Annotated in this window: 52 protein-coding genes (1 of these 52 running past the window's edge); 27 read left to right on the top strand and 25 right to left on the bottom strand. The window is 63.8% G+C overall.

Annotated features, from left to right (window positions below; genetic code table 11):
* From JC607_RS04040 to JC607_RS25750, 4 genes are all read left to right on the top strand, one after another.
* Positions 1-1,105 carry the 3' portion of a sugar ABC transporter substrate-binding protein gene (locus JC607_RS04040; RefSeq protein WP_198835665.1) on the top strand. 239 nt of this gene lie to the left of the window's left edge, so 1,105 of the gene's 1,344 nt are visible here — the last part of the coding sequence; its start codon lies beyond the left edge, outside the window; it ends in the stop codon at positions 1,103-1,105.
* A gap of 97 nt (positions 1,106-1,202) precedes the next feature.
* Positions 1,203-2,141, top strand: coding sequence for a LacI family DNA-binding transcriptional regulator (locus JC607_RS04035; RefSeq protein WP_198835664.1), 939 nt, complete (start codon positions 1,203-1,205; stop codon positions 2,139-2,141).
* Positions 2,089-2,496 carry a hypothetical protein gene (locus tag JC607_RS04030; protein ID WP_198835663.1) on the top strand — a complete coding sequence of 136 codons (408 nt, stop codon included), beginning with the start codon at positions 2,089-2,091 and terminating at the stop codon, positions 2,494-2,496. Before JC607_RS04035 ends, JC607_RS04030 begins: the two co-directional genes overlap by 53 nt.
* Positions 2,497-2,502: 6 nt before the next feature.
* Positions 2,503-2,841, top strand: a complete 339-nt coding sequence (locus JC607_RS25750; RefSeq protein ID WP_198835662.1) for a TonB-dependent receptor — start codon at positions 2,503-2,505, stop codon at positions 2,839-2,841.
* 43 nt (positions 2,842-2,884) lie between these two features.
* Here the strand turns inward: JC607_RS25750 and JC607_RS04020 are convergent, their stop codons facing one another.
* Positions 2,885-3,571 (bottom strand): MarR family winged helix-turn-helix transcriptional regulator, encoded by a 687-nt coding sequence (locus JC607_RS04020; protein ID WP_233092621.1) that lies wholly within the window; start codon positions 3,569-3,571, stop codon positions 2,885-2,887.
* Positions 3,537-4,253: an ABC transporter substrate-binding protein gene (locus JC607_RS04015; RefSeq protein WP_198835661.1), complete on the bottom strand. Its 717-nt coding sequence runs from the start codon at positions 4,251-4,253 to the stop codon at positions 3,537-3,539. The genes JC607_RS04020 and JC607_RS04015 overlap by 35 nt, the downstream gene beginning before the upstream one ends.
* A gap of 87 nt (positions 4,254-4,340) precedes the next feature.
* On the opposite strand from JC607_RS04015, the gene JC607_RS04010 reads away from it, so the two are divergent.
* Positions 4,341-4,733, top strand: coding sequence for a RidA family protein (locus JC607_RS04010; protein ID WP_198835660.1), 393 nt, complete (start codon positions 4,341-4,343; stop codon positions 4,731-4,733).
* Between the two features lie 18 nt (positions 4,734-4,751).
* Positions 4,752-5,531, top strand: a complete 780-nt coding sequence (gene nagB / locus JC607_RS04005; protein WP_198835659.1) for a glucosamine-6-phosphate deaminase — start codon at positions 4,752-4,754, stop codon at positions 5,529-5,531.
* Here nagB and JC607_RS04000 read toward each other — a convergent pair.
* The 6 genes from JC607_RS04000 to JC607_RS03975 all read right to left on the bottom strand — a co-directional run bounded on the left by JC607_RS04000 (position 5,489) and on the right by JC607_RS03975 (position 12,648).
* Complete coding sequence (locus tag JC607_RS04000) at positions 5,489-6,247, bottom strand: copper homeostasis protein CutC (protein WP_198835658.1); 759 nt, start codon at positions 6,245-6,247, stop codon at positions 5,489-5,491. The two genes, nagB and JC607_RS04000, sit on opposite strands and share 43 nt — an antisense overlap.
* On the bottom strand, positions 6,244-7,509 hold the full coding sequence (locus JC607_RS03995) for an MFS transporter (protein ID WP_198835657.1): 1,266 nt from the start codon (positions 7,507-7,509) through the stop codon (positions 6,244-6,246). The genes JC607_RS04000 and JC607_RS03995 overlap by 4 nt, the downstream gene beginning before the upstream one ends.
* Before the next feature lies 1 nt (position 7,510).
* On the bottom strand, positions 7,511-8,944 hold the full coding sequence (locus JC607_RS03990; protein WP_198835656.1) for a M81 family metallopeptidase: 1,434 nt from the start codon (positions 8,942-8,944) through the stop codon (positions 7,511-7,513).
* A gap of 9 nt (positions 8,945-8,953) precedes the next feature.
* Positions 8,954-10,867 carry a beta-N-acetylhexosaminidase gene (locus JC607_RS03985; protein WP_198835655.1) on the bottom strand — a complete coding sequence of 638 codons (1,914 nt, stop codon included), beginning with the start codon at positions 10,865-10,867 and terminating at the stop codon, positions 8,954-8,956.
* 8 nt (positions 10,868-10,875) lie between these two features.
* A complete protein-coding gene (locus tag JC607_RS03980) occupies positions 10,876-11,691 on the bottom strand; it encodes an SDR family oxidoreductase (protein WP_233092619.1) in 816 nt (271 codons plus the stop codon).
* Positions 11,692-11,760: 69 nt separating this feature from the next.
* A complete protein-coding gene (locus JC607_RS03975) occupies positions 11,761-12,648 on the bottom strand; it encodes a MurR/RpiR family transcriptional regulator (protein WP_198835654.1) in 888 nt (295 codons plus the stop codon).
* A 198-nt stretch (positions 12,649-12,846) separates the two neighbouring features.
* Between JC607_RS03975 and JC607_RS03970 the strand changes: the two genes are divergently transcribed.
* The 10 genes from JC607_RS03970 (at position 12,847) to JC607_RS03925 (ending at position 23,598) form a co-directional block, all read left to right on the top strand.
* Entirely contained in the window at positions 12,847-13,353 is a 507-nt protein-coding gene (locus tag JC607_RS03970; RefSeq protein ID WP_198835653.1) for a hypothetical protein, read from the top strand.
* A gap of 2 nt (positions 13,354-13,355) precedes the next feature.
* Positions 13,356-14,858, top strand: a complete 1,503-nt coding sequence (locus JC607_RS03965) for a M81 family metallopeptidase (protein ID WP_198835652.1) — start codon at positions 13,356-13,358, stop codon at positions 14,856-14,858.
* Positions 14,858-15,976, top strand: a complete 1,119-nt coding sequence (locus JC607_RS03960) for a D-TA family PLP-dependent enzyme (protein ID WP_198835651.1) — start codon at positions 14,858-14,860, stop codon at positions 15,974-15,976. The genes JC607_RS03965 and JC607_RS03960 overlap by 1 nt, the downstream gene beginning before the upstream one ends.
* A 2-nt stretch (positions 15,977-15,978) precedes the next feature.
* On the top strand, positions 15,979-17,127 hold the full coding sequence (gene nagA / locus JC607_RS03955) for an N-acetylglucosamine-6-phosphate deacetylase (RefSeq protein WP_198835777.1): 1,149 nt from the start codon (positions 15,979-15,981) through the stop codon (positions 17,125-17,127).
* Positions 17,124-18,044, top strand: coding sequence for an ROK family protein (locus JC607_RS03950; RefSeq protein ID WP_198835650.1), 921 nt, complete (start codon positions 17,124-17,126; stop codon positions 18,042-18,044). Before nagA ends, JC607_RS03950 begins: the two co-directional genes overlap by 4 nt.
* Positions 18,045-18,219: 175 nt before the next feature.
* Positions 18,220-19,380, top strand: a complete 1,161-nt coding sequence (locus JC607_RS03945; RefSeq protein ID WP_198835649.1) for a Gfo/Idh/MocA family protein — start codon at positions 18,220-18,222, stop codon at positions 19,378-19,380.
* Positions 19,377-20,264, top strand: coding sequence for a carbohydrate ABC transporter permease (locus JC607_RS03940; RefSeq protein WP_198835648.1), 888 nt, complete (start codon positions 19,377-19,379; stop codon positions 20,262-20,264). The genes JC607_RS03945 and JC607_RS03940 overlap by 4 nt, the downstream gene beginning before the upstream one ends.
* A gap of 3 nt (positions 20,265-20,267) precedes the next feature.
* Positions 20,268-21,137: a carbohydrate ABC transporter permease gene (locus tag JC607_RS03935; protein ID WP_233092617.1), complete on the top strand. Its 870-nt coding sequence runs from the start codon at positions 20,268-20,270 to the stop codon at positions 21,135-21,137.
* Positions 21,138-21,167: 30 nt separating this feature from the next.
* A complete protein-coding gene (locus JC607_RS03930; protein ID WP_370584747.1) occupies positions 21,168-22,385 on the top strand; it encodes an ABC transporter substrate-binding protein in 1,218 nt (405 codons plus the stop codon).
* A 100-nt stretch (positions 22,386-22,485) separates the two neighbouring features.
* Positions 22,486-23,598: a sn-glycerol-3-phosphate ABC transporter ATP-binding protein UgpC gene (locus tag JC607_RS03925; RefSeq protein ID WP_198835774.1), complete on the top strand. Its 1,113-nt coding sequence runs from the start codon at positions 22,486-22,488 to the stop codon at positions 23,596-23,598.
* A gap of 3 nt (positions 23,599-23,601) precedes the next feature.
* Here JC607_RS03925 and JC607_RS03920 read toward each other — a convergent pair whose 3' ends face one another.
* From JC607_RS03920 to JC607_RS03895, 6 genes are read right to left on the bottom strand one after another with little or no spacing between them, the layout of a single operon-like run.
* The gene (locus tag JC607_RS03920) at positions 23,602-24,720 is read right to left on the bottom strand and encodes a RuBisCO large subunit C-terminal-like domain-containing protein (protein ID WP_198835647.1); all 1,119 of its coding nucleotides are present in this window, start codon (positions 24,718-24,720) and stop codon (positions 23,602-23,604) included.
* A complete protein-coding gene (locus tag JC607_RS03915) occupies positions 24,720-25,721 on the bottom strand; it encodes a transketolase family protein (protein ID WP_198835646.1) in 1,002 nt (333 codons plus the stop codon). Before JC607_RS03915 ends, JC607_RS03920 begins: the two co-directional genes overlap by 1 nt.
* A 2-nt stretch (positions 25,722-25,723) precedes the next feature.
* A complete protein-coding gene (locus tag JC607_RS03910; protein ID WP_198835645.1) occupies positions 25,724-26,653 on the bottom strand; it encodes a transketolase in 930 nt (309 codons plus the stop codon).
* Between the two features lie 54 nt (positions 26,654-26,707).
* Positions 26,708-27,745 carry a substrate-binding domain-containing protein gene (locus JC607_RS03905; protein WP_198835644.1) on the bottom strand — a complete coding sequence of 346 codons (1,038 nt, stop codon included), beginning with the start codon at positions 27,743-27,745 and terminating at the stop codon, positions 26,708-26,710.
* A 33-nt stretch (positions 27,746-27,778) separates the two neighbouring features.
* Complete coding sequence (locus JC607_RS03900) at positions 27,779-28,795, bottom strand: ABC transporter permease (protein WP_198835643.1); 1,017 nt, start codon at positions 28,793-28,795, stop codon at positions 27,779-27,781.
* Positions 28,792-30,300, bottom strand: coding sequence for a sugar ABC transporter ATP-binding protein (locus tag JC607_RS03895; protein WP_370584746.1), 1,509 nt, complete (start codon positions 30,298-30,300; stop codon positions 28,792-28,794). Before JC607_RS03895 ends, JC607_RS03900 begins: the two co-directional genes overlap by 4 nt.
* Positions 30,301-30,489: 189 nt before the next feature.
* On the opposite strand from JC607_RS03895, the gene mtnK reads away from it, so the two are divergent.
* Both mtnK and mtnA read left to right on the top strand, forming a co-directional pair.
* Positions 30,490-31,767 (top strand): S-methyl-5-thioribose kinase, encoded by a 1,278-nt coding sequence (gene mtnK / locus JC607_RS03890; RefSeq protein WP_198835642.1) that lies wholly within the window; start codon positions 30,490-30,492, stop codon positions 31,765-31,767.
* Positions 31,764-32,870, top strand: coding sequence for an S-methyl-5-thioribose-1-phosphate isomerase (gene mtnA / locus JC607_RS03885; protein WP_198835641.1), 1,107 nt, complete (start codon positions 31,764-31,766; stop codon positions 32,868-32,870). The genes mtnK and mtnA overlap by 4 nt, the downstream gene beginning before the upstream one ends.
* A gap of 18 nt (positions 32,871-32,888) precedes the next feature.
* On the opposite strand, the gene JC607_RS03880 is transcribed toward mtnA, so the two are convergent.
* Complete coding sequence (locus JC607_RS03880; RefSeq protein ID WP_198835640.1) at positions 32,889-33,863, bottom strand: sugar-binding transcriptional regulator; 975 nt, start codon at positions 33,861-33,863, stop codon at positions 32,889-32,891.
* Between the two features lie 114 nt (positions 33,864-33,977).
* Here JC607_RS03880 and JC607_RS03875 point away from each other — a divergent pair, with 114 nt between their 5' ends.
* Positions 33,978-36,047 (top strand): bifunctional aldolase/short-chain dehydrogenase, encoded by a 2,070-nt coding sequence (locus tag JC607_RS03875; protein ID WP_198835639.1) that lies wholly within the window; start codon positions 33,978-33,980, stop codon positions 36,045-36,047.
* A 21-nt stretch (positions 36,048-36,068) separates the two neighbouring features.
* Here the strand turns inward: JC607_RS03875 and JC607_RS03870 are convergent, their stop codons facing one another.
* The 5 genes from JC607_RS03870 to JC607_RS03850 form a co-directional block, all read right to left on the bottom strand.
* A complete protein-coding gene (locus tag JC607_RS03870; protein ID WP_198835638.1) occupies positions 36,069-36,935 on the bottom strand; it encodes an ABC transporter permease in 867 nt (288 codons plus the stop codon).
* 4 nt (positions 36,936-36,939) lie between these two features.
* A complete protein-coding gene (locus JC607_RS03865; protein WP_198835637.1) occupies positions 36,940-37,809 on the bottom strand; it encodes an ABC transporter permease in 870 nt (289 codons plus the stop codon).
* A 3-nt stretch (positions 37,810-37,812) separates the two neighbouring features.
* Positions 37,813-38,889 (bottom strand): ABC transporter ATP-binding protein, encoded by a 1,077-nt coding sequence (locus tag JC607_RS03860; RefSeq protein ID WP_198835636.1) that lies wholly within the window; start codon positions 38,887-38,889, stop codon positions 37,813-37,815.
* A gap of 73 nt (positions 38,890-38,962) precedes the next feature.
* On the bottom strand, positions 38,963-40,051 hold the full coding sequence (locus JC607_RS03855) for an extracellular solute-binding protein (RefSeq protein ID WP_198835635.1): 1,089 nt from the start codon (positions 40,049-40,051) through the stop codon (positions 38,963-38,965).
* A 144-nt stretch (positions 40,052-40,195) separates the two neighbouring features.
* On the bottom strand, positions 40,196-41,314 hold the full coding sequence (locus JC607_RS03850) for a mandelate racemase/muconate lactonizing enzyme family protein (RefSeq protein WP_198835634.1): 1,119 nt from the start codon (positions 41,312-41,314) through the stop codon (positions 40,196-40,198).
* A gap of 148 nt (positions 41,315-41,462) precedes the next feature.
* Here JC607_RS03850 and JC607_RS03845 point away from each other — a divergent pair, with 148 nt between their 5' ends.
* The gene (locus JC607_RS03845) at positions 41,463-42,974 is read left to right on the top strand and encodes a PLP-dependent aminotransferase family protein (RefSeq protein ID WP_233092614.1); all 1,512 of its coding nucleotides are present in this window, start codon (positions 41,463-41,465) and stop codon (positions 42,972-42,974) included.
* Here JC607_RS03845 and JC607_RS03840 read toward each other — a convergent pair.
* The 5 genes from JC607_RS03840 to fdnG form a co-directional block, all read right to left on the bottom strand.
* The gene (locus JC607_RS03840) at positions 42,971-44,584 is read right to left on the bottom strand and encodes a GMC family oxidoreductase (protein WP_198835632.1); all 1,614 of its coding nucleotides are present in this window, start codon (positions 44,582-44,584) and stop codon (positions 42,971-42,973) included. The genes JC607_RS03845 and JC607_RS03840 overlap by 4 nt on opposite strands.
* 117 nt (positions 44,585-44,701) lie before the next feature.
* Positions 44,702-45,544 carry a formate dehydrogenase accessory protein FdhE gene (gene fdhE, locus JC607_RS03835; RefSeq protein ID WP_198835631.1) on the bottom strand — a complete coding sequence of 281 codons (843 nt, stop codon included), beginning with the start codon at positions 45,542-45,544 and terminating at the stop codon, positions 44,702-44,704.
* Positions 45,541-46,182: a formate dehydrogenase subunit gamma gene (locus JC607_RS03830; RefSeq protein ID WP_198835630.1), complete on the bottom strand. Its 642-nt coding sequence runs from the start codon at positions 46,180-46,182 to the stop codon at positions 45,541-45,543. The genes fdhE and JC607_RS03830 overlap by 4 nt, the downstream gene beginning before the upstream one ends.
* A gap of 10 nt (positions 46,183-46,192) precedes the next feature.
* Entirely contained in the window at positions 46,193-47,134 is a 942-nt protein-coding gene (gene fdxH, locus JC607_RS03825; protein WP_198835629.1) for a formate dehydrogenase subunit beta, read from the bottom strand.
* Positions 47,131-50,223 (bottom strand): formate dehydrogenase-N subunit alpha, encoded by a 3,093-nt coding sequence (fdnG, locus tag JC607_RS03820; RefSeq protein WP_198835628.1) that lies wholly within the window; start codon positions 50,221-50,223, stop codon positions 47,131-47,133. The genes fdxH and fdnG overlap by 4 nt, the downstream gene beginning before the upstream one ends.
* A gap of 450 nt (positions 50,224-50,673) precedes the next feature.
* On the opposite strand from fdnG, the gene JC607_RS03815 reads away from it, so the two are divergent.
* From JC607_RS03815 to JC607_RS25310, 7 genes are all read left to right on the top strand, one after another.
* Positions 50,674-51,546: a LysR family transcriptional regulator gene (locus tag JC607_RS03815; protein ID WP_198835627.1), complete on the top strand. Its 873-nt coding sequence runs from the start codon at positions 50,674-50,676 to the stop codon at positions 51,544-51,546.
* 91 nt (positions 51,547-51,637) lie between these two features.
* Positions 51,638-52,843 carry a sigma-54-dependent transcriptional regulator gene (locus tag JC607_RS03810; RefSeq protein WP_370584745.1) on the top strand — a complete coding sequence of 402 codons (1,206 nt, stop codon included), beginning with the start codon at positions 51,638-51,640 and terminating at the stop codon, positions 52,841-52,843.
* Between the two features lies 1 nt (position 52,844).
* Positions 52,845-54,821, top strand: a complete 1,977-nt coding sequence (locus JC607_RS03805) for an ATP-binding protein (RefSeq protein ID WP_198835625.1) — start codon at positions 52,845-52,847, stop codon at positions 54,819-54,821.
* Between the two features lie 44 nt (positions 54,822-54,865).
* Positions 54,866-55,927 (top strand): phosphatase domain-containing protein, encoded by a 1,062-nt coding sequence (locus JC607_RS03800; RefSeq protein ID WP_198835624.1) that lies wholly within the window; start codon positions 54,866-54,868, stop codon positions 55,925-55,927.
* A gap of 555 nt (positions 55,928-56,482) precedes the next feature.
* Positions 56,483-56,668: a helix-turn-helix domain-containing protein gene (locus JC607_RS03795; RefSeq protein ID WP_198835623.1), complete on the top strand. Its 186-nt coding sequence runs from the start codon at positions 56,483-56,485 to the stop codon at positions 56,666-56,668.
* Position 56,669: 1 nt separating this feature from the next.
* Complete coding sequence (locus tag JC607_RS03790; protein WP_198835622.1) at positions 56,670-57,350, top strand: hypothetical protein; 681 nt, start codon at positions 56,670-56,672, stop codon at positions 57,348-57,350.
* A gap of 121 nt (positions 57,351-57,471) precedes the next feature.
* A partial coding sequence (locus tag JC607_RS25310) for a hypothetical protein (protein WP_233092613.1) occupies positions 57,472-57,671 on the top strand: 200 nt, incomplete at its 3' end.

The following is a 57,671-nucleotide window of genomic DNA, read 5'->3' as shown; positions in this document are numbered from 1 at the left end:
TCAGCTCGTCAGCCTCGGTGCCGAAAAGGCCGCCTCGGCGCTTGGGCTGAATTACAGCTTTTTCGACGGTCAGATCGATTCCGGGCGGCAGCTGTCGCAGTTTGAACAGCTCGGCACCGAACAGGCGATCGGCGGGTTCTTCAACATCCTCGACGGATCGGCTTTGCGCCGCGCCGGGCAGTTTGCCGAAGACAACCAGACCTTTTTCGCCGCGATCTGGGACAGCGTGCCCTGGTTCACCCCCTTTGATGTCGGCGACTATTTCACCGTCTATCTGAACCCGCATGAGGATGAGGCCCATCGCGGCGTTGCCCGCGCCGTCTATCAGGCCGTGACCGACAAATTCGGCGAGGGCGAGGTCGCGGCGCTGACCGGCACCCCCGGCAACTGGTGCGAAATCTCGCGCAATGCGGGCCGCAATCTCGCGCTGGCGGAGTTCCCGAATATCCGCCAGACCGACGAGCTGCCGGGCAAATGGCTGCGCGAGGAGTCCCTGCGTGCAACCGAAGATCTTCTGACCCGCAACGGCAAGCTGAGGGGCATCGTCGCGCAGAACGATGACGAGGCCCAGGGCGCGCTGACCGCGCTCAGGAATGCCGGGCTCCGGCCGGGCGAGGATTTCTTTGTCGGAGGCGCAGATGGCACCTCGCTGGGGGCAAAGGCGATCCAGGAAGGGCTGCAGACCTCGACCAGCGGCAACAGCCCGGTTTTCACCGGCGCCTTCCTGACCAGCTGGCTCTATGATGTGGCAAATGGCTGGAAACCGCGCGCGGCAGAACGCCAGCTGTTCTGGAAACCGACCGTGGTGACGAAGGACAATGTCGATGCCTATGTCGGGCGTTATGTCGACAATAACGGCGTTGATCCCTTTGATTTCCGCAAATTCTCGCGGGTCCTGAACTCCGATGACTGGGATCCCCAGGCCTATGTCTACCCCGCCGAGACCGAAGAGATCTGGAAGGGCTATCCGCGCCCCGAAGGCTGGTCGCTGCCCGCGCCTCTCGCCGGGGCAAAGGCGAAGGGCGAGTTCGACGCGGTCCGCGAGGATTATGCCGAGCGCAACAAGATCAAATTCGACGGACCTTCGCCGCATAAATCGGCCTGAGCGCAGTCTTTATCTACCACTCGCGCCGGGCGGTGAACGGCTTGCCTCACCGCCCGGAACATGGCCATCTTCCCTCCATGACCGAACCGGGCCCGGGATGATGCGCAAACCGACCTTGCGCGAGATAGCCACGCTTGCGGGCGTTGGCACCGCCACGGTCGAGCGTGTGCTGAACGGGCGCGCTGCGGTGCGCCCCGGAACGGCGGAAAAGGTGATTGCGGCGGCGCGGGCGCTGAACACGCCGCGCCTGATGCCGGTGCAACATCACGGGATCTTCCGCATCGAAGTGCTGCTACTGAAACCGGAAAGCGCGTTTTTCAGGCGTCTGTCCCAGGCCTTTGAACGGATCGCAGCGACGCTGGATGCAACCGTGCAGATCCATCGCAGCTTTGTCGATCCGATCCGGCCCGAGGATCTGGCGCGGTGGATCCTGCGGCCTGCGGCGAGGCGCTCGGGGCTGATCCTGGCGCTTTCCGATCAGGCGCCGGTGCGGGATGCCCTGCGCGACCTGGCGGCCACCGGCCTTCCCATGTTCGATATCGTGACGCGGGCGGGCGATGATATGGTGCCACTTGTCGGCATCGACAACCTTGCCGCCGGGCGCAGCGCCGGACATTTCATCGCGCGGATGCAGCCCCGTCCCGGGCCGGTCATCGCGATCGGCGATCCGATCTGCCGCGTGCATCGCGACCGGCTGCGCGGCATTTCGGATTGCTTCCGCGACAATCCGCGCCCGGGGATGGAGCTGACCTGGTTCGGGTTTGGATCAGACCTGCCACCGCGCCTCCATGACCGTCTCGCTGTCTTACGTGAACACCCAGGCCAGTGGCATGTGGGATCCGCGTCTCGTGCTGGGCTGGTCAAAGGTCGATATCGCAGTCGACCAGCCCGATATTCCGCCGCGCATCGTCGGGCCTGGGGTCAGCCGCGGTCTGAACAAGACCTTCTCGGCGCGGGCAGAAAACCGTTTCCACCTGTCGGATGTGAATACGATCACGGCGGGCATCGACTATTACGACAAGGAAAGCACCTATAGCGATCTGACCTATGGCCCGGTGACCGAAAAGGCCAGCAATGTCGGCCTCTATGTCCAGGCGCGGCTTGAACCCGCGGAAGGTCGGTCGACCTCTTTCGGGCTTCGCTGGGATGATCAGCGCTTTACCGGCATTTCGGGCTGGAAGGGTGATTTCTCGGGGCTGAGCGGCAATCTCAGCCTCGATGGCGAGATCTTCCTGACGAAGATCGACGATGCCCGCGACCGCGTCATCATGAATGATCTGGAAAGCCGCGGCTTCAATCTCGGCCTCGGCTATGGCTGGGAGGGCGGCTATCTGCGCGCGAGCTATTCGCAAAGCAAGATCAGGGTGAACGGCCCCGGCACCGACAGCTGAAGCGCGGTGGATCTTGGCACCCCTCCCGGCGGCGTGCTGGCCATCGAGGCGCAGCACCCGCCGGAGGGCAACGCCTTTACCTTTGGCGGCGCGGTCGAGGCGGCAAAGGCCTATAATCACAAAGACGCCACGGCCAGTAAAACCATCGCGGGCTATGCGGTGCTGAACCTCTTCGCCGAATATCAGCCGCCCGGCGTCGAGGGCCTGGTGATCCGGGCCGAGGTGAACAACCTCTTCGACAGGACCTATGCCGACCGCGCCACCTATGGCCAGGATTTCAACTCGATCACGCCGCTTTACGAGCCGGGCCGCTCGGTCCAGCTGGTCGCCTCGATGCGGTTCTGAGGTCAGTAAATCTGGGAAAAGGGGCGGGTCATCCGCCCCTTTTTCAATCATACAGCCGGTTCAGCATCCGCAGGACGGGATAGGCCTCGCCCCGGCTGATGCGCGGGCCAAAGGCCTTGTGGATCAGATCGACACAGACATCCCAGATCCCGCCGGTGATCCCGGTGCCCGCCGGGGCCAGCCGGATGATCTGCGCCCGACCCGCATCGCCCGAGGCCTCGCGGGTGATCAGCCCCGCCTTCACCATCCGTGAGACATGGCGCGACAGCGCATATTGCGGCACGAAAAGCCGCCTTTGCAGCGCAAGCATCCGCACGCCCTCGTCGCCTGCAAGCTCTGCCGCCTCAAGGATCTCATACCAGATCGGGTCCTGGATCCCCATCTTGCGGAGGCGCTTTTCGATCTCGGGCATCAGGGTGCGCTGAATGCGCTGCAACGCGAAATAGACCGCCGCCTCGACCGTGCCGGTGGTCGATGGCTCGACATAGCGGTTGCGGATCACGATCTGCATCAACAGACCCGCAATCGCCATTGACGCCCCCGAAAGCACCAGCGCCAGTGTCCGCGGCACCCGGCTTTCCCACAGGATCAGCCAGTCGCGCGGATCACCGTCGATCAGCCGCCACAGGCAATACAGGCCGCCTGGGGGTCGAGATAGACGATGCGCCCGTTTTTCACCGCGCTCGTCTCGGCCATCAGAGCATTGGTCGAGCATCGCTCGCCCCGGCATCCCCTACTCCGGCATCCCCCACTCCGGCATCACGGTCGACCACGAAGATCCAGTCCGGATCCCGCTCGAGGATATATTCAAACGAGATCGCATCGCCGCCATGGAAGCGGTCATCGATCCCCTCTTCGACCGGCGCGAAGCCCGGCTCGCGATGGATCCAGCCCAGCCGCGAGGCCGGACCGTAAGCGCCAGGTTTGCCGCCATTGGTCACAAGGATCAGCGCGGTTCCGGAATGCGGCGCCACCGCTTGCAGATGCGCAATGCGGCTGTCGGGATCGGCGACCAGAGCTTGCGCCTTTTCGGTCAGCCCAAAGATCTGCCCGACGCTCAGGATATTCTGCCTGACCGCGCTGAAATGCTTCTCCCCAAGGCTCAGATCCACGGTCGGAAGCAATTGCGACATCTGCGCATAGGCCGGCGCGGTGCGGGTGCCGATGATCATCAGATCGGCGCGGGCGGCCGCGATGGCCTCATAATCCGGCTCGAAGATCGTGCCGACCTTCGGCCGGCCTGCCGCGGCATATTTCGCCAGATATGAGGGCAGATTGCTGCCCAATACGCCCGCCGGAACCGCCCCAAGCGCCTCCGCGATGTCCAGCGCATTGACGTCCAGGATCAGTACCTTGCCCACCGGCGCCTCAACCGTGGTTTCGCCCTGGGAATGCATGAAATCCAGTTTCACCTTCTCGCCCGCGACCTGCGATTCACGCTTGAAGCTTCGCTGAAATTACCGATTGATGTGAAAAGTATTTCCAATGCCAGGGTTGAAATGGCCGATCCCCGACTCATCCGCTATGACATCGCCGATCCTCAGGCCGGCGGCAGCCGCCGCCCCTTTGCCCGCGCCGTCCGGGCCGGGGATTATGTCCATGTCTCGGGCCAGGTCCCCACAATCGATGGCGAGGTCGTCCAGGGTGGCATCATCGCCCAGACCGAGGCGGTGATCGAAAACCTGAAAGCGGTGCTGAAACTCGCCGGTTGCGGGCTGGAGGATGTGATCAAGGTCACCTGCTGGCTGGAAGATCCGCGCGATTTCACCAGTTTTAACGCGGTGTTCGAGAAGCATTTCATCGACCATCCCCCGGCGCGGTCTACCGTGGAATCGCGGCTGATGGTGGATGCGAAGATCGAGATCGACGCCATCGCCTGGAAACCCCTGTAACGGGCTGAGGAGACGGGCATGAAGGTTCTGATCCTTCCCGATGCGGGCGCGGCGACCGACCGCGCCGCAGAGCTGATCGCCGAACGGCTGCGCGAAAAGCCCGAAACGGTGCTGGGCCTTGCGACCGGTGGCACGATGGAGGCGGTCTATGCCCGCCTGATCCGGGACCACCGCGAGGCGGGGCTCAGCTTTGCCGGTGTCACCAGTTTCAACCTTGATGAATATGTCGGCCTGGCGCCCGATCACCCCTGTTCCTACTGGCATTACATGCGCCACCACCTGTTCGACCATGTCGATATCGACCCGGGCCGCGCCCATCTGCCGCGCGGCGATGCCCCCGACCCCGAGGCCGAGGCTGCGCGCTATGAGGCCGCGATCCGGGAGGCCGGTGATATCGGGCTGCAACTCCTTGGCCTCGGGCTGAACGGGCATATCGGGTTCAACGAGCCGACCTCGAGCCTGAATTCGGTCACCAGGATCAAGACGCTGACCCGTTCGACCCGCGATGCCAATGCGCGGTTCTTCGCCCGCCCCGGGGATGTGCCGCGCCTTGCGATCACCATGGGGATCGGCACCATCGCCCGCGCGTCAGAAGTGCTTTTGCTGGCTTACGGCGCGGCCAAAGCCCAGGTGGTGGCCGCGATGATCGAGGGGCCGCTGACCGCTGCCTGCCCGGCTTCTGCCCTGCAATTGCACCGCAAGGTGACGGTGGTGATCGACCGCGCGGCGGCGGGCGCCCTGCGGCTGCGCGACTATTACGAGCTGGTGCATCCGGACGGGCGCGAGGCCGAAATCTGATCCAGCTTTGCCCTGAGCGCCGCGACTTTTGCCCGGTCAGTCCCGCGCGCGCCTGCCGGCTGAAAGCCGAATTCCGCCACAGCGGCAAGCCTGGGCGGCGGCAGCAGCGCTGATCCCGAAGCATGGATTTCGCGCAGATCCAGCGCCGCCGCCAGGGCATCCGCGTTTTCCGCCGAGACCCCGCCGCCTGGCATCACCGTCACCCCGGGTGCCGCCTGTTCCATCGCCCTGAGCCGCGCGATCCCTGCAAGCGCGGTCAAAGCCCCTCCCGATGACAGCACCCGGCGAATGCCGAGCGCCTTCACCAGCCGCATTGCCGGATCGGGGTCGGGCGTCAGATCAACAGCGCGGTGAAGGGTAATCTCCAGGCCGGACGCCTCCGCCACCAGGCGGCGCAGCGCCGCTTCATCCAGCCGCCCGTCGGGGAGCGAAGCGCCGATCACCACCCCGGCGAGCCCGGCTGCGCGACAGGCGCGGATCTCGGCGACCGAGGCCTCCAGCTCGGGCCCGGTCCAGCAGAAATCCCCGGCGCGCGGCCGGATCATCGCCATCACCGGCAGGTCGCAATCTGCCGCCAGCGCGATCAACCCTGCCGAAGGGGTCAGCCCGCCAACGGCCAGCGCCGCGCAAAGCTCGATCCGGTCGGCGCCGCCGTCACGCGCGGCCTGGATCCCCGCCGCGTCATCGACACAGATTTCCAGCGTGATCCGGGTCATCTCCGCCCCTCCAGCCCCAAAAGCAAACCGGCCCCCAGCACCCCCGCCACGCCCGAGAGGATCGAGGCCGCCGGATAGCCGCCGATCCAGGTGCCAAAGGCGAAGACCGCCGCGCCAAAGGCGCCACCAAGGAACATATTCACCGCGATCAGCGAGGCCGAAAGCCCCGGCCGGTCCCGGATCATATCCAGCAGATAGCTGATCGGCAGTGATATGATCCCGGCGGCGGCAAAGCCCGCGATCAGGCTTGCGACCCAGATCTGCCAGACCGCCCCCGCGAATGCCAGCGCGGTCAGATAGACCAGATAAAGCGCCGCAGTGATCGCCAGCGCAGGCACAAGTGCCATGGAGCGCGTCATCCGCGCCCAGAAGAACATGAAGATGACCTCAAGTGCTGCGACCATGCCGACGATCTTGCCGACCGTTCCCGCCTCGCCCCCGGCCTGGCCGGTCAGGATCAGCGGCAGCACAGCGGAATTGACATGCAGCACCTGGCTGATCAGCGCCACGCCCAGCACGCGGCTGAGGATGCCGGGGTGCAAGAGCCGCGCGATGCCGGCAAAGCTCGCGCCCGCCATACGGACCTGGGCGGGCCGGTCCGCACGCCCGGTGGTTGGCGCCAGGCGTGAGGTGCCGGTGCCGCCCTCGACCCTGGCTTCAGGTCGCGGCTTGTGGTCGGGCTCCAGCCAGAACAGGATCGTGGCAAGGCAGGCCGCCGCCAGCAGTGCCGCGATCAGGTAGGATCCGATCATCGTCTTTTGCCCGGCAAGGATCAGCCCGACCGCGCCCGGCACCAATACCCATGACAAAGAAATCATCATCCGCATCAAGGCGTTGACGATGGCGGCCTCTTCCGGCTGGAACCGCGCGGTCTGGGCGCGGACATTGCCGAACAGCATCGAATTCGTCGCATGGAACAGCGCCAGCGGCGCGATCATCGCAATGGCAAAAGTCAGCGCCGAGGGCACAGCCCAGATCATACCATAGCCGATGATCCCGAATGAGGCGACGAAGATCAGCGGGCGGCGATAGCTCTGGAACCGGTCTGAAAGCAGGCCGAACCCGATCGCCAGCAGGACATTGGTGATCGAGGCCGCCAGCGCGATCAGCGCATATTGGCCATCGCTCAGCCCCAGCTCGCGGATGCCGACCAGCGCCTGATAGGGCACGGTTGCCGCCCCTGCAAATCCGTAGAGAAAGATCGCGGCAGCCGAGGCGCGCACGACCCGATGGCGACGGAGGGTAGAAATCCAAGGGTTCATCTTAACACCTGAACCGCTGCGAGATTTCGGGCATTGGCTGGTAATCTGCGCCCGGGTCAAAGGGCAGCACCCGCAGCGACCGGTGGTGATTGGCAAGGGCCGCGATGTCCTGGCTGACCACGCCCTCGGTCAGCGCCATCAGGTTCGGCCGCGCAAGCGGCGCAAGTTCAGGCGAAAGATAGCCCGATTTCACCACAAGCAACGCCACCGCGCGCGGATCCAGCCCGAGCCGGTCGAAATCCGCGAGCGTATGATAGGGCCGCCGCCGCGCCGCCAGCACAAGGGTGATACCGCCGATCCGTACCACCGCCTGACGCGCATCAGGATCGTCGCCGCCATCAAGCAAGACCACCTCGGCCATGGTCGCGACGACGGCACCGGCCGGGTCAAGGCTCGCCCCGATCCGGAGCGGCAGCCGCGCGCCGGCCCCGGCTTTGAAACAGGCCTCGACCGCAGGCCGGTCGGCAATGCCCGCGACCAGCGCCCCCTGCCAGCCCCGTGCGATCAGGGCGGCGAGCACATCGGCACGGTCCCCCACCCCGCCGCCGGTCGGGTTGTCACCACTGTCGGCGAGGATCACCGGCTGCGTTCCCACCACCGCCGCGATATCCAGCATCTCCTCAAGCGGTCCTGTCTTTGCGCCGGAATGGAACCGGTCACGCGCGGCCCAGAAATCACCGGCGATCTGTGTCCCCGCAGCCGCCATCGCCACAGCGTCGGTGCCCGTCACCATGGCGCAGGCGGTGGCGCGCGGCTCATCGGCCCAGACATAGCCAATCATCAGATCCGCGCGCCAGATGCCGGGTCCCTCGCGCGCAGGCAGCGCGGCGTATAAAGACCGCGCCGGCTCGTCCCCGGTCGAAGTCCGCTCGCCGGGCAGCAAAAGCGGCACCGGCACCCGCAAAACGCCGGGCCGCACGCCGGTTTGCAGAGCGCGCAGGAGCATTGCAAAAGCCGCCTCCATCGTCTCGGGCGTGTCGATATGCGGTGCGGTGCGATAGGCGGCGAAAATGTCGATCTGATCGACCACTTTCGCCGAGACATTCCCATGCAGATCGTAACTGGTGGCGATCAGCATATCCGGCCCGACCGCCTGCCGCACTGCCTGAAACCAGTCGCCCTCGGCATCCCACAGGCCTTCGACCTTCATCGCGCCATGCATCGCGAGGTAAACCGCATCAAAGGGCTTCGCCGCCTCGAGACGCGCCAGAAACCCGGCCCGGAACGCCTCGTATACCGCGCGCGAGACCGGGCCACCCGGTACGGCACGCGCATGAAAGAGCGGCGCGATTTCAACAGGATGGTGGCGCAGAAAGGCGAAGTAATCGCTTTCTGTCAGCTCTGCCCCGCGCAGCACACGGAAATCCTCTGCCTGCATCAGCACCGGCGAAGAGGTGGAACATTCGGTATGGATGCCGCCGACGGCGATGCGCATTTCAGCCTCTTACAGTGTCGGGTGCAGCCGGGCCTGGGCGGCAAAGCGCAGCCAGTCCTTGTTCTCTGGCTGGGTCCAGCCCGCCTCGGCCACTGCCAGCAGACGCGGAAAAACAAGATCGTTGAACCAGGCGTCAGAGGTGAAATGCTCGCACCAGATACAGGCCTGAACACCTGTCATATGATGCGCCAGTTCGGGTGGAAAATCGCCCGCCGCCTCGTAAGAATAGCTTTGCTCGGGCGTCACCGGCCCGGCCCAGCCGGCGCCATTTTCCAGCCAGTCCGGCCCCTGCACCATGTCGAGATAATAGGCCTGGCCCGGCACCATCACCACATCATAGCCCTGCCGCGCCAGCGCGATCCCGATCTCGGGCTTTTCCCAGGCCATCAGAAGCGTGTTTTCCGGCGGCACCCCTCCGCCCTGCGCGACCTCGTTCCAGCCGACCAGGATCTTGCCCCTCGCCTCGAGCATCGCCTTGATCCGGCGCAGGAACCAGCTTTGCAGGTTGAGCGTTCCGGCAAGCCCCTCGCGCTGCATCAGCACCCGGGCACGCGGGCTGTCGAGCCAGGCGTTCCGCGCCACCTCATCGCCGCCGATATGGAACCAGCGCGACGGGAAAATCGCACATAGCTCGTCGATGATGGTTTCCAGCACCGAGAATGTCTCAGGGATACCGGGGTTGAAGCCGTTATTCGGGAAGCCCTGAACCGGATGATAGCTTTCCGGCGGCTCGTCCGGATCGGCCAGCTGAGGCAGCGCGGCGATGACACAGGCGGCATGGCCCGGCGTCTCGATCTCGGGCATGACCTCGATCCCAAGCGCCCCGGCATGGGCCACGAGGGCGCGCATCTCATCCTGGCTGTAATGGCCCGTCGCAGCCCCGGGCCCATCCCCAAGCTGTGGCCGCATCGCAGGCAGGCCGGCGGCACGGGTGGCGCCAATCGCGGTCAGCTGCGGGTAAGCGCGGATCTCGGCGCGCCAGGCCTCGTCATCGGTCAGATGCCAGTGAAAGCGGTTGAACCGGTTCCAGGCCATGATATCGACCACGCGGCAGACCTGGTCAAACCGCCAGAAATGCCGCGCACAATCCAGATGGCAGCCGCGCCAGCCATAGCGCGGCGCATCCGCGATATGGCCGGTCGCGGGGAAGCGGAACCTCGGGTCACTGATGGCGCCTTGCAGCATCTGCGCCAGCGCGATCAGCCCATAGCGCCGCCCGAGATCCGAGCTTGCCGTAAGGGTGATCACCGGGTCGAAATCGAGACGGAAGCCCTCTTCGGGGATCGCGGCGCTATAGGCAAACGCCACTTCACGCGATCCGGGCACGGGCGAAAGCTGCAGGATCCGGCGCCCCGCAGGGAACAGCCGGCGCTGCAGATCGGACACCGACAGCGCAAGACGCTGATCCGCGAGGCTGGTCCCCGGCGCGAGATGCAGGATAACCGGCGGAGGATCCGCCGCTGGCCCGGGTTCCGCCGTGATCGCATTCGGCCAGGGCATCAGCGCGAAGGGCAGCGTCAGCCGCCCCTCGGGCAGGCGCGGCGGCGGATATGCGGGCGTGGCGGATCGCAGCATCAGATCCCCGACCATACAGGGAAGATGACGGCGATCCGCAAGCGTGACCCAGGCGGTTTTGGCCGCGTCATTGCGGTGAAACGGCGAGCGGTTCAGGCCGGTGATCTCAAATGTCCAGCTGTTGCCCGGCGCGACAACCAGCCCTTCGGGCGGCGCGATCTGGTGGAAATTCGCATTGCGCAACAATAGCCTCGCGCCGGTGATCTCGTGATCCGCCAGCACGCGGGTGATCGAGGTCAGCGAGAGGGTAAAGCCCTCCAGCGCCTCATCGGACAGGTTGGTCAGCCGCAGGGACCAGGTCCCGGCGGGCAGTGGCATTTCGGACCAGGAATTTTCCAGGAGATACATCGCGCCCCTCACCAGTCGGCCGATTGCGTGAAGGTCCGCGCGAGCGAGGGCGTGCCCGCCGTCAGCCCGCAATCGACCGGCAGGCAGATGCCGGTGATCGCCGCCGCCAGCGGTGAGGCCAGAAAGCCCACCGCCTCGGCCACATCCCCGGGGCGCGCAATGCGGCCCAGCGGATAATGCGCGGCGGCCTCGGCAAAGACATTCGGGTTTTGCGCCGCACGCGCCTCCCAGGCGCGGGTGCGGACGGTGCCGGGCGCCACCGCATTGGCCCTGAGCCCGTGGCGGCCATATTCCACCGCGATCAGCCGCGTCAGATGGATCATCCCGGCTTTGGCCGCCGAATAGGCCGGGTGGCCATAGACCCCCAGCCCGTTGACCGAAACGATATTGACCACCGAGCCCTGGCCCAGGATCAGCTGCGGCGCCAGCGCCTGGAAGGTCAGGAAAGCGGCATCAAGGTTCAGCGCGCGATCGGCCTGCCAGTCGGCCACCGAGGTCGAATGCAACCCCGCCGCTGTCACGCCGCCCGCATTATTGACCAGGGTCACCACCTGCCCCAGGCGCTGCGCCCCGACCGCCATGGCCGCGCAACTGGCGGCATCGGTCACATCGGTCTGCCAGGGCAGGAAGCCCTCGCCCAGCTCCGCCGCCGCGCGCGCAACCGCGTCGAGGTCGAGATCGGTCATCAGCACGAGATCATGATCCTGGCGCAGACGACGCGCTATGGCTCGGCCAATATCGCCGGCGCTGCCGGTGATGATGGCGAGACGCGGCAAAGCAGCAGATGCGGCGGCAGAAGGCTGGTCAGCGGGGCGCGGGTCCAAAAGTCACATCCTTCGCGGCAAGATGACAAGGACCATCGGGGCGGCCGCCATCGTGCCCCGGGCCCGGCTTCAGTCGCCCAAAAGCTGGCGGTCGTCGCCGTCGCGGTGACGGATCAGTTGTTCCTTGATGCCGCGCAGGATCCGGGCGGATCGCGGCTTGTCGGCATAGGCCACCAGGTTCGCGATGATATCGACCACCGCGAGAAAGGCGAAACGGGTCGAGGTGGCGCGGAAGATATTGCGCCCCTCCGGCAGGTCGATCGGGATCACCAGATCGGCGGCCTCGGCCACCGGTGTTCCGGGCTGGGTCAGCGCAATGGTCGCAATGCCGCGCTCGCGCAGCAGCGCGAAACAGCGCACCATCTCGTGGTTGCGGCCCGAAAGCGAGGATCCCACCACCACCGTCCCCGGCTCTGCCGCCGCCGAGATCATCAGATGCATGCCGTGATCATTCGAGGCCGAGATCCGCACCCCCAGCCGGAACAGACGGTTCTGCAGCTCGGTCGCGATCATCGCCGAATTGCCGCCCGAGCCAAAGGCATGCACCATCTGCGCTGATGAGATCAGCGCAACCGCGCGTTCCACCGCCGCCAGATCCAGCGCCCGATGCATCTGGAACAGCGCGTTCTGCGCCTTGGTCACGATGTCTTCCGCCACCTCGGCAGGGGTCGAGGTCACCGATTCCGGCTTGAGATAGCGCAGCCCGACATAGGCCGAGCGCGCCAGCTGCACCTTGAAATCGGAAAAGCTGGAACAGCCCAGCCGCCGGCAGAACCGCGTCACCGTCGGCGGCGAGACGCCCGCCCGCGCCGCAATCTCGGTGATCGAGGCATTGGTCGCATAGGTCATATCCGCCAGCACCACCTCGGCCAGGCGCCTTTCCATTGCGGAAAGCCGCCCTTCCTCATCGCTGAGCGCCGAGATCAGGTCCGGCGCAGTCTCGTTCGGGGTACTCATTCGGATCTCCATGGCCGCAGCCCTGCAGACAGGGACGGGACTGTTTCACCCCCCACGAAACCTGTCAGAGCGACCTGGTCAAGCATGCGCTGGAATCCGAAATTCATTTTCGTTTCTCCTTGACATTCAGGCATAACCCTTTCGATTATTCCAGAGAATAAGCGATCAAGCTGAAATAATTTTCACGGAGCCGCCCGAATGACCGCCAGGCGCGACCCATTCGCGAACCCTTTCCCCGAAACGGACACCGATCGCCGCGCCATCTGGGAGATGCTGGTGCCCCGCGATATCGACGCCTGGACGACGGCAGACTGGGAGAGGGTGGCGGGCGATTTCACCGAAGGTCCGTTTACCGGGCTTTCCGGCAATCACCAGCCCGATCCGCAGGGCTTTACCTTTGCCTTTCCCAGCCTCGACCTCTACCGCGCGGAATGGCTGCGCCAGGCCCAAAGCTACCTGACCGAGCGCGCCGCAGGCATGTTTGACGGTGATCCGCGCCCGCATATCTATGCGGCAACGCGGCTCGAAGAGATCGGGATCACCGGAGACGCGGCGCTCGCGCGCAAGAAATTTGACGGCTGGCTGCCGCGCGCCGATGGCAGCCGCGACCGCATGAACTGGCAGACGCTTTACATCTGCCGCCGGGAAGACGGGCGGTGGAAGATCGCGGGCTTTATGGGCTATCTGCCCCATATCAGGGAGTGATCATGGTCAGCACGGCTCGGAGAAGGGTCTTCGTGGCGGCGCTGGCCACGGAAACCAACACATTCTCTCCCATCGTGATCGACCGCAAAGGCTTCGAGGAGTCGCTTTATGCGCCCCCGGGCCAGCATCCGGTGACCCCGACGCTCTGCACCGCGCCGATTCCGGTCGGGCGCAGGGTCTGCGCCGAGAAAGGCTGGGACCTGATCGAGGGCACCGCCGCCTGGGCCGATCCGGCCGGGCTGATCGCGCGAGGCGCCTATGAAGGGCTCAGGGACGAGATCCTTGCCCAGCTTCATCGCGCTTTGCCGGTGGATGCGGTGGTGCTGGGCCTGCATGGCGCGATGGTGGCCCAGGGCTATCTCGACCCGGAGGGCGATTTCCTTGCCCGGATCCGCGAGATGATCGGGCCGGATGTGATCCTCTGCGCCGAGATGGACCCCCACAGCCATCTGACCGCAAAACGCGTCGCCGCGCTGGATTTCTTCACCGTTTTCAAGGAATTTCCCCATACCGATTTCGTCGACCGCGCCGAGGATCTCTGGCGCATCCTCATCGACACGCTGGAAGGCCGGGTGACGCCGGTGGTCTCGGTTTTCGATTGCCAGATGATCGATGTCTTCCCGACCTCGCGCGAGCCGATGCGCAGCTTTGTCGACCGCATGATGGCGCTGGAGGCAAGCGAGCCGAAGCTTCTGTCCCTGTCCGCGATCCACGGCTTCATGGCCGGTGATGTGCCCGAGATGGGCACGAAAATGGTCGCTGTGACAGATGGGGACCCGGCCCTGGGCGCGCGCCTTGCCGAACAGCTCGGGCGCGCGCTTTTCGCCAATCGCGGCAGGCATATGATGCCGCAGATCAATGAGACTGAGGCCGTCTCGCGCGCGATGGCGGCGCAGGCCTGGCCGGTCGTGATCGCCGATATGTGGGATAACCCCGGCGGCGGCACGGCGGGGGATGCAACCGTCATCCTCAAGGAACTGCTGGCACAGGGTGCGCGCGGCGTGGCCATCGGCACGATCTGGGATCCGGTGGCGGTACAGCTTTGCTTCGTCGCCGGCGAGGGCGCCGAGATGCCCCTGCGGTTCGGCGCCAAATCCGCGCCCGAGACCGGCGAGCCCTGTGACGCGCTGATCCGCGTCATCCGCCTGAACGCGGCCGCTGAAATGCGCTTTGGCGAGAGCATCGCGCTGTTTGGCCCGGCGGCGCGGATCGCGCTTTTGGACCAGGCAGGCGCGGAAACCGGGATCGAGGTCATCCTCAACACCGTGCGCGTGCAGAGCTATGACCCCTCGCTCTTCACCGCCCTCGGGATCGATCCGCTGGCGCAAAAGATCCTCGTGATCAAATCAACCAACCATTTCTACGCAGCTTTTGCGCCCATCGCCTCGGAAGTGCTTTATTGCAGCGCCGGGAAGCCCTATCCGAATACTCCGGCAACCAATCCTTACCGGCTGGTCCGGGCGGATATCTGGCCGCGCATGGATGACCCTTTCGGAGAGATGTGATGAGCTTCCCCCCTTCCGGCCTTCCCGCTCCGGGTTTTCCCTGGCCCGAAGCTGGCACCCCGCTGGCAGATGTGACCACCCCGCTGCCGGTGATCGACGAAGACCGGCTCGCCGCCAATATCGCGCGGGCGCAAGACTATATGGCGGCGCATGGGCTGAATTTCCGGCCCCATATCAAAACCCATAAGATCGCGGCGGTCGCCCGCCAGCAGATTGCGACCGGGGCTGTGGGCCTCAATTGCCAGAAGCTGACCGAGGCCGAAGCCTTTGCCGATGCCGGGTTCGACGATATCCTGATCACCTATAACATCCTCGGGCGGGTGCGGGTCGCACGGCTGGTCACGCTGAACACCCGCGTGACGCGGCTGGCGGTGACAGCGGATTCGGCGGTGACGATTGCGGGGCTGGCGGCAGCTTTCCCGGCGGAAAAGCCGCTCACCGTTCTGGTCGAATGCGATACCGGCGGCGGGCGCTGCGGGGTGCAAAGCCCGCAAGACGCTTTCGCGCTGGCGCAGATGATCGCCGCCGCGCCGGGCCTGAAATTCGGCGGGCTGATGACCTATCCCGGCCCTGGCGGTGCCGCGCGGGTCGAGGCTTTCCTGCAAGAGACCATGGCACTGCTGGCGCAGGCGGGGATCCCCTGCCCGATGCGCACGAATGGCGGCTCGCCCGATCTGTGGAAGGCGCATCTGGTGCCCTCGGCGACCGAGCACCGCGCCGGCACCTATGTCTATAACGACCGCTCGATGGTCAGGGCGGGCGAATGCGGGCCGGGGGATCTGGCGATGCATGTGCTGGCCACCGTGGTTTCGCGCCCGGCGCCCGACCGCGCGGTTCTCGATTGCGGATCAAAGGCGCTGACCTCGGATCTGCTGGGCTTTACGGATTACGGCGAGATCGAGGGCCTTCCGGGCGCCAGGATCACCAGCCTTTCCGAAGAACATGCCGTGGTCGATCTGAGCGCCTGTACCGGCGCGCTGCCTGAGATTGGCGATCTGGTGCGGGTGGTGCCGAACCATACCTGTGTGGTCTCGAACCTCTTTGACCGGATGGTGTTCCACAAGGACGGCCTGGTCACGCGGGTCGAGCCTCTGGCTGCGCGGGGCACGGTCTGGTGAGTATGGGCAGCGGCACCCTTCACGCAGGTCAGATCTTCGATGGCGAGACCTGGCATCAGGACGCAGCGATCAGCTTCAAAGCAGGTCGGATCACCGCGATCGGCCCCTCGGGCGCGGCCCCCCGGGGACCGCGTCTGCCAGGTCTGATCGCGCCCGGCTATATCGACCTCCAGGTTAATGGCGGCGGCGGGGTGCTGTTCAACAATGACCCCACGCCCGAAGGGATCGCGACAATCTGCGCTGCGCATGCGCAACTTGGCACCACGGCTGTGATGGTGACGCTGATCACCGACCGCCCCGATATCACCGGTCGCGCGGTCGCGGCGGCGGAAGCGGCGCGGGCGCCCGGCTTCCTCGGGCTGCATCTCGAAGGCCCGCATCTGTCGCTGACGAAGAAAGGCACCCATGACCCCGCCCTGATCCGGGTGATGCAGGATCAGGACCTCGCCGCGATCCGCACTGCGGCGGGCCGTCTGCCGCATCTGATCGTGACGCTGGCACCGGAATCGGTCACGCCGGATCAGGTTCGCGCCCTTGCCGCAGCCGGGGTGACGGTAAGCCTCGGCCACAGCGATTGCGACTATGACACCGCGCGCGACTATATTGCGGCTGGCGCCCGCATGGTCACCCATCTCTTCAACGCCATGAGCCAGCTCGGCCACCGCGCCCCGGGGCTGGTCGGCGCCGCGCTGGTGGCGCCCGGCCTTTATGCCGGGCTGATCGCTGACGGCTTTCATGTCGCCGATGCCGCGATGCAGGTCGCGCTGCGGGCAAAGCCCGGGGAGGTGTTTCTCGTGTCAGATGCGATGTCGACCATTGGCAGCGATCTGACTGGTTTCATGCTGAATGGTCGTGAGATTTTCCGTGCCGGGGGGCGGCTGACCCTGGCAGACGGCACGCTGGCCGGTGCCGATATCGCGCTTTCGGATGCGGTGAGGTACTGCCATCTGCGGCTGGGTCTGGACAAGGGCGCGGCGCTGCGGCTTGGATCGGCGGCGCCAGCGGCGGCGCTTGGGCTGACCGATCGCGGCCATCTGCGGCCCGGCGCCCGGGCGGATCTGATCTGCCTCGACGATGCGCTGCAGGTCCTCGGCTGTTGGATCGCAGGCACGCCATCCGGCGGGATTGCGGCACAGGAGACGCGGTCGTGATCCTGTGTTTTGACATTGGCGGCACCTCGATAAAGATCGCCGAAGCCTTTGGCCTTGACGACATCAGGCCAACGATCCGCGTTCCTACCCCGGCCCGGGATTTCACCGCTTTCACCGCCGTCTTGCAGTCCGCCATCGACGCGGCACCCGAGCGGCCCGACTGCCTCGCCTTTTCCATCGCCGGGGTGATCGACCCGGAAACCGGCCTCGCGACCGTGGCGAATATTCCCTGCCTGAGCGGACGGCCCCTGCGCGCTGACCTCGAGACGGCGCTCGGCCTGCCGGTGGTTCTGGGCAATGATGCCGATTGCTTTGCGCTGGCCGAAGCCGCCATCGGCGCGGGGCGCGGCCATGCGGTCGTGTTTGGCATCATCCTCGGCACCGGGGTTGGCGGTGGCATCGTGGTCAGAGGCCAGCTGATCAATGATGGAGCGGGATCGGGCGGCGGATTTGCCGGCGAATGGGGCCATGGCCCGGTCGCCCAGCGCATTGTCGGGGATACCGTGCTACCCGCCTTTCCCTGCGGCTGCGGCCAGACCGGCTGCCTCGACGCGGTCTGTTCGGCGCGCGGAATGGAAAAGCTGCATCTCGCGCTTGGCGGCGCGGCACGTACCGCAGAGGACATCATTGCCGCCTGGCAGGCTGAGGAGCCGGCAGCCTCGCGGACCATCGCGATCTGGCTTGACCTGCTCTCTGGCCCGCTCGCCATGGTGCAAAACATGCTTGGCGCCGGGATTATGGCAGCAGGCGGTGGCCTGTCGAACGCGCGGCCCCTGATCGACGCGCTGGATAAGGCGGTTCGGGCACGGATCCTGCAACGGCTTTCCCGCCCGCTGATCGTTCAGGCACAATGCCCGATCGAGCCCGGCCTGGTCGGCGCGGCAGTGCTTGGCCTGAACCGGAAGCGCGACGGCTGACCCACCCCATATTTCCCGGTTTCCCGGCGGAGTGATGTTCCGCCGGCTTTGCGTGCATCAGTCGCCGCCATGAAAACAAATTACATAATTTGACAGCGCCATCGAAAATTCATTGACGAACATTGTGGCCGCCTTCCATGATGCAGAAAAAGAATTTCTCCCCAGGGAGTGAAACATGCGAGTCGCGATTATCGGCCTCGGCTTTCGTCTCGGCTATCTTGGCCATGTATTCCGGGAAATGGACCCGGATTTCGAGATCGTGGGCTATTACGATCCGGCCCCGGCCGGCATGGCGACCCTGACCGAACACGGCATTCCCGCCGGCATCTCGCATGAAAGCGCCGAGGCGCTGGTTAAGGCCGGCGGCTTTGATCTGCTGATGATCGGCTCGCCCAACCATTTCCACCTGGACCATATAAGGCTGGGGCTGGAGGCGGGGGTCAAAGTCTTCAGCGAAAAGCCCATCGTCTCGTCACTTGAAGACACTTATGCGCTGGCCGCTTTGCTGGCCAAATACGGGCATGAGACCCTCTCGGTCGGCCTCGTCTTGCGCTATGCGCCGCTGTATCGCGACCTGCTGGCCGCGCGTGACGCCGGCACCCTGGGCAATATCGTCTCGATCGAGGCCGCAGAACATATCTACCCTTATCACGGCGCGTTTTTCATGCGCGACTGGCGGCGCTATGAGAAATGGTCCGGCAGCTTCATGCTGGAAAAGTGCTGCCATGATCTCGACCTTTACAACGGTCTGATCCAGGCGAGGCCCGAGCGGGTGGCGTCTTTCGGGGGCAGGAAGACCTTTATCCCGGCGAATGATCCGCGCACATATGGCGTCAACGACATGGATATGTTCCACAAAAAGCCCTCGGGCTGGAACGGGTCGGACAAGGTCTTCGATTCCGATGGCGATATCATCGACTATCAGGTCGCCATCGTGGAATACGCCAATGGCGTGGGAATGAATTTCCACACCAATCTGAACGCCCCCGATCAGTTCCGCCGTTTCGCGGCCTTTGGCACCAAAGCCCAGGCCGAGGGCGATTTCATCCGCGGCTTCTTCCGCGTGACCGATGTGCTTTCGGAACAGCGGGTGATCGACCGCGAATACAAGGCCACGGCCCTGTCGCAGCATTACGGCGCCGATGAGGAAATGGCCGCCGGGATCGTCGCGAATGTCACCAGAGGCGCGGCGCTGCCGGTCTCGACGCTCGACGCGCTGGAGGCGGGCGTGCTGGCGCTTTCCATGGATCAGGCGCGCCATTCCCGCCAGGTGGTCGATCTGCGCCCGGTCTGGGACCGTTATGACGAGGCCCTGACGCGGAAGGGGGCTGCATGACCAGTTCGCGATCCGCCTGGATCTTCGCCTGGGCGCTGCTGGCGCCGGCGATCCTCTATGTGCTGGTGATCGTGGCCTGGCCTTTGGTCGAGACCTTCCGCCTTTCTTTTACTGACGCGAGCCTGCGCAAGGTGACGAATTACGTCGGCACCGCCAATTATGAGAAGATCTTCAACGAGACCTTCTTCGGGGTGATCTTGCGCACCTTCACCTGGACGTTTTTCTCGGTGGCGCTGAAAATGATCATCGGCACCTTTGGCGCGGTCCTGCTGAACGCCGCCGTGCCGGGGCGCTATCTGTTTCGCATCCTGACGATGCCGCCCTGGATCGTGCCGATGGCGATTGGCATTTTCATGTGGGGCTGGATGTATAATGGCCAGTTCGGGATGATCTCGGGCCTCTTGCAGCGCTTTGGCCTGACCGACGGGCCGGTGGCCTTTCTGGCTTATGGCGAGACCGCCTATTGGGCCACTATCGTCACCGATGTCTGGATTGGCGTGCCGATGGTCACGATCTATTTCCTCGCCGCCATCCAGTCGATTCCGAAAGATCTTTACGAGGCCGCCTGGGCCGATGGTGCCAGCCGCTGGACCCGCTTTCGCCGCATCACCCTGCCTTTGATGCTGCCGGCGATGATCACCATGTCGATGCTCTCGCTGATCGCGACCTTCAACTCTTTCGATATCATCTGGATCCTGACCCAAGGCGGGCCTTCGGGGTCGACCACCACCATGATCATCGACACCTATCACACCGCCATCGGGTCGAAAAAATACGGCGAGGGTGCCGCGCGGGCGGTGGTGATCTGTATTTTCCTCTCGCTCTTCTGCCTTGCCTATTTCCGGGTGACGCGGCGGCTGCAGACCATTGGCGGAAAGGAATAGGCCATGGCTTTGTTCCATGACAAAAACACGCCGATGATCGATCGCTACCACTGGTGGGAGGTGATCGCGATCTATGCCGGGATCTTTGTCTTCCTGTTCTTCCTGCTGGCGCCGTTCATCGAAGGCTTCCTTGTCAGCCTGAAGCCGCTGGCCGAGCTCTTTTCCACCCCCTACAGCTTCTGGCCGGAAAACGGCTCTTTCGCCGCCTATTCGACCATGTGGGAGCGGGTGCCGGGCTTTGCCTGGTATGTGTTCAACTCTTTCCTGATCTCGACGGCGGCCACCGTGATCGTGCTGCTTCTAGTGGTGCCCGCCGCCTATGCCTTCGCGCGGTTCGATTTCAGGGGCATGGGGCTGGTGCTGGGCGGCTTTCTTGCGGTCTCGATGTTTTCCGGCGCGGTGCTGCTGATCCCTTTGTTCCGGCTGATGCGCAGCCTTGGCATGCTCAACACCTATTGGGCAATGATCGTGCCGGGCGCGGCTTTCCTGATCCCTTCGGCGGTCTGGCTGTTGCGCACCTATATGATGCGCATCCCGTCTGAGCTGAACGAGGCCGCCTGGACCGATGGCGCCAGCCAATTCTACATCTTTCGCCGTGTCGTGCTGCCGATCGCCAGCCCCGGGATCGTGGTGGTCGCCATGGTCACCTTCATCGGCGCCTATAGCCAGCAATTCATCTTCGCGCTGACCTTCAATTCCAAGACCGAATACATGCCGCTGCCGATTGGCCTTTACGCCTTTTTCGGCAAGCAGGATGTGGTCTGGAACGAGCTGATGGCCGCCGCTTTCGTGGGCATCGCCCCGGCCATGATCATCATCTTTTTCCTGCAAAGATACCTTGTCGGCGGGCTGACCGCCGGGGCCCTAAAATAAGAGAACCCTTCACAACCGGGAGTATGTGACGTGTCCAACCTGCTTCGGAATAGCCTGATCAGCGTGGTGCTTGCCACCACGACCGCGCTGCCCGCTTTGGCTGAAGACATCAGCTGGATCTATTGCGGCGACAAGATGGACCCGGTCCATGAGAAATATATCAAGGAATGGGAAGCCGCCAATGACGGCTGGTCGGTCAAGCCCGAGGTCGTGGGCTGGGGCCAGTGCCAGGACAAGGCGACAACGCTGGCGGCAGCCGGCTCGCCCGCCGCGATGGCCTATGTCGGCTCGCGCACGCTGAAGGAGTTTGCGCTGAACGACCTGATCGTCGAAGTGCCGATGACGGATGAGGAAAAAGCCGCCTATTACCCCCATATCGTCGATACCGTCACCTTTGACGGCACCCAATGGGGCGTGCCGGTCGCGTTTTCGACCAAGGCGCTTTACTGGAACAAGGGGCTCTTCAAAGAGGCCGGGCTTGATCCGGAAAAGCCACCGGTTACCTGGGCCGAAGAGATCGAATTCGCCAGGGTCATCAAGGAAAAAACCGGCAAGGCCGGCTATGGCCTGCCCGCCAAGACCTTTGACAATACCGTCCACCAGTTCCTGCACTGGGTCTACACCAATAACGGCCAGGTGATCGACGCCGGGGGCAAGATCACCCTCGACAGCCCCGATGTTCTGGCCGCGCTGACCGCCTATAAGGACATCACGCCGTACTCCGTCGAAGGCGCCACCGCCTATGAGCAGAATGAAATCCGCGCGATCTTCCTTGATGGTCAGGTCGGCATGATCCAGGCCTCGGTGGGTGCGGCCTTCCTTCTGGCCGATACCAAGGTCGACTGGGGCGTCACCGATCTGCCGCTCGGGCCTTCGGCCAGGGGGAAGGGCACGCTTCTGATCACCGACAGCCTTGCGGTGTTCAAAGGGTCGGGGGTCGAGGACAAAACCATCGAATTCGCGAAATTCATCACCTCGCCCAAAGTGCAGGAGGAATATGAGGCCGGTGGTGCTGCAGGCCTGACACCGCTGCGCCCCAGCCCCGCGGTGGATGCGATGCTGGCGGCCGCGCCCTATTGGAAGCCTTTTGTTGACGGGATCGAATTCGGCGGGCCGGAACCTTTGTTCACCGATTACAAAGGCTTCCAGAATGTCATGATCGAAATGGTGCAATCTGTCGTGACCGGCACCGCCGAACCTCAGGCGGCACTGACCAAAGCCGCCGCCGCTTTGGAAGAATACAAGTAAGGCGCGGGGGCCGGCATCCTCGCTCCGGCTGGCCCTTCTCCCTGTCACGGCGGCATCTCTCTTCTGCCGCCGTGATCCTTGCATGAAAAGGATCCGCTCTTTGGGCCAGTTGTCGCTGAAAAACGTGGTGAAGACCTTCGGCCAGTTCGAGGTCGTCAAAGGCGTGAACCTTGATGTGACGGAAGGCGAGTTCATCGTTTTTGTCGGCCCCTCGGGCTGCGGGAAATCGACGCTGCTCAGGATGATCGCCGGGCTGGAACATACCACGGCGGGCGATATCGTGATCGATGGCAAGCGGGTGAATGATCTTGCCCCGGTAAAACGCGGCATCGCGATGGTGTTCCAGTCTTACGCGCTGTACCCGCATATGTCGGTCTTCGAGAATATCGCCTTCCCGCTGCGCGTCGAACGCGCGCCCGAGGCGGTTATCCGCGAAAAGGTGACGGCGGCGGCAAAGATCCTGCATCTTGAGCAGCGGCTGCAACAAAAGCCCGGCCAGCTGTCCGGCGGTCAGCGCCAGCGCGTCGCCATCGGCCGTGCCATCGTGCGCGCGCCCGAAATCTTCCTCTTTGACGAGCCGCTCTCGAACCTTGATGCCGCCCTGCGCGCCGATATGCGGATTGAACTCACGCGGCTGCATAAACAGCTTGGCGCCACGATGATTTACGTGACGCATGACCAGGTCGAGGCGATGACCATGGCCGATCGGATCGTGGTGCTGAATGCGGGTTACATCGCCCAGGTCGGTGCGCCGCTGGATCTGTATCACAAGCCGCAGAACACATTCGTCGCGGGATTCATCGGCAATCCACGGATGAATTTCCTGCCCGTCACCTGCACCGGGATCACCGATGCCGGCGCGGTGATCGACTGGCAGGGCAAAGCGGTGACGATCCCGGTCCATGCAATGGCATCGGCGCCCGGCCAGACCTTCACCCTCGGAATCCGGCCCGAACATCTTACCCTTGCGGGAGGAGAGATGCAGCTTGGGGTGACGCCTTCGGTGGTCGAACATCTTGGGCAGCAGACCATCGCCTGGGCCAGCCTGAACGGCACAGCTGAAACCTCATTCTGCGTCGCTTTGCCCGGAGACCAGGCGATCAAAGCAGATCAGTCGGTCACCCTCGGCTTCAGTGCCGCCGACTGCCATCTGTTTGACGCGGCAGGCGAGGCGCTGGAACGCCGCCTCTTGCCCGGAACATCCAATGGCTGAGCCTCAGCCCTCCGCCGCATCCACCGCCTTGCGCATCGCGCAAACGGCAAGATGGATGTTCGGCGGATCGGCCAGCAGGCTGCCGCCCAGCAGATAGACGACCTCCTGGCCATACATCCGCACCATGTCAGCGGCACGCTCCACACTCATCCCGCCACCGGGGCTGGGGAGAATTGCCGCCCCCGGCCCGTCGGGCGCGCGGCAGGCATCAGCGATTTGCAGGCATTCGGGCGCAGAAAACCCAAACCGCCCGCCGACATTCGGGAAAACGGAAATATCCGCGCCCGCCAGCCGCTGAAGCGTGCCGAAGATCACGCCGTGATCCATGCCGGTATCGGGGGAAAGCACCCAGGGGCCGAGGAAGGACGGATGCGTCATCACCGGCAGGTCAAGGCCCGCATCCTGCGCGATGCGATGCACGAGGCCAAAGCCCAGAAGCCCCGGCATCACGATCACTCCGCCCGCCCCGGCCTCCTTTGCAAAGCGCAGCCGCGCCTCGATCTGATCCGCCGGGCCGGAGAGGTTCGGGATATAGATGGCACTCCGCCCATGTTCCGCATTGGCCTTTGCGACGGCTTTCGCCACCGCCTCGACCCGGGCCTCGAAAGGTGCTGCCGCCTGGCCCGCAAGCCCGTGATCTTCCTTGATGATGTCAGCCCCACCGCGCACCGCGCCCGCGGCCAGCGCCGCAAAGGCCGCAGGCGGCTGGCCCATCGGCTTCAGCACCGGCGCAATCATACCGCCGGTTGCCCGCCCGCATCGCGCGCGGATGCCTTTGATGCCGAAACGTGGCCCCGGAAAGCGCGCCAGCATCGTCTCACCCGGATCAATGCCCGTCACCCGGATCCCCTGCTGGATCGAGGAATTGCCGAAAACCACGTTCAGGAACTGGCTGAACTCATCCCCCGCGCTGTCGGGCGAATAGGAGATCTTCGCCTGAAAGACGCCGTCTGACAGCGTGCCGGTCTCTTCGACCCGGCCAAGGATCTCGTCTTCGACATAGCCCGGCGGCACCACGGCGCGCGGGATCTCGACCGTCTGTTCCAGCGCGATGGCCTCTGCACGGGCGCGGGCCTCGGCGAGGTCGCCCGCGCGGAGACGGTAGGTGACGGTAAAGCGCATCAAAGCGCCTCGGCCTTGACCACCGAATGCACCGCCTCGACCCGAACCGCGCCAAGCGCATCTTCGTCAATGCCGGTCTGCTGCCCGGTCAGGCGTTCGACCGCCCGCACGAGGCTGAGCGCATCCATGCCGTAATAGCGCATGAGATAGGGGCGCGAGCCGCCATGCGCATAGGTGTCCTGCAGCCCCAGCCGGATCAACCGGCGCGAAAGCCCGGCCTCGGCCAGCGCCTCAGCCACCATCGAGCCGATACCGCCGGTGACAAGGTGGTTTTCCAGCGTGATGACGCCGTGTTTCACCGCCTCTGCATGGCCGAGGATCGTCGCCGCATCGAAAGGTTTCAGGGTGTTGAGATGCAGGTGACGCACGGAAACCCCGGCCCGGTCCAGCGCGGCCCTCGCCCGGATCGCTTCTTCGGTGGTGATGCCGGCGGTGATGACCAGCACATCGGTCCCTTCCGCCAGAACGCGGATCTTGCCGATCTCCAGCGGGGTATCGAACAGCCGCGGCACCGCGCCGCGCAGGATGCGGCAATAGACCGGGCCATCGACCGAATCCGCCGCCGCGACGATACTCTCGACCTCGGTCGCGTCCCCGGCCTCCAGAACCGTCATGTTCGGGATCGTGCGCATGACCGATATGTCTTCGATCGCCTGATGCGTCATGCCGCCAGGCGTCGTGATCCCCGGCAGAAAGCCCATCAGCCGCACCTGGCGGCGCGGATAGGCGATGGAGGCCATCAGCTGATCATAGGGCCTGCGGTAAAGGAACACGCCGAAGGAATGCAGGAAAGGCCGGAACCCCGCCAGACCAAGCCCGCCCGCAAAAGACAGCATGTTCTGCTCGGCCATGCCAAGCGACAGGAACTGGTCCGGGTGGCGGTCGCGAAAGCCGTCGATCTCGCAGCTCGAGGTCAGATCGGCGGAGAGGCACAGCACCTCGGGGTGCTGCACGGCGTAATCTTCAAACGCCTTCGCATAGGGGCGGTTCACCATTTCCATCTTCAGTGCCCTCCCAGGTCAACAGGTGCGATGCCAAGCTCGGCGGCAATGGCGATGTTCATTTCGCGGCGTTCCTCGTCAGATTTGAACCGCACATAATGCAGGCGCGGGAAGCGCTTCATCAGGAATTCCATGCCTTTCGTCGGGCTGGAATGGGCAAGGATGATCAGCGGCTGGCCCTCATGCGGGGTCGCCCTGGCCTCTCGCAAGGCAGTCAGGTCATGGGCGTCAACCTCGGCCACCACGGCGCCGAAATTGCGGAATTTGGTGGCGATGTCGCCCACCGTCATCACCGAATCCATCGCGCCGTCGCATTGCTGGCGGTTCACATCCATCAGCGCCCAGAGATTGTCGATGCCGTGATGGGCGGCGGCCTGCACCGCCTCCCAGGTCTGGCCCTCCTGGACCTCGCCGTCTGACATATAGACACAGACCTCGCCGGTCTCGCCACGGCGCTTGCGCCCCCAGGCAAGGCCCGCGCCGGTCGACAGGCCGATGCCCAGAGTGCCGTTATGCACCTCCATCCCCGGGGAATGTTCGGCGCCGATCATCTCGACGGATGACCCGTCCTGGTTGAACATCTCGAGCCCTTCGGGGGCCATGCGACCGACCTCGATCAGGCAGGCGTAAGCCACCAGCGCGTAATGCGCGGGCGCGATGAAAAGCCGGTCATGCACCGCATCGAACGGGCCGTTATAGCCTGCGCCGGTGCGGTAATCATGGTTCGCGGCCGAGGGCACCCCGCCAAAGGGCGGCGGCACCAGCGGCATGGTCGAGGGGCCGAGATTCAGCGCCTCGTTATACAAAAAAGCCAGCTGCTCGGCGGCGGAACAGGCCTGGCTCAGATAGCCGCCATTATTGCGCATCGAATGTTCGAACACGCGGCAGCGGATGCCATGGGCCACATCTTCGGTTGTACGGGAGTTTTGCATCTGTGGCCTCATCGAATTGTATCGGGGCCGGTCATGCCGGCCCCGCAAGTCAGATCAACGCGCGGGGAGCTTCATCCAGGGGCTCACCGACACTTCGGCATGGACGAAAGCCGGCATTTTCGCGCCCAGCTCTTCCATATTCGAGATATCGAGCTCGTTCAGATCGGCCTGGGTGATCAGAGTCGGCGGCACGATGACCTGGGCCGCGACCGTCTCACCGGCCAGAAGCTGCGCGAGGGTGCGCACCGAAACCTCGCCCACCACGGCGGGGTTGGTGGCGGCAGTGGCTTTCCAGCCCGACCCGTCTTCGCGCATCAGGGCGATATCGGCGGTGGAAACGTCAGCCGAGTAGATCGCCACATCCTGGCCCATGCCAGCCTCGTCCACGGCGATTTTCACGCCCTTGGCGAATTCGTCATAGGGGGCAAAGACGACCTGGATATCGGGGTTGGCCGACAGAACAGACCGCGCCTGGTTCGCGACCGAATTCGCGATCGGGTTGTCCATGGTGCCGAACATCGCCTTTTCGGTGATGCCCGGATATTTCGCCTTGAACTCTTTCCAGGTCTCATCACGGCGATCAAGCGGCGCGATGCCGGGGACATAGACGTAACCCGCGGTCCAGGTCTCGCCCTGATCCTTGATCGCCTGTTCCAGCGCCAGGCGGGCCAGGTCGCGGTCAGACTGTTCGACCTGCGGGATGGCGGCGTTTTCGACATTCACGTCAAAGGCCACAACCTTGATCCCGGCATCAACCGCGCGCTGCGCGGCCTCTTTCATCGACTCGGTCAGACCGTGCTGGATGATGATCCCGTCAACGCCAAGCGCGATGGCCTGATCAACCATATCGGCCTGAAGCGCCGCATCCTGGCGCGAATCGAAGACCTGAAGGCTGACGCCAAGCGCCTCTGACTGCTTTTCCACGCCCGAGAGATAGGCCTGGAAGAAATCGCCGGTCGACAGATAGCGCACCAGCGCGATCTTCACCTCGCCCGGATTATCGAATGGCGCCGGAGCATCCTGCGCGATGGCGAGGCCCGGGATCAGGGCAATACCGCCCATCAGGCCCACAAACACCCGTCTTAAGAACATGGTTTCCTCCCTCTTCTTTGTTGTCCGTTTCGCTCAGCCGCGCGCCCGGCCTCCCCGACCGGAAAGCGCGAAGGTAAAGACGAGGGCGACGACCAGGACGGCGCCCTTGATGAAATCCTGGGTGTAATAAGGTGCGTTCAGCATGGTCAGACCCTGCAACAGGATGCCGACAAACAGCGCGCCGATGGCGGTGCCGAAAGCATTGGGCTTCGCCGCGCCCAGCACGGCAAAGCCGATCAGCGCGGCGGCAACCGCATCGAGCAACAGGTTGTTGCCCGAGGCCACATCGCCCCGCCCCAGCCGCGCCGCCAGCAGGATGCCTCCGAACGATGCCAGCGTGCCTGAGATCACATAGGCCAGAATGCGGTAGAAATTCACGTTGATGCCCGCAAGGCTCGCCGCTTTGGCGTTAGACCCGATCGCATACATGACGCGGCCATGGCGGGTGAGCTCCAGGAACCCCCAGACCAGAAACGCGATCACGATCAGGAAGACGACCGACAGCGGCACCAGATCCTCAAGGATGAAATCCAGCCGGTGCCGCCCCAGCATCAGGAAGCCGGGCGAGAATGTGCCGGTCGCGGTGCCGCCCCCGGGCAGCGACATGCCGGTCGAGATGGAATTTCCTTCCGTCGGGATACGCTGCAACCCCATCAGCAGGAACATCATCCCAAGCGTCGCCAGAAGATCCGGCACCCGCATCTTGACGATCAGCAATCCGTTGATCAGGCCGACAAAGGCGCCCATCGCCAGGCAGAACACCACCGCCTCGACCGCACCGAGATCCCAGATCACCATCGTATAGGCCGAAAGCATCAGAGCAGAGGTCGCAACCGCCCCGATGGAAAGGTCAAAGCCGCCCACCACCAGGGTCGCCGTGACGCCAAGCGCCAGGATGCCGGTGATCGCCACCGATTGCAGGATGAAGACACCGCTGCGCGCGGTCAGGAAAGCCGGTTGCGCGATGGAAAAGCCGATCACCAGCGCGGCCATCAGGATCAGGAACCCGTAGCGGATCGCGAAATCGGTCAGATTGAAGTCTTTTTTCATGAAGGCATTCCTGCGGCGGATTCGGTGACCTGCGCCATGACAAGGCCAAGGTCGATATTCTGATTGCGATGTGCGCCGATGATCGAATGCTCGCTCATGACAAGGATGCGGTCGGCCACTTCCAGCGCTTCGTCGATCTCGGCACAGAGCACCAGGGTGGCGCGGCCAGAGGCGCTGGCACGGATATGGCGGCCGATGTCGCGGCGCGCCTGGATGTCGACGCCCTGGAAGGGCTCATCAAGGATCAGAAGACGCGAGGCCTCGGCCAGCCAGCGCGCCACAACCACTTTTTGCTGATTGCCGCCCGACAGCGTGAGGATCCCGTCTTTCGGGCTTTGGCACACGACGCCCATCTCGCCGATCATCCTGGTCGCGGTGGCGCGCTCAGACCCGGGGCGCAGCAGCGACAGCAGCCCGGTATGGCGCGACAGGAATGGCAGCACCATATTGCGGGTGATGTCGAATTCCGGGATCACCGCATTCAAAAGCCGGTCTTTCGCCGAAAGAAACACCCCCGCCTGCACCGCCGCGCCCGGATTTTTCGGCATATATGGCGCGCCGTCCAGGGTGATCGTGCCCCCCTCGGCGCGTGAGACACCGAAAAGCACCTCGGCCAGCAGCGATTTCCCCGACCCGACAAGGCCGGTGATCGCCACGACCTCATTTTCATGCAGGCTCAGATCAAACGGCACCGCATCGGGCCGGAGCCGCAGCGCGCGCGCCTCGATCACCGCCCGGCCCTGAGGCGGAATGTCGATATCGACCTCGGTGATCTCATGGCCCAGCATGGCGCGCACGGCACCGGCGTAATCCAGGGTCTCGCCCTCGAACTGGCCGGAAATCTGCCCATCCCGCATCGAGACAATCCGGTCGGCGAGGCGACGGATATCGGACATGCGATGCGAGATATAAAGGATCGCCACACCCTCGGCCCTCAACCGGTCGATCAATATGAACAACCGTTCCGTTTCTGTCGCCGAAAGCGATGAGGTTGGCTCGTCCAGGATCAGAAGCCGGGGGCGATGCGACATCGCGCGGGCGATGGAAACCAGCTGCCGGTCGGCAAGGCTCAGCTCGCGCACCGGGCGCGTAACATCGACATCCAGCCCCACGGCGCCGGCAATCCGCCGCGCCTCTTCGCGCATCCGACGGGCATTGAGGAAGAAAGACGATCCCGCCGCCAGCTCGTCGAGCAAAAGATTCGAGGCCACGTCAAGATCCGGCGCCACCCCGTCATTGATGTTCTGATGCACGGTCACCACCCCCGCCCGCAATGCGGAGGCCGGGTCCGGCGGATCAAAGGGCTGGCCGCCCAGCGTGATCTCGCCGGTATCGCGGCGCTGCACGCCGCAGAGGATCTTGACCAGAGTGGATTTCCCCGCCCCGTTCGCCCCCATCAACACAGTCACTTTGCCCGCCGGCAGGGTCAGATTAACCCCCCGGAGTACATGATTGCGCGCAAAAGATCGGGTCAGCCCCGTGATAACGATGGCGTCCTGCGGCACGATGGTCTCCTCTCCCAATCCGAGGCTAGCGTCTCGGTTGTTCAAATGTCAATAACGTTTGACAAATGCCGCAAGAATGGAAATCCTTAGCCGTAACCCCGGGATGCGGGAGGAGGAATCCGCGCTCCGGAGGGCAAGATTTGGTGCGCCGGGCCAGCTCCGGCGTATCACCTGCGGGAGGAGAAAGCCGTGAATCCGTCAGACACTGCGTCGCAATATGAGGCGCTGACCCCCAGCACAGTGCCATCCCGCCTGGGCGGGCTGAGCCTTTTGACCAGCCGCGTCGGCCCCCCCGACAGCTGGCAGGTCGAAGAGGTCGGCGATGGCAACCTGAACCTTGTTTTCATCCTGCGCGGCGCGGCTGGCGCGGCGATTGTGAAACAGGCGCTGCCCTATGTGCGGCTGGTGGGCGAATCCTGGCCCTTGCCGCTGAAACGCAGCTTTTTCGAATATAACGCGCTGATCCGCCAGGAAGCGCGCGACCCCGGTGCTGTGCCGGAGGTCTGGCATTTCGACGAGGCGCAGGCCATTGTCGTGATGGAATTTCTGACCCCGCATATCATCCTGCGCCATGGGCTGATCGCAGGAAAACGCTATGCCGGTCTTGGCGAAAGGCTGGGCGCGTTTTGCGCGCGCACCCTGTTCCGGGGCTCGGATCTCTCGATGAATGCGGCCGCGAAAAAGGCCGATATGGCGCTGTTTGCGGGCAATGTCGAACTTTGCGACATCACCGAAAATCTTGTCTTTTCAGACCCCTATTTCAATGCAAAGCTGAACCATCACACGCCCGGGCTGGAAGGCGCCATTGCCCGCATCCAGGCCGATCTGCCCCTGAAAGTAGCAGTTCAGCATCTGAAAATGGGTTTCACCGCCCAGGCCGAGACCATGCTGCACGGGGATCTTCATACCGGCTCGATCATGGTCTCAGACGACGATATCCGCGTGATCGACCCCGAATTCGCCACCTATGGCCCGATCGGCTTTGATGTGGGCATGCTGATCTCGAACTTTCTGATGGCCTATATCGCGCAGCCCGGGCATGAGACCGGCGCGGGCACACGGGCGGAGTATCAGGACTGGCTGCTGTCGGTCACCGCCAATGTCTGGACCGCGTTCGAGGCCGAATTCACCCGGCTCTGGCGCGAGGAACGGACGGGCATCCTCTACCAGGCCACGCTGTATGAGGATCAGGGCCACGGCCTCGCCAGCGAGATCGCGCGGGCGGAACGGCTTGGCATGATCTGGCGCGACGCGCTTGGCTTTTGCGGCGTCGAGATGCATCGCCGCATTCTCGGCCTCGCCCATAACGCCGATTTCGAACGGATCAGCGACGAGGCCACCCGCGCCGGTTGCGAGGCCCGTGCCCTCGCGCTTGGCACCGCACTGATCCATGGCCGCAATGGCCTGACCGGAATTCCTGCCGTGCTTGACCTCGCGCGGCGTATCAGCCTGGAGAACCACCTGTGAAGATCAATGGCAAACCCTACCGCTCCATCTGGCGCGAGGCCTCGGGTCAGGTGATGATCATCGACCAGCGCTGGCTGCCGCATGAATTGCGCATCGTGCCGCTGACCACGCGCGAGGAATATGCGGTCGCGATCCGCGATATGTGGGTGCGTGGCGCGCCGCTGATTGGCGCAACGGCGGCTTATGGCGTGGCCGATCAGATGGCGCGCGACCCTTCGGATGCCTCGCTTTCCGAGACCTGGGAGGTCTTGCACGAGACCCGCCCGACCGCGATCAACCTGCGTTGGGCGCTGGATGAGATGGACCGCGTTCTGCGCCCCCTGCCCGCCACCGAGCGCGCGGCGGCAGCGGCAAAACGCGCCGATGAGATCGCCGATGAAGATGTCGAGATCAACCGCCGCATCGGCGAACACGGCCTCGCGCTGATCCGCGAGATTGCAGCGAAAAAACCCGGAAAGCCGGTCAATATCCTCACCCATTGCAATGCGGGCTGGCCCGCAACGGTCGACTGGGGCACCGCAACCTCGCCGATCTATCACGCGGTGGAAGCCGGCATTCCGGTGCATGTCTTTGTCGACGAGACCCGCCCCAGGAACCAGGGCGCACAGCTGACGGCATGGGAGCTGAACTCGGCGGGCGTCAGCCATGATCTGATCGTCGACAATGCCGGCGGCCATCTGATGCAGCATGGCGAGGTCGATCTGGTGATCGTCGGCACCGACCGCACCACGGCCCAGGGCGATGTCTGCAACAAGATCGGCACCTATCTCAAGGCGCTGGCGGCAAAGGCCAATGGTGTGCCGTTCTACGTCGCCCTGCCCTCGCCGACCATCGACTGGACGGTGGTTGATGGCGTGAAAGAGATCCCGATCGAGGAACGCTCCGATACCGAGGTCACCCATGTTCAGGGCAAGGACGCCTCGGGCAGGATCATCCAGGTGCAGATCAGCCCCGATGGCACCGGCGGGCGCAACCCGGCCTTTGATGTGACCCCGGCAGCGCTGGTGACCGGCCTGATCACCGAGCGCGGCGTGGTCGCCGCCGATGCGGCAGCGATGGAGGCAATGTTCGGCGATCTGAAATCCGCCGCGCTGAAACGCTGAAAACCCGCTGGCGCGGGATTACAGATCCTGCGCCAGCAAAGCCTCGGCCACGGTAAGGCCGGTGACGAGATGGGTGGCATAGCCGCCCCTGATCGCCGCCATCGTCGCCGCGACCTTGTCATGGCCCGGCGTCACCAGAATGCCCATTTCAAGCCCGGTCAGGCGTTCAAGCGGGATCCCGATCATACGGTCTTCCATCGGGCCCGGGATCGCGCGGCCCTGCGCATCGACAAACCGGCCGCAGATCACCCCCACCGCGCCATTGCGGATGTAATGCGCCAGATCCTCCATCGTGGCGAGGCCGCTCGACACGATATGGCTGTCCTCGCTGGCCGTCCCGACCGAGAACAAAAGCTTGTTCAGCTTTTCGATCTCATCGAGCTGCACCCGCAGGATCGGCTCGGCCCGGAGCGCGCGGGCGAGATCCGCGCTGGACAGGATCGCGGGCGCGTGCAGGTTGAGGCAGCGCGCCCCCAGCCTTTGCGCCAGCCGCGTCGAACAGGCCTCGGCGGTGAAGCCGTAGGGCGTCGCCATCGAACCGACCAGCTGCAATACGGTCATCTCTTCGGTGCGGGTGATCTCCAGCGCCTCTGCAAGATCATAGACGGTGCGCCCCCAGGCCACACCCAGATTGTCCCCCGGCGCCAGCAGATCCGGCAGCCAGAGTGCCGCCCCCTTCACCACCCGGCGAAAGGCGTCCTCGACGCTGGCGCCCTCATCGGGCACCACATAGGCCGCTTTCAGCCCGAAGCGGCGGCAGAGATCCGAGGCCAGCCGATGCGTGGTGAAAGCAGGCGCCGCCAGCGTGATGCGGATCAGTTCACGCTCGCGCGCCTCCTGCAGGTAATTCACCACCGTCGCGCGGGAAATCCCCAGCGTCTCGGCAATATCCTTCTGGTTCAGCCCCTCGTGATAATAGAGCCAGGCAACCTCGATCACGGCATTCTCGCCGCTGACCTGGCCGATTGTGCGCCGCCTGGCTGTGCTGTTCACCTCTGGCCTCATTCAACGTTTGACAGGTATATTTGACATTTGTAGACAATGCCGGATGATCGTGCAATTGCCTTTGGACAGGCTGCTATTACGGATCCACCGGGGAGGGTGCAAATGAGAACGAATCTCTGGAATGAGACCGAGGCGCTGGCGTTGCAGGAGGCAGCAGGGTCTGACCCGGCGGCGCGGGAACTCGCACTCAGGGTCTATTCCTCGCGCATCATCGGGCGCGACCCGGATATGGTGATGCATGGCGGCGGCAATACTTCGATGAAGGCTGAGGCCGTCGATGTTTACGGCGATACGGTTGATGTGCTGCATGTGAAGGGCTCGGGCTGGGATCTCGAGACCATCCAGGCCGCGGGTCTGCCCGCCGTGCGCATGGCGCCGCTGGCGCGGCTGCGGGGCCTGACTGCGCTGTCGGATGAAGCGATGGTCGATGTGCAGCGCGCCAATCTGATGGACAGCACCGGCCCCAACCCCTCGGTCGAAACGCTGCTCCATGCCTGGATCCCGCATAAATATGTCGATCACACCCATGCAACCGCCTTCCTGACGCTGGCAAACCTTCCCGAAGTCGCGGGTGCCACGCGCGAGATCTTCGGCGACCGGCTGACGCTTCTGCCTTATATCATGCCGGGCTTTGCTTTGGCGAAAGCCGCGGCGGATGCCTATGACAGCAATCCCGAAGCCGAAGGGCTTTTGCTGATCAATCATGGCCATTTCACCTGGGGGCCGGGGGCGAGAGCTTCTTACGACCGGCTGATCTCGCATACGAATGAGGTCGAGGCCTGGCTCGCGCAGCGCCGCCCCGGCCCGGTCTATCCGGGCGCCGCTTTGCCGCCGCAGGAACTGGCGCAGACGCTGGCCTCCCTGCGCGGCGCGCTGGCCTCTTGCCTGCCCGAGGCGACGGGCCTGCCGGTCCTCGACCTGCGCGCCGATGATGCGATCCGCGCCTTTACGCTGCGCGACGACCTTGCCGCGCTTGCGAAACGCGGTGTGGCGACCCCGGATCATGTGATCCGCACCAAGGGCCATCCGCTGGTGATCACCCGTGAGATCCTCGCCGGCGGGCCCGATGCCCTGCGCCAGGCGGTGACCGATTTCGCCGCCGATTATGCCGCCTGTTTCGACCGCCAGGCGCCCCAGGCCGCGACGCCGAAGACCATGCTCTCGCCAATGCCCGGCCTTGCCTGGATCGAGGGCGAAGGCGTGGTCGGTATCGGTGCCACTGCCGCAGCGGCGCGGATTGCCGGCGATATCGGCAGCCAGACCACCCGCGTGATGACCGATGGCGAGCGGCTTGGTGGGTTCTTCCCGATTGGCGAGCGCGATCTCTTTGAAATGGAATACTGGTCGCTGGAACAGGCCAAGCTGGGCAAGGGCAAGCCGCCGCGCTTTCAGGGCAAGGTCGTGCTGGTCACCGGCGGCGCGGGGGCGATTGGCCTTGCCACCGCGCGGGCTTTCGCGGCGGAAGGTGCTGCGATCTTCCTTGTTGACCGCGACGAGGCGCAGCTTGACGGCGCGCTGAAGGCGCTTGGCCGCGATCATGGTGGCATCGCTTGCGACATCACCGCCAAAGGCGCGGCAGAGATCGCGGTTGAGGCCTGTGTGGCGCGCTTTGGCGGGCTGGATATCCTCGTGTCCAATGCAGGTGCCGCGATCAATGGCGAGATCGCGACCCTGGCAGATGACACGCTGCGGCAAAGTTTCGAGCTGAATTTCTTTGCGCATCAGGCCTTTGCCCAGGCCGCCGTCGCGGTGTTCCGCGCCCAGACCGCCGCGCGCGGCACCCGCGGCGCGGGCGATGCCGGGCAGATCCTGATCAATGTCTCGAAACAGGCGGTGAACCCGGGCAAAAACTTCGGCGCTTACGGCCTGCCCAAGGCCACCACCTTCTTCCTTTTGCGCCAGCTCGCGCTGGAACTGGGGGCCGAGGGCATCCGCGTGAATGGCATCAATGCCGACCGCATCCGCTCGGGCCTTCTCACCAGCGAGATGATCGCGGCGCGGTCCGCCGCGCGGGGGCTGGATGAGGCAAGTTATATGGCCGGCAACCTGCTGGGCCGCGAGGTCGAGGCGGGCCATGTAGCCCAGGCCTTCACCGCGCTGGCCGCATCGGCCCGCACCACCGCGCATGTCATGACGGTGGATGGCGGCAATATCGAAGCGGCGCTCCGCTGACGCAAAAGCACGCGGCGGGGCCTAGCCCTCGCCGCGCCGCGGACGCTGCGCGAAAACACTGGCCAGCGCCAAAAGCCCCGATCCGACCATCAGGAACACCGAAACCGCATTCAGCACCGGCGTCGAGCCGACTTTGACCATGCGGTCATACATGGTGATGGTCAGCGGCGCGTCCGATCCGACCAGCATCAGCGTTGTGTTGAAATTCTCGAAGGACACGAGGAAGGCCACCACAAAGCCGGAAAACAGCGCCGGGGTAAGGTATGGCAGTGTCACCGTCGCCAGCACCCTGACACGCGAGGCGCCAAGGTTCAGCGCCGCCTCTTCCAGCGCGATGTCGAATTTGCGCAGCCGGGCCGAGATCACCAGGGTCGTGATCGTCACGAGGAAGGACAGCTGGCCAAGGATCACCAGCAATACGCCCGGGCGCAGGAAATCCCACTCCCACCAGAAGGCATCGCTGACGCCATTGGCGATCATGCTGGAAAACACCAGGATCGAGATCCCGAGGATCACGCCCGGGATCACCAGCGGCACGATCATCAGCACATAAAGCGCGCTTTTGAACCGGAAGCTCTTCCGCTCGAACAAAAACGCATTGCAGGCGCCGATCACGACCGCGAGGGCAGAGACGATCAGCCCGATCCAGAGCGAATTGATCAGCCCCGCCATCAGACGGCGATCATGGAACAGACCGATCACCGGCTCTTCACGGCCGAAAAACCAGTCGAGCGTGAACCCCTTCCACGGCAAAGCCGGGAATTGCGAGTCGTTGAAGGCAAAGATCGCGGCGGCGACCAGCGGCGCCGCGAGGTAGAAGAAAAACGCCAGCATATAGCCGATATACAGGCCACGCATCAGACCGGAGCGGGGGGCGGCAACGTTCATCTGCTCACTCCTTCGCCACGGTCGAGGCAAGGTTCTGCCCGGTCAGCCGCAACCCGAGCCAGACCACGCCTGAGGTGAAGACCAGCAAAAGCACACCGAAGGTCGCGCCGGATTCCCAGTTATAGCGGGTGACGAATTGCTCGTAGATCTGTTCGGTGAACCACATCGAATTTTTGCCGCCCAGAAGGATCGGCGTCAGATAGCTGCCCGCCGCCAGCATGAAGGTGATGATGCAGCCCGCCACGATCCCCGGCATGGCATAGGGAATGACGATGCGGCGAAACACGGTCAACCGGCTGCCGCCGAGATTGTAGCCGGCCTCCAGGAGCGCATTGTCCATCCCGTCCAGCGTCGAGACCAGCGGCACGATCATGAACAGCACGACCGTATAGACCATGCCGATCACGACGGTGATGTCATTGTACAATAGCTCGACCGGGCCAGAACTCAGCCCCGCCCATTGCAGCGCGCCCGAGATGATCCCGGTCTCGCGCAGCAGCAGGATCCAGCCAAAGGCGCGGACCAGATCTGACACCCAGAGCGGGATCAGGCACATGAGGAACAAGGCCGCGCGCGAGCGCTGCCGCGCGATTTTCGCGATATACCAGGCGACCGGAAAGCCGATGAACAGCGCAAGGATCGTGACCAGCACCGAGATCCAGGCGGTGCGCAACAGCGTGTTCCAGTAGATCGGCTCGCGGAAGAAATCGAGGTAATTGCCAAAGCCGAACGCATATTCGCGCGGCCCGAGTTTCTCGCGCAGGCTAAGCCAGCCGACACCGATCTGCGGCAGGATGACCAAAAGGATGATCCACAGCGCAAAGGGCGTGAACAACAGGATCAGCGTCAACCGGCTGGCGTCAGAGCTTTTCATCCCTCACCCCGCCTCTGGCGCCGGGAAGGCCAGCGCATGGGTTGGGCGGAAACTGGCGGTCACGCTGTCCCCGCGCGCGACCGGGGTGGTGGCATCCATCACGCCCTGGGCAATCTCGATCAGACGCTCGCCACTGCGCAACAGGATCCGCGAATTGGCGCCATTGAACAAAAGGCTGTCGACGGTGCCGGAGACTTGGTTCGCCCCTTCGATCGGGGCAAGAGACAGGGTTTCCGGGCGGATAAACACCTCGGCGCGGCAGCCGGCGGCCAGGGTCGCCCCCTGGCGGGCGATGATCTCTGGCCCCTGGTCCAGCGCGATCCGCGCCTCGTCGCCATTTACCCCGGTCACCCGGCCAGCCCAGCGATTGGTATCGCCGACAAAGCCCGCCACAAAGCCCGAGCCGGGCTGATTATACAATTCCTTCGGCGTGCCGATCTGCTCGAACCGCCCGGCATTCATCACCGCGACAGTGTCGGACATCACCAGCGCTTCGGACTGATCATGGGTGATATAGAGGAAGGTCGTGTTGAACTGATGCTGCAGCAGCTTCAGCTCGATCTTCATCTGCTCGCGCAGCTTCAGATCCAGCGCACCAAGCGGCTCATCCAGCAAGAGGACATCCGGCTCCAGCACCATGCAACGCGCGATGGCGATGCGCTGCTTTTGCCCGCCCGAAAGCTGCGCGACCTGCTTTTCCGCAACCCCCGGCAGCCCGATCCGCGCCAGCACATCCTCGACCTTGCGCGCGATCTCAGAGCGGCTCTCGCCCCGGCACTTCAGGCCGTAAGCGATGTTCTCACCGACATTCATCATCGGAAACAGCGCCAGGTGCTGGAACACCATTTTGACCGAACGCCTGTTCGGCGGCACGTCGAGCACCGATTTGCCCTTGATGCGGATATCGCCGGAATCCGGCGTCTCGAACCCCGCGATCATCCGCATCAGCGTGGTCTTACCACAGCCCGACGGCCCGAGGATCGAAAAGAAAGACCCGCGCGGCACGGTGAAAGAGACATCGTTCACCGCCCTGTGGCGACCAAAAACCCTGGTCAGGTTCACACATTCCAGATCATGCATAGGGGGCTCGTGACAGGTAAATGGCGGCGGGGACAGGCGGGGATACGCCTGTCCCGGTGTCATAAGGGGGCGCTCAGTTCCCCGAAGCGGCTTTGATACGCTCCAGCACCTTGCCTTCGATATCTTCCAGCCCCGGAGGGATATTGGCGAAGAACTTCATATTCGCGATGGCCGCATCGTCAAAGGCCAGCTTGACCGCAGCCTTCTTCGCCTCGGGGAGGAGCTCGATCCCGCCCTCGACCGCAGCAATCGCGCCGGTCGAATCCGACATGATGGTCACAATCTCCGGGCGCATCACGAAATTGATCCACTTATAGGCGGCGTCATCGGCGCGGCCCTTGGCCGGGATCACAAAAGTGTCGATCCAGGTCAGCGCGCCCGAAGCCGGCGGCACATAGACCAGGTTCTGGTTCTCGCCATAAAGTTTGAACGCGGTGGAATCCCAGGATTCAGACGCCACAACCTCGCCCGACAGCAGAAGCGTCGAGAGATCGTCGCCGCCATTCCAATAGGTCTTGATCACCGATTTACAGGCGATCATCTTATCGGCCACCTTGTCGAGCATCTCGCTATAGGCCGCCGTGTCATTATACAGCGCGAAAGGATCATAGCCGAGCGAGAAGCCCATCCCCAGAAGGATCGTCCGGCGCAGGCGCATCGAGGTCTTGCCCTTATGTTCCTCTTTGCACAGATCGGACCAGTCCTTCACATCCGCCGCTTTGGTCACATCGACCACAAGGCCGGACGTACCCCATTGATGCGGCACCGCATAGACGGCGCCGTCGATGGTGGTATTGGCCTTGACGGCCTCCAGCAGATTGGCCTGCATCTTGCCGGTCTCGATCTGCGTCAGATCCAGCGGCTTGTAGATCTCGAACTCGCTTTGCGCCGCAAAGATGCGGTCATGGCTGGGCTGCGCAAGATCGAAGCCCGCGCCACCGGTCGCGCGCAATTTGGCAACCATTTCCTCATTGTTGGAAAGCGTCACCTCGACTTTGATATCGGGATATTCCTTTTCAAACAGCGCGATCACATTGTCAGGCGCATAGCCGCCCCAGGTCAGGAGACGCAGCGTCTCGGCCTGGGCTGCGCCGATGCAAAGGGCGGTGGCGCAGGCAGTCGCGGCAAGCAGCCGCGCAATCAGGGTTGTCCTGGCAGTCATTGTTCACTCCCTATGTTGATCCGGCAGGGCATCTGTGGCCCCGCTCGTGTTTTATAAGCTCTGACTATGTGGCGCGGCGTGACAGCGGCTAAGGTCCACTTTCGATGAAACATGAGACCGCTTTCGCCAGCCCGCGCCGCAGGCTCAGAGATCCGAGATATCTGACATCTGCCAGGCCGATTTCGCCAGCCATTCCGGGGCGATCTCCACCCCCCAGCCGGACCGGTCGCTGACGGTGACCTGACCGCCCTCAACCCGGTAGGGATCTTCGGTGTAAAGCCCATATTGCCAGGGGTAGTAATCCGGCCCCTCGATCGAGAATTCGAGATATTTCCCCGCGCCTTCGATGGCGCGCAGAAGATGCATGGTGAACAGCGTCACCAAGCCCTGATTGGCGGCATGAGGCGTGACCGGCAGGCCCGCCGCACGGGCCATTTCGCAGACCCTGAGCGTGCGGCTGATGCCGCCCAGATAAAGAATATCGGGCTGTACGATATCGACCACGCGGTCGGTGATCATCTGCCGCCAGACCGGCATCTCGCAATCCTGCTCGCCGCCGGTCACCGCGATGGGTTTGCCGGCCAGCGCGCGGGTGACTTCGGCGGTCTGGTCCAGTTCCCAGTAAAGGCAGGGCTCCTCGAAATGCTCGATCCCGTTGTCCAGAAGGATATCCGCAACCTCGATGGCGCGCTTCGGCGAAAAGCCGGAATTGGCATCGACCAGCAGTGCTGCATCTGGCCCGAGCGCCTTCCGGATGGCCGGGATGATTTCCTCGGTCCGGCCCGGCCATTCATCGATGTCATGGCCATATTCGGCGGCAATGCGGAACTTGAACGCGTCAAAACCGAATTCGCCCTGAAGACGGCGGAACCGCTCGGCCTCCTGCGAGGGCGTGATGTCGCGTTTCATCGACGAGGCGTAGCAGCGCAAAGGCCCCGGGCTGCCGCCGATCAGGGCACAGACCGGCAGACCGGCCTGCTTGCCGCGCAGATCCCAGAGCGCGGTGTCAAACCCGCCAATGGCGCGCTTCAGATACGAGCCGGGGAATTTATGCTCGCGCTCGAACACCTTGTCGGTCAGCGCATCCAGATCGTCAAACTCCACCCCCAGCACCCAGGGCGCCACCTGGCGGTGCAGCACCTGGGCGGTGATGTCGGAATGATAGGTCGAGACCTGGCCCCAGCCGGTGGCGCCGCTGGCATCGGTGATCCGGACAAAACCGATATAGCGCGACGAAAAGGTCTCGATACGGGTGATCTTCACGGGGACGGTCCTCTCTTAAGGCTGGCCTCTTGCCGCGGGCCTCTCTGTCGCGACAAGATTGCCCCGGGCCAGGTGCGTCGGATAAGGTCCACTTTCGAAATTGTCGGAAGCCGGTTGCCGCCGGTCGACCGTGGGAAGGGGCAAGGATTTGGTCAAACGCTCATCTGGAGAGTTGCTCTTCGGTCTGCGCATCGACCGCAGCCTGCAGGCCTCGATCACCTTGCAGGTCTGTGCGGCTTTGCGTGGGCTGATCCTTGCGGGTGATCTGTCGCCGGGACGGCGCCTGCCGTCAAGCCGCAGCCTCGCCCAGGATCTCGATATTTCGCGCACGACGGCTGTGGCAGTCTATGACCGGCTTTTGTCCGAAGGGCTGATCGAGGCGCGGACCGGATCGGGGTCCTACGTTTCGGCCCAGGCCGGGGCGGGGCTGCCGCAGGGGATCATCGGCGTCGAGCCGCCGCCGGAGGCCCGCACGGCCCGGCTCTCGACCGCCATCGACACTGCGTCGCAGCGCTTTCACCAGCGCCTGCCGCATCCGCGTCAGCCCCGCGCCTTTGTCACTGGCCTCCCCGATTTCGACAGTTTCCCGCTGGCGATCTGGGCACGCCTTACCGCCAGCCACTGGAGATCGTCGCGCAACCACATCCTTGGCTATGCCGAACCCGAGGGCGATCCCGATCTGCGCCGCGCCATTGCCGATCACCTGCGCGCCAATCGCGGCATCGCCTGCGAGGCGGAACAGATTTTCATCACGGCAGGCGCCCAGCAGGCCTTTGACGTGATCGGCCGCGTGCTGCTGAACCCCGGCGATCCGGTCTGGTTCGAGAACCCCGGCGCCATTGGCGCCCGCAACAGCCTGATCGCCTGCGGGGCTGACATGATCCCGGTTCCGGTCGATGACGAGGGGCTGGATGTGGCCGCCGGCCTTGCCCGCGCGCCTGCGTTCCGGCTGGCCTTTGTCACGCCCTCGCATCAGCATCCGACCGGGGCCGAGATGAGCCTTGCGCGGCGCGCGGCGCTGTTGCGCGCCGCCTATGACTGCGATGGCTGGATCATTGAAGATGATTACGACGGCGAGTTTCGCTATGACGGGCGACCGCTCCCGACGCTGAAAAGCGCGGATCGTGCGGATCGGGTGATCTATGTCGGCACCTTTTCCAAAAACCTGTTTCCGGCGCTGCGGCTGGGCTTTTACATCGCACCGCCGCCGCTGGTCGATGTGTTCTCGCATGTCTCGCGCGCCTTCCTGCAAGGCGTCTCGCCTGACAGCCAGGCGGTGCTGGCCCGTTTTATCGCCGAGGGCCATTTCGCCACCCATCTGCGCCGGATGCGCGAAATCTATGCCGCGCGCCACCTGGCCTTTGCCGAGGCTGCGGCGAGCCGGCTTGACGGGCTGATGGAATTGCGCGCCTCGCCCGCCGCGGGGTTTCACCGAATCGGCACGTTCCGACATCCCGCATTGTCCGAGCCCGCCGTGGTCAGCGCCTGTGAGGCGGCGGGGCTTGTCGTCTCGGGCCTTGACCGCTTTCGCTTTGGCCCTGACCCCTGCCCCGCCGGGCTGGTGCTGGGGGTGACGGCGGTGCCGCCCCGCACGATCCAGCGCGGGGTCGGGGTGCTTGCCTCGGTGCTCGAAGCGCAGATCGCCGCAGAGACCGGTTAACGCTCCGCGAGGATCATCGCTGCGGCGCGGTCGGCCAGCATGATCACCGGCGCGTTGATATTGCCGGAGGTGACATTCGGAAAGGCCGAGGCATCCACCACCCGCAGCCCTTCGATCCCGTAAAGCCGCAGCTTCGGGTCGACTGCATTGGTCCCGTCATCCGGTCCCATCCGGCAGGTGCCGCAGGCATGGAACACGCTGCCGGCGCGGGCGCGGATATCGGCGATCAGCGCCTCTTCATCCCTGATATCCGGGCCAGGCTGCATCTCTGCCTCGATATAGCGGGCGATCTCGGGGCGTTCCGCAATGCGCCGGATCAGCCGCACCCCGTCCAGCATCTGCGCCATATCGCCCGGTGCAGACAGGTAATCCGGCTCGATCACAGGCGGCGCATTCGGGTCGATTGATGCCAGGCTTATCCGACCCCGGCTTTCGGGCCGGCAGGGCTGGACGCCGATGAAAAACCCCGGAAACGGGTCCGGCAGCGTCAGTCTCCGCTTGCCCGGCGTTGGCTTTGAGTAGCTGACCGGCGAGAAATAAAGCTGCTGATCGACCCGGTCGAGCCCGGGGCGCGAGCGCACGAAGCCACCCGCCTGGTTGACCGAAATCGCCAGCGGGCCATCGCGCAACAGCAGGTATCGCAGCCCCAGCATCGCGCGCCCGAGCCAGGGTCTGAGCTGCGTGTTCAGCGTCGGCACTTTCGAGCGGAAGAGATAGTCGATCCCCAGATGGTCCTGAAGATTGGCGCCAATGGCCGGCAGATCGCGGATCACGCCCACATCCCGGCTTTGCAACAGCGCGCCCGGCCCGAGGCCGGACCGTTGCAGGATCACCGGCGACAGCACCGCACCCGCAGACAGGATCACCTCGGCCCGCGCCGTGGCGGTCATGACCTGGCCATCCCGCGCATATTCAACACCCGTAACCCGCCCCTCCGAGATCGTCAGACGGTTCACGAGCGCCCCGGTCTCGACCCTGAGATTGGCGCGCCGCATCGCCGGATGCAGGAAGGCGGTGGCCGCAGAAGACCGCAGGCCCTTTGCCGCGCTGATCTGGTAGATCGAGACACCTTCCTGCGTCGCGCCATTGTAATCCGGGGTCTCGCTGAACCCTGCGCTTTTCGCTGCCGCCAGCCAGTCACGGCTGAGCGGATGCACCGAAGCGCCCATTTCCCCGACCTTCACCCCGCCCGAACCACCGCGCCAGGCATCCTCGCCGCCCTCCCAGGTTTCGATCGCGCGAAAATGCGGCAGCACATCGTCCCAGCCCCAGCCGGGATTGCCATGCGCCTGCCAGTCGTCGAAATCGCTGTGCTGACCACGCACCCAGACCATCGCATTGATCGAGGAAGACCCGCCCAGCACCTTGCCGCGCGGCCAGTAGGATTGCCGCCCGGCCAGCGCCGCTTGCGGGCCGGTCCAGAAACACCAGTTCACCTTCGGATTGTAAAAGCTGTGGCCATAGCCGGCCGGCATCCGGATCATGAACCGCCGGTCACTGCCGCCGGCCTCCAGCACCAGCACAGTGAACCTGCCCGAGGCGCTCAGCCGTTCCGCCAGAACCGAGCCGGCCGATCCCGCCCCGATGATGATATAGTCAAACGCAGCCATGATCCCACCGCTCTGATCCCGGTCAGAGGCTTATCTCCTGCCGCGCGGTTCAGGAAAAGCCATTGCGGCGAAATGACCGGACCATTCCGGATCTTGCGGCCCGGCGCCGCGCGCGCCTCAGCCCGGAAGCGCGAAAGGGTTGAACCCGGTGCGGCCAAAGCCTTCAGACACTGCTGCATCATCCAGCACCAGGCTGGCCAGATCATCGGCCACGGTCTCGACATCCGGATCACGCTCGGCGCTGATCACCTTGAGATAGCCGCCGCAGTCATTGCAGGCCTCGGCCCGGATCGCCGCCTCGGGCGTGTCGAAACTGAGGTAATCCAGCTGACCGGCATCACCGCAGCAGGAACATTTCGCCCGCACCATATGCCATTCGCAATCGCAAAGCGCACAATGCAGATAGCGCATCCCCTGGCGTTCGCTGGTATGGATATGGCTTGCCACCGGATGCGACCCACAGACCGGGCAACAGGGCGTTTCCTCATCTGTCTTCGCGGGCAGGTGGGCGGCACGGGCGGCCTGGGCCACCTCAACCGACAAGGCAGCCCAGATGAACGGCGCCAGCGCCGGATCAACCGCGTCGAAACGGCTTTCGGCCAAGGCCAGAGCGGCTGTGATCTTGTCGGCCTCGGGCAGCGCGGCCAGCCGGTCAAGATGCGGACGGACGCCTTCGGGAACGCGCCCGCCAAGCTGCGCGATCATCGTTTCAAGCCCCGGCAGCCAGCGGCCCGATGCCGCGATACGGGCGGCATCAACCGGCTCTGTTCCGGCATAATCGGCCCGGATCGCGGCGTGCTGCGCGAACGTAATCTCAGCCGCAAGACTGAGGAAGGCCGAAAGCTCATGCCCCTCGGCCAGTTGCCGCAGCCGCGCCGCACGGGCGGTATAAAGCGCGCCGAGATCCTCGCGCAGGATCGGGTCGAAATGGCGTGCCTCGGGGATGGGGTGGATGCTCAATGGTCGGCCTTCCCGGAGTCAACTTCTTCGGCCCAGCGGTCATGATGCTGCGCCGCCCAGCGTTTCGAGACATAGCCCGTCACCATGCCGGTGATCGAGCCCCTGACCCAGATTGCAAGGTAGATATGACCGAGGATCAAGAGGATCAGTCCGATCCCGGCCACAGAATGCGCGAGGATGGCAAGGCGCAGCACCTGGATCGGGAAATATTCCGCGAACCAGGCGCGCCACATGATCAGACCCGAGATCAGCAGTACCAGGATCGAGGACATGATCAGCCAGAACAGCACCTTCTGCCCGGCATTGTATTTACCGATCCGAAGTTTACGGGAGTGATCCCCCGCCAGCACCGGCACCACATTTTTGAACCAGATCTTGTCGGTCCTGGCCGGCAGGTTGTGATGCATGAACCGTTTGAACATGTAGCAAAGCCCAAGAAACACCGCGATCCCGAAGAACGGGTGCAGTACCCGCGCCATCTGGGGCGAGCCGAGGAAACCCGAGAGCCAGGAAAAGGTCGGGAAGAACCAGGAGATCCCCGAAGTTGCGGCAAAAAAGAAGCACAGAACGATGCTCCAGTGGCAGAGCCGCTCGAGGAATTTCGTGCGCAGGATCTGGTCTTTTTTCGGTTTACCCATGACGCGCCCCTCACTCTGCCGCGTGTTGCGGGAACGGTGTGACGTTGTTCTTCGGCTCTTCCGGCATCTTGCCGTCCGACCCTTCGGGGTGGTCATCATCATCGGTGGTATTGGGGCCGACGCCGATGAAATGCGCCGCCATCGCGCCGACCGCGACCGCACCTGCCACGGCAGCGGCGGGTTTCAGCAGATCCTTCCAGCCCTCGACGATGGGCGAAATTTTCGGATCTTTCGGCAGGCCGGCATAGCGCTCGGGGTCATCGGCATGTTGCAGCACATACATCACATGAGTGCCGCCAACGCCTGCCGGATCGTAAAGGCCCGCATTCTCGTAACCGCGCTCGTTCAGCTCTGCCACGCGGGTCGCGGCGAGGTCTTTCATCTCTTCTTTTGACCCGAACGCAATCGCACCGGTCGGGCAGGTTTTGGCACAGGCCGGGGCCTGGCCAACCGCCAGACGATCCGAGCATAACGTGCATTTATAGGCCTTGTGATCGGTCTTCGAGATGCGCGGCACGTTGAAGGGGCAACCCGCGACACAATAGCCGCAGCCGACGCAGAGGTCGCTTTGGAAATCAACCACGCCATTGGCATATTGCACAATCGCGCCGGGGATCGGGCAGGCTTTCAGGCAGCCCGGATCCTCGCAATGCATGCAGCCATCCTTGCGGATCAGCCATTCGAATTTGTCATTCTCGTCAACATGTTCGGTGAACCGCATCAGCGTCCAGGTCTCGGGATGCAGATCGGCGGGGTTGTCATAGACGCCCACGTTATTCTCAACGGGCCCGCGCAGATCGTTCCATTCGTTACACGCGACCTGGCAGGCCTTGCAGCCGATACAGATCGAGACATCGATCAGTTTGGCGACCTCCATCTGGTGGTCCCGGATCTGGGGTGCCGGGGTCAGATCGGAAGTCGCCGAGCGGCGGACGATATTTTGCGAGTTCATGCCAGTTCCCCCACCGCTTTTTCGACATTGACAAGGAAGGCCTTGAATTCAGGCGTTTGCGAGTTCGCATCGCCCACGCCAGGCGCCAGCGTATTGGCGAGATAGCCCTTGCGCGTCGCGCCCTCGAAGCCCCAGTGACAGGGGATGCCGATTTGTTCGACCTCCTGGCCCGCGACATTCAGCGTGCGCATCCGTTTCGTCACCACGGCCTTGGCGGTGATATAGCCGCGTTTGGTCGTTACCTTGACGGTATCGCCATGTTTGATGCCCTTCTCGAGCGCCAGCTTTTCACCCATTTCGATGAATTGCTCGGGTTGTAGCATGGCGTTCAGATGGCTGTGCTTCGTCCAGTGGCGGAACAGCTCCGTCACCGAATAGGTCGTGGCCACATAGGGGTAGTCATTCCGGTTTCCCATCCGCTCGCGGTCATTCTGGAAGATCCGCGCGGTCGGGTTATGGGTCACGACCTCATGCAGTGGGTTCTTCGCGATCGGGCTTTCGACCGGCTCGTAATGTTCGGGGAAGGGGCCATCGTTCATGCCCTTTTCGGAAAACAGCCGGCCCACGCCTTCGGGCAGCATGATGAACGGCATAGCCGGGCCGCCGGGCGGGATCGTCGCCGGGAAGTCGGGAATATCCGCGCCAACCCATTTCTCACCATTCCAGTGCAGAATGGCGCGGTCGGGGTCCCAGGGATTGCCGTCTTTATCCATGCTGGCGCGGTTGTAGAGGATACGCCGGTTCGCGGGCCAGGCCCAGGACCAGCCAGGCGTGTTTCCAAGACCTGTATCGGTATTGTCCCGATTGGCCATCTGGTTGCCCTTTTCCGTCCAGGACCCGGCAAAGACCCAGCAAAAGCTTTGTGTGGTGCCGTCATCGCGCAGCTGGCCAAAGTTATCCAGCAGCTGGCCCTTGCGCAGGATCTGGACGCCGTTCTCGTCGAAAACGTCTTCCAGCGCATAGCCATTGGCCTCTTTCGCCATTTCCTCAGGATGCGGGAAATAGGGGTCGTGATAGGTCTCATGATCCCAGGTCATGTGCAGAACCTGTTCGGGGCAGGCGCCGCCTTCGGTCTCGTAAAGCCGCCGCAGCTCCATCATGATGCCGCCAAGGATCGCCGGGTCATGGCGCGCCTCGCCCGGAGGCTCCTGCCCGGCAAAATGCCATTGCAGCCAGCGGCCCGAGTTCACAATCGCGCCGTCTTCTTCCGCGAAACAGTTCGAGGGCAGGCGGAAAACCTCGGTCATGATTTCCTCGGTGGGGACATCATTGAACCGGCCTTCATTCCTCCAGAAGTTCGAGGTCTCGGTCGCCAGCGGGTCGATGATCACCAGAAACTTGAGGTTCGCCAGTGCCTTGGAGGTCTTGTTCTTATCCGGCATCGCCGCCAGCGGGTTGAAGCCCTGCGCGATATAGCCGTTGACCTGACCGTTATACATCATGTCGAAATAGGCCAGCATGTCATAGCTGCGATCCCATTTCGGCAGGAGATCAAAGGCGAAGTCGTTCTCTTTGGTGGCGTGGTGGCCGTATTGGTTCTTCAGATAAGAGATGAAGAATTTCGGCGTGTGTTTCCAGTAATTGACCTGGCCGGGCGTGACATCCTTCGGCGTCGTCTCGTCGAGATATTGCGCGAGGCTGGTCTGTTTATCGGACGGCAGGTTCATATAGCCCGGCACACGCAGGGACAGCAGACCCAGATCGGTATAGCCCTGGATATTCGAATGCCCGCGCAGCGCGTTCACGCCGCCGCCGGCCATGCCGATATTCCCCAGCAAAAGCTGGATCATCGCCGCACCCCGGATGATCTGCGCGCCGCCGGTATGGTGGGTCCAGCCAAGCGCGTAGAGCCAGGTCATGGTCTTGTTCTTCGCAGAACAGGACCCGATCACCTCGGCGATCTGCAGGAAATCGGCTTTTTTGACGCCGGTGATTTCCTCAACCATCTCGGGCGTGTAGCGGTCGACATGGGCTTTCAGCAGCTGCAGGACCGACCGTGGATGCGTCATCGTCTCATCACGCAAAGCCAGCCCGTCCTCACCGCGCGCATAGGTCCAGGAGGTCTTGTCGTAGCTGTTGGTCTCGGCATTGAAGCCCGAGAACACGCCCTCATCAAAGGCGAAATCATCGCGCACGATCAGCGCGGCATTGGTGTAATCGCGCACATAGTCATGCTGGATCTGATCGGTATCGAGCAGATAGCGCACCATCCCCATCAGGAAGGCCGCATCAGATCCGGCGCGAATGGGCGAGAAAATATCCGCGACCGAGGCCGTCCGGTTGAACCGCGGATCAACCACGATCACCTTTGCCTTGTTCTTGATCTTAGCCTCGATCACCCATTTGAAGCCGACGGGATGCGCCTCGGCCGGGTTGCCGCCCATCACGATCACCACATTGGCGTTCTTGATGTCGACCCAGTGATTGGTCATCGCGCCGCGCCCGAACGAGGGCGCCAGCGCAGACACCGTCGGCGCATGGCAAAGCCGCGCCTGGCAGTCGATCCCCAGCATCCCCAGAGCGCGGGAGAATTTGTAATCCAAGACGCCCGTCTCGTTCGATGCCGCAGACGAGGCCAGCATCCCCGAGGAAAGCCAGCGGTTCACCAGCTGCCCCTGTTCGTTATGCGAGATGAAATTCGCGTCACGATCGTCTTTCAACAGCCGCGCGATGCGTTTGGTCGCATCCTCCCAGCTGATCTTCACCCACTCGGTTGCCCCGGGCGCGCGATATTCGGGATGCGTCAGCCGGCCCTTGGAATGGATCATATCCAGAAGCCCCGCGCCTTTCGGACAAAGCGACCCGCGCGAGACCGGGTGATCCGGGTCACCCTCGATATGGAAGATGCGTGGTTTGGCGTTTTTTGACCCGTCGCCAAGACTGTACATCAGAATGCCGCAACCGACCGAGCAATAGGTGCAGTTGTTGCGGGTCTCTTTCGCGCGCAAAAGCTTGAACGGCCGCACCCCTGCCGAGACCTGTGCCTCGGCAGTTGAAAGCCCCATCGCCTGAGCCGAAAGTGCCGCTGCTCCGGCGCCGAGGATTTTCAGAAAACCGCGACGCCCGATCTTTGTCCTGGCACCATCCATGGCAACCGCTCCTGCCCTTGACTGACTGGGATTGTGTGCGATGGCACACCGTTACCCTGTCGCAGTAGCTGCCGGCTCCGGCAGCGGGCAAGACAGAAGATGCACGATCCGGGGCAGGGCCGCGACATGGTGCAGCATCCGCAGGCAGAAAAAATTCCGAGGCAATTACATGGCTTTACCAAACCCCCGTCCCGCAATGGATTTATTTTGTGATTTAGAATAATTATGATGCAGTAAGCATTGTTAATCATGAAACTGTGATATGATGATATCATCCGCCGCAGGAGGCAGCCTGTCCGAATGGCCCAGACAGACAAAGGGACGGCGCTGTGTGATTTGCCGTTTTGGCTGTGATTCGTCAGCTTCGTTATATATATGAAAACATATCGTTCCCGGGTATACCAGCCCCGCCACCCTTTCGCGCCCCGCACCTGAACCCCGGACAATGCCATGCTGATCCGCCATCTCGACTTCTTCGTGACCCTTGCCGAAGAAGAGCATTTCGGACGCGCGGCGGAACTCTGCGGTGTCAGCCAGCCTGCCTTGTCTCTGGCGATCCGCAAGCTCGAGGATGATCTGGGGATGCCCCTGATCCTGCGCGGCCAGCGCTTTCAGGGCCTGACCGCCGAAGGCGAGAAAGTGCTGATCTGGGGGCGCCAGATCCTCTCGGATTATGGCAATCTGCGCGCCGATCTGTCGGGGCGCCGCAAAGGCGGGCTGACAGGGGTGCTGCGGCTGGGGGTCTCGGCCTCGGCGATGCCGATGATGGCGCAGTTCTGTGAGTATTTCGAGGCCCGCAACCCGCTGGCGCGCATCCAGATTTCGCTCGCGGATGGCGCGGGAATCGAGGCCGGCCTGACTGACTTCTCGCTGGATGGCGGCTTTGGCTGGCTGCCCGCGCGCCGGGCAAAATCCGACCAGGCGCATCACCTGCCGCTTTGGCAGATGCGGCTGTATTTTGCCTGCCGCAAGGACCACCCCTTTGCTGCGGGCGGCCCGGTCAGCCTGGCCGATGTGGCGACGCAGCCGCTTTGCCTGACCGCTGATCTGCCGCTCCTGCGCCCGGCGCTGAAACCTGCGATCCTTTGTTCCGGGCTGGATGGGGTTCTGGCGCATCTGCGTTCGGGCGCCTGGTGCAGCCTGGTGCCCGACAGCCTGACGGCGCTGCTGGCGGAGCAGGACGAGATCCGGCTCCTCCCCGTCAGCGACCAGGGCGAAAGCCATGGTCTTGGCGCGCTTTTGATCCGGCGCGAACCACAGGCCCCGATGGTGCGCGCCTTTGAAGAGGCGCTGAGCGGGTTTTCCGGCCAGATGGCGGCCTGAATCCCGGCTGCTCCGCCCCTGATCCCAACCTTGTTCCGGCCCGGTCAAAATGCCAGACACGGGAAGAGCCCGTCCCCGAGGAGACCGCCGCGTGACCCTTTCCGACCGCCCCCTGACACGCCCCGCCAACGCGCCCGGCTTTGCGGCAAAGCTGGCGCGCGTTTCGGTTCTGGTGGTGGATGATGAGCCGGGGATGCGCAATTTCATGGCGCGGATCCTTGGGCCGCAATGCCGGCGGATCGAGCTGGCGGCCTCGGTCCAGGAGGCGCAGGAATGGCTCGCGGTCGAGCCCTTCGATGTGGTCGTGCTGGACAATATCCTCGGCAATGATCGCGGCCTTGACTGGCTGGTGACGCAGCGCGCGCGCGGCATCGTGCCGCCGGTGATCCTGATTTCCGCCTTTGCCGATCTGGAAATCGCGATCGAGGCGATGCAGGCCGGCGTGGTTGATCTGATCCTGAAGCCGTTCCGGTCGAACCAGTTGCTGACGGCGGTGGCGCGCTCGGCCGAACAGGCGCGGCTGATGGGCGAGAACCAGATCCTGAAACACGAGCTGCGGCGCGGGTCGGAAATGACGCCCGGCCCTGTCGCGCTGACCGGCACCTCGCCCGCGATCACCGCCATTCGCGAGACCATTGCACGGGTGGCGCCGCTGCCGTCTTCGGTCTTGCTGACCGGCCCCTCGGGCAGTGGCAAAGAGGTCGCGGCGCGGCTGATCCATGCGATGTCGGACCGACGCGATGCGCCCTTCGTGCCCGTCAACAGCGCGACCCTGAATGAGGACCATGCCGAAGCCGATCTCTTCGGCGAAGTTGGCGGCGAGCGGCGCGGGTTCTTCCTCCATGCCCAGGGCGGCACATTGTTTCTGGATGAAATCTCAGAGCTGCCGCTCTCGATCCAGGCCCGGCTGTTGCGCGTGCTGGAGGATCGCCGCATTCGCCCGGTCGGCGCCGAACGCGAGTTGCCGGTCGATATCCGCCTGATTTCCGCGACCAATGCCGATCCGGCGATGCTGGTCGCGACCGGGCGGCTGCGCGAAGATCTCTGGCACCGCATCAATATCCTCCAGCTTCCGATGCCGCCGCTGGCCGCGCGCGGGCGCGATGTAATCGACCTTGCCGCGCATTTCATGGAAACGCTGTCGGGACGGCTGGGGAGGCCGCCGGTCGCGATCACATCCGGGGTCGAAGCCGCCCTGATGGCGCGGCCCTGGCCCGGCAATGTGCGCGAGCTGAGAAACCTGGTGGAGCGGGCGCTGATCCTCGGGGCCTTCCCGCCCGATCTGCTGGGGCAGTGACATGGCGCGGCGCGGCGGCTGGCCTTCGGTGCGCGGACGGCTGCTGATCATCGCGCTCCTGCCGATGCTGGTTCTGACCCCGATCCTGCTGGGCATCACCATGCAGCGCTGGCTGATGCGCACCGACCAGATCCTCGCCGCACGGGTCACCAGTGACCTGACCGTCGGGCGGCAATATCTCGACCATCTCACCGCCAATACCGCGCGCGACGTGGCGGCGATTGCCCGCTCGGCTGCATATCGCGATGCCTCCCCGGCTGAGATGCCGGCCTTTCTGGAAGAGGCGCGAAAGAGTGCCGGGCTGGATTTCCTGATGCTGACCGGCACGAACCTGCCAGGCGGAGTTCCGTCGCAGCCACAGGGCGGGCTGGCCGTTTTCACCCCCACCGAGCTGGAAGAGCTGACCCCCGGGCTTGCCGCCCGCGCCGAGGTGCCGCTGATTCCAACCGAAGGCAGCAGCCCCACTGATGCGACCAGCGAGGATCGCGGGCTCGTGGTTCTGGCCACCGATCAGGTGATCCTGCCTGAAGGCGTGAATGGTCGCCTCGTCGGCGGTCTCCTTCTGAACCGGAACGAGGATTTCATCGACCGGATTTCGGCGCTGGTCTACCCGGCCAGCGATCCGGCGCTGTCCGGGCAGATCGGCGCAGAGCTGGATCCGGGTCTTGACCTGGGCGTCATCACCCTGTTCCTCGGCGATACCCGCATCTCGACCACGCTGCGCCCCACAGGGACTGAACGCGCCATCGGCACCCGCGCTTCGGCGGCAGTCTCGGCCCAGGTGCTGGGCGTGGGGCAGTCCTGGCATGACACCGCCTTTGTGGTGAATGGCTGGTATATCTCGGCCTATGAGGCATTGACGGATGTGCAGGGAAACCGGGTCGGAATGCTTTACGCCGGCATCCCGAAAGTGCCTTACACAAAGGCCCGGCAGGTGACGCTTGTGATGATCGGCGCGGCATTCCTGCTGGTCGGCGGGTTTTTCGTGCCGCTCGCGCTCAGCTGGGCGCGCGGCATTTTCCGCCCGCTTGCCGCGATGCGGGACACGATCGCGCTGGTCGAGGCCGGCGATATGGGGGCACGCACCGGTCCGGTTCCGGGGGCTGCCGAAATCGCCCTGGTCTCGACCCATCTGGATGCGCTGCTCGCGCTGCTGTCGACCCGCGACCAGGAACTGCGCGGCCTGAATGCTGATCTGAATGCCCGGGTAGAAGAACGCACCCAGGATCTGACCCGCGCCAATCAGGCGCTCCGGGCCACCAGCCGTCAGCTGATCCTTGCAGAAAAACTCGCCACTATCGGCGAGGTGACCGCCGGGGTCGCGCATGAGATCAACAACCCGCTGGCGGTGATTTCCGGCAATCTGGAAGTCATTCGCATGGTGCTGGCGGAACGCGCTTCTGATGTCGCGCCGGAACTGCGGCTGATCGACGAACAGATCCGGCGCATCAATGCCCTCGTGGCGCAGCTGTTGCAATTCGCCCGGCCCGAGGAATTCACCGATGGTCCGCTCAGCACCGACCCCGCCGCCGCGATCCGGGGGCTGAAACCGCTGATCCGCCATTTGCTGGCGCGGTCCGGCGTGGTGCTGGTGGAAGAGATCCACGCAACGCGCCTGATCCGCATGAACCCGCATGAGCTGCAGCAGGTGCTGATCAACCTTGTCTCGAATGCGGTCCAGGCGATGCCTCAGGGCGGGCAGATCACCTTGCGGCTGGAAGACGGGGCGGAGAACGGGCGCGACGGCGTGGTGATCCTGCTGAGCGATAACGGGCCAGGCATGGATCCTGCAATCCTTGCGCGCGCCTTTGACCCCTTCTTCACCACGCGCGGGCGTGAGGGCGGCACCGGCCTCGGCCTGCCGATCTGCCTGAACCTCGTGACCCGCCAGGACGGCAGCCTGACCGCAGACAGCATCCCTTGTGGGGGCACCCGTTTCCGCATCTTCCTGCCGATGGCAGATGACAGCCCGGATTGACCGCCGCCGGCCCGGCGTCGATCATGGCCACTGGCGGAGGGCGGATGATGTTGACACGGCGTGGAATACTGGCGGGGGTCGGGCTTGCGGCATTGCCGGAGCGGCTGCTTGCACGCGGGCTGAAAGCCGATGAAACGGTGCTCTTCCTGCCCGGCTATGCGCGCGCGCTGCTGCCGGGCGTCATCGAGGTCAATATCGAGGCCTGGGTGTTCGAGTTCGAACGCCGCCCCGGTGCGCGGCGCGCCTTCACCATGGCGCTCGGCATCGACATGGAAGCCGCAGGCCCCGAGGCAAGCGCAATCTTCGCGGAGCGCAGCCGCTGGTTCCTGACCGATTCCGAGCGCGGCAAGGAACTGCTGATCCGCTTCGACGGGCTGGATGCGCCGGAAAACCTCCTCCCCGCCACGGATCGCGGTGGTCGGGTCTCGGCGCGGCTCAGGATCCCTGCGCCGGGCGATCACAGCCTGATCCGCTTTCACACCAGCCGTGACGGTGCGGAGGAACGTTTCGAGGGTATCGCCCATCTGGTCCCCGCCGAGGGGCTTTCGATCATCTCGGATATCGACGACACGATCAAAATCAGCAATGTCGCCGATACACATGCGCTGTTGCGCGACAGCCTGATGGCGCCGTTCAGACCCGCCCCCGGCATGGCCGCCTTCTACCGCCGCCTCGCGCGGAAGACGGGCGCGTCTTTCCACTACCTGTCATCAAGCCCGATCCAGCTGGCCCCGGCGCTGAGCGGGTTCCTCCGCGACGAGGGCTTCCCGCCGGGCAGCCTGCATCTGCGCGAAAGCACCGCCTGGAACCGGCTTTTGCCCGGCGAGGGCAGCACGGTCCGCCATAAGGGCGCAATATTGCAGCAGATCCTGACCGATTTCCCCGCCCGCCGTTTTCTGCTGATCGGCGACAGCGGCGAGCAGGATCCCGAGATATACGCCGAAGCCGCCCGCAGCCATCCCGGTCGCGACATCACCATTCTGATCCGCGAAGTGGCAGGCAGCGATCTCAGCCCCACGCGGCTCGATGCGGCCTTTGCCGGGACCACTGCACGCTGGCACCTGATCCCGGAAAGCGGGCCGGAGGAGGGCTGGTCGCCCCTCTGACCCCAGGCGGTTTACGGCGGCGGAAGATACGCGATTGCAAGGGTCATCCCCGCCTCGCTGACCGAATGACCAGGGCCAGGGCCAGGGCCAGGGCTGGGGTAAGGGCCAGCGAAAACCGGCAGCGAAACCTCCATCCCGGCGGAGCGCAGAGGCGTTGCGCGGGCCGCTACAGGCCGTGAACGACGAAATCGACCTATTGGCAGGCTTGGCAGGCGATGCGCCGAAGTCAGCCGAGGGCAATCATCGACACCTATCAACGCCCGACCGGACGGACAAAATGCAACCAAAGGGTGAATTTTCCGACACTCGCATTCTGAATCTTCTTGGCTAAATCCATCTATTTCAAGGACAAATCCGACAGATGGTCACTCCCAAGATTGCGGCAAGCGTTTGCATGGTGAGTTTAGCTGATTCTAGGGGCTGCTTTCCCTATTGAATGCCGCTGAGGATGGCATATCTTTCAACTGCGCCGGAACAATGGAGTGGCGGTTCGTCTGGTCTGACTGGGCAAATCGACAGGGCAAACAAATTGCAACCTGTCCATGAGGCGCAGCCATGCCCGAAAAACTGATGATTACCGAACAAGCCGCACAGTACCTGCAATGCAGCGAAGCCTTCTTTACTCGTGACCGTTGGCAGGCAAAGCAGGCTGGAACCGCGCCGCAGATTCCATTCGTCAAGATTGGGAAGTTTGTTCGCTATCGGCTGTCCGATCTGGAAGCCATTGCGGCGGGCGCATGATATGGCCGATGCAACCGAGACTGGAACGGCGGGGGCATTCCCCCCGCTGGATAACCCGTACAGTTTTGTTTTCGGCTCTGATCTTCGGCGGGGGCAATGTCTGCTGTGCCTCTGCCCTGATCCTGTGTCCGTAAACGCCGTGTCTCTTCTGTCCTATCACTTGATGCTCTTGCGGTCTGCAAAGCCCTTGCAAAGGCTCTGTGAAAAGCCGTGGGGCGATCCCAAGGCTAAGTGGCGGTATGACACCCACGAGAACATAAGCTCCGCCCCGTGTCTGCCCCTAAGCAGCGTAAAGCTGTCAACTAAGTATCTGAAAGATAAGGAAATACTTGATGTGTCTGGGCCGCACTTTCCCAAATATCAGAATACGCGGGCCACGTTCTACCGCCTGAGCGATCAGGCACAGTTCGCGCTCTACGCGCTGACCGAACCCTTCAAGAATCTCTTCAACGGGATGCCGCTCAACGCTGATCCGGCGCCCACAGTCACAACCCGGCAGGGATATCGGATATGGGATGAGGCATCATCACCCTCGGATAAAGCGATACCATCTATCCGAAAAGCCATGACGGACTGGCGCACCCGCACCAGACAGAGCATGTGCATGAAGGTCAGCGGATTGGTGGATGATGCTCTTAATCGGACGCTGGGGCTAACCGTGGCCGATGAAGACGTGGCATGAAGCTGCACTACTCGAACAGGCAGATATCTTGCCGCTCAACAGGGGCCAGATATCTTACTGCTCTAGACGGGTAAGATATCCCACTGCTCTAGAGCGGGCAGATTGAGCTACTCGCCGATGTTTGGACAGCATTCCGGGTGAGTTAAGCTACTGCCTGCACCTGCTGATCGGTTTCGATGGTGTTGAAGCAGACCACGGCGGGCGGTTGACCGCCATGGGCAGTGTGTGGGCTTTGGTGGTTTTAGAAGGTGATCCAGCGCCCGATGCCGGCCTTGGCCTGCGATCCGGTTTCCCAGGCGTGCAGGTAGACACCTTCATACT

The organism is Paracoccus sp. IB05 (assembly GCF_016405985.1).
Taxonomy (GTDB): Bacteria; Pseudomonadota; Alphaproteobacteria; order Rhodobacterales; family Rhodobacteraceae; genus Pseudogemmobacter.
The sequence above is the reverse complement of the archived record's forward strand: the minus strand, read 5'-3'. Positions and strand labels throughout refer to the sequence as shown.

Bases quoted from the DNA above. Each gene is read 5' to 3' on its own strand.
- JC607_RS04035 (WP_198835664.1), top strand. From the start codon at position 1,203: ATGATGCGCAAACCGACCTTGCGCGAGATAGCCACGCTTGCGGGCGTT.
- JC607_RS04020 (WP_233092621.1), bottom strand. From the start codon at position 3,571: ATGCCGGGGCGAGCGATGCTCGACCAATGCTCTGATGGCCGAGACGAG.
- JC607_RS04010 (WP_198835660.1), top strand. From the start codon at position 4,341: ATGGCCGATCCCCGACTCATCCGCTATGACATCGCCGATCCTCAGGCC.
- nagB (WP_198835659.1), top strand. From the start codon at position 4,752: ATGAAGGTTCTGATCCTTCCCGATGCGGGCGCGGCGACCGACCGCGCC.
- JC607_RS04000 (WP_198835658.1), bottom strand. From the start codon at position 6,247: ATGACCCGGATCACGCTGGAAATCTGTGTCGATGACGCGGCGGGGATC.
- JC607_RS03995 (WP_198835657.1), bottom strand. From the start codon at position 7,509: ATGAACCCTTGGATTTCTACCCTCCGTCGCCATCGGGTCGTGCGCGCC.
- JC607_RS03990 (WP_198835656.1), bottom strand. From the start codon at position 8,944: ATGCGCATCGCCGTCGGCGGCATCCATACCGAATGTTCCACCTCTTCG.
- JC607_RS03985 (WP_198835655.1), bottom strand. From the start codon at position 10,867: ATGTATCTCCTGGAAAATTCCTGGTCCGAAATGCCACTGCCCGCCGGG.
- JC607_RS03975 (WP_198835654.1), bottom strand. From the start codon at position 12,648: ATGAGTACCCCGAACGAGACTGCGCCGGACCTGATCTCGGCGCTCAGC.
- JC607_RS03970 (WP_198835653.1), top strand. From the start codon at position 12,847: ATGACCGCCAGGCGCGACCCATTCGCGAACCCTTTCCCCGAAACGGAC.
- JC607_RS03965 (WP_198835652.1), top strand. From the start codon at position 13,356: ATGGTCAGCACGGCTCGGAGAAGGGTCTTCGTGGCGGCGCTGGCCACG.
- JC607_RS03960 (WP_198835651.1), top strand. From the start codon at position 14,858: ATGAGCTTCCCCCCTTCCGGCCTTCCCGCTCCGGGTTTTCCCTGGCCC.
- nagA (WP_198835777.1), top strand. From the start codon at position 15,979: ATGGGCAGCGGCACCCTTCACGCAGGTCAGATCTTCGATGGCGAGACC.
- JC607_RS03945 (WP_198835649.1), top strand. From the start codon at position 18,220: ATGCGAGTCGCGATTATCGGCCTCGGCTTTCGTCTCGGCTATCTTGGC.
- JC607_RS03940 (WP_198835648.1), top strand. From the start codon at position 19,377: ATGACCAGTTCGCGATCCGCCTGGATCTTCGCCTGGGCGCTGCTGGCG.
- JC607_RS03935 (WP_233092617.1), top strand. From the start codon at position 20,268: ATGGCTTTGTTCCATGACAAAAACACGCCGATGATCGATCGCTACCAC.
- JC607_RS03920 (WP_198835647.1), bottom strand. From the start codon at position 24,720: ATGCGCTTTACCGTCACCTACCGTCTCCGCGCGGGCGACCTCGCCGAG.
- JC607_RS03915 (WP_198835646.1), bottom strand. From the start codon at position 25,721: ATGGAAATGGTGAACCGCCCCTATGCGAAGGCGTTTGAAGATTACGCC.
- JC607_RS03910 (WP_198835645.1), bottom strand. From the start codon at position 26,653: ATGCAAAACTCCCGTACAACCGAAGATGTGGCCCATGGCATCCGCTGC.
- JC607_RS03905 (WP_198835644.1), bottom strand. From the start codon at position 27,745: ATGTTCTTAAGACGGGTGTTTGTGGGCCTGATGGGCGGTATTGCCCTG.
- JC607_RS03900 (WP_198835643.1), bottom strand. From the start codon at position 28,795: ATGAAAAAAGACTTCAATCTGACCGATTTCGCGATCCGCTACGGGTTC.
- JC607_RS03875 (WP_198835639.1), top strand. From the start codon at position 33,978: ATGAGAACGAATCTCTGGAATGAGACCGAGGCGCTGGCGTTGCAGGAG.
- JC607_RS03870 (WP_198835638.1), bottom strand. From the start codon at position 36,935: ATGAACGTTGCCGCCCCCCGCTCCGGTCTGATGCGTGGCCTGTATATC.
- JC607_RS03865 (WP_198835637.1), bottom strand. From the start codon at position 37,809: ATGAAAAGCTCTGACGCCAGCCGGTTGACGCTGATCCTGTTGTTCACG.
- JC607_RS03860 (WP_198835636.1), bottom strand. From the start codon at position 38,889: ATGCATGATCTGGAATGTGTGAACCTGACCAGGGTTTTTGGTCGCCAC.
- JC607_RS03855 (WP_198835635.1), bottom strand. From the start codon at position 40,051: ATGACTGCCAGGACAACCCTGATTGCGCGGCTGCTTGCCGCGACTGCC.
- JC607_RS03840 (WP_198835632.1), bottom strand. From the start codon at position 44,584: ATGGCTGCGTTTGACTATATCATCATCGGGGCGGGATCGGCCGGCTCG.
- JC607_RS03830 (WP_198835630.1), bottom strand. From the start codon at position 46,182: ATGGGTAAACCGAAAAAAGACCAGATCCTGCGCACGAAATTCCTCGAG.
- fdxH (WP_198835629.1), bottom strand. From the start codon at position 47,134: ATGAACTCGCAAAATATCGTCCGCCGCTCGGCGACTTCCGATCTGACC.
- fdnG (WP_198835628.1), bottom strand. From the start codon at position 50,223: ATGGATGGTGCCAGGACAAAGATCGGGCGTCGCGGTTTTCTGAAAATC.
- JC607_RS03815 (WP_198835627.1), top strand. From the start codon at position 50,674: ATGCTGATCCGCCATCTCGACTTCTTCGTGACCCTTGCCGAAGAAGAG.
- JC607_RS03805 (WP_198835625.1), top strand. From the start codon at position 52,845: ATGGCGCGGCGCGGCGGCTGGCCTTCGGTGCGCGGACGGCTGCTGATC.
- JC607_RS03800 (WP_198835624.1), top strand. From the start codon at position 54,866: ATGATGTTGACACGGCGTGGAATACTGGCGGGGGTCGGGCTTGCGGCA.
- JC607_RS03795 (WP_198835623.1), top strand. From the start codon at position 56,483: ATGCCCGAAAAACTGATGATTACCGAACAAGCCGCACAGTACCTGCAA.
- JC607_RS03790 (WP_198835622.1), top strand. From the start codon at position 56,670: ATGGCCGATGCAACCGAGACTGGAACGGCGGGGGCATTCCCCCCGCTG.